A 57,671-nucleotide genomic window follows, 5' to 3' on the forward strand; every position below is an offset into this window, starting at 1 on the left:
CAGAATTTGAGCAAGCATTAAATGATACCGATGAAAATAAAAATGCTGATAATGCATAAATGTTGTTGTATGGATTGAAGAACCTACTCGATGTCATCCCTGCGTAGGCTGGAATCCAGAAAAATAGTGTTAATATTAATATAGACGCTATATAATTTTATAGAATAAAAGATAGAAATTTTTATCTGTTTTACTGGATTCCCGCTTTCGCGGGAATGACATAAAGAGCGATTTCCATAGTTCAGACGATTAGGTATATACAAACCACAAGCCAAATATAATAATTAAGGAGAAAGTAAGGTATGAGTGAAATAAATATAAGTGCTGCAGCGGTTAAAGAATTAAGAGAAAAAACAGGTGCAGGTATGATGGACTGCAAAAAAGCATTAATAGAAACCAGCGGTAATTTTGAAGAAGCTATAGATTTTTTGCGTAAGAAAGGCTTAGCTGTAGCAGCAAAAAAAGCCGGACGTATTGCTGCTGAAGGTTTAACGGCTGTAAAAGTTGATGGGCTTACCGGAGTGGTGGTTGAAGTCAATTCCGAAACGGATTTTGTTGCTAGAAATGCGCGATTTCAGGATTTAGCTAAGGATATTGCAAACCTTGCAGTAATTGCAAAAAATATAGACACGCTAAAAACATCTAAAATGCAAAGCGGTAAATCAGTTGAAGAAGAGATTATAGCAAATATCGCGACAATAGGTGAAAATTTAGCATTACGTCGTATGGATATATTAGAGATATCCGAAGGAGCAATCGGTTCGTACGTACATAATGAAGTTGTACCGAATCTAGGCAAAATTTCCGTATTAGTAGGTCTTGTGTCTAATGCAAAAGATAAAGCAAAGCTAGAAGCTTTAGCTAAACAAATTGCTGTTCATGTAGCAGGAAATAACCCACAAAGTATAGATGATTCAAGCTTGGATCAAGCACTCGTAGAGCGTGAGAGAAAAGTATTTTTTGAGAAATCTAAAGAAGAAGGAAAGCCTGATAATATTATAGAAAAAATGGTAGAGGGTAGAATACGTAAATTCTTCTCTGAAGTTGTATTGCTTCAGCAAAATTTTTTATTTGATCCTAAACTTACTGTTGCGGAAGTAATTAAAAATGCTGAACAAGAACTCGGTGCAGAAATTAAAATCGCCAAATTTATTAGATACGAACTTGGTGAAGGTATAGAACACGAAGAAAAAAACTTTGTCGATGAAGTAGCTGCTATTACGCGAAGTTAAGTGGTTTGTTTCATAGATTCAATGTCATTCCCACTTGGATACCAAGTCATCATTGCGAGCATGCGTTGTTGTGCAGACACAATTCCATCCTATCATCCCGCGAAGATAAAAGCTGGAATCCAGTAATTAGGAAGTACAAATATAACAAGTTTTAAAATTAAAAGCTTGCTTTACCTCGCTTTTGTCTAGATTCCGGCTTTCGCGGGAATGACATCGAGTAGGTTTGCAAGCCATGCAATAAAGCTTATAGTTGCCCATAATGATGATTTTTGGTTCATACAACAAATCTCTACTGTGGTGTGGATAACATCTAGTACTTTTTGAATTCACTCAGTGTCTCGTTAATCTCCTAAAAGTTCTATAGTAAATTCGCGTTCTAGGTGCTGTATGTTTACACCACCTGCATTTTGTTGTACTAGTTTATTTCAATACTTATAGTATCCGCTACTTACTGGTATGGAATATAATTTACCATTATAAACAGTTAATGCTGGATACCGTTGGTTCTCAAAAATTATAGGAGTATTGGGTAACGATGATAGCCATTTTAATTTTCCGTCTCTATCATAACTTATCTTTAAGATGAGCAGAATCAAAATTTTCCCCATCTGAATCTTTTAAAACTAGCGAAAGATCAAAAGTTTCTCCTGTGTCTTGTGTAGTGTCATGTAGCATAATTCTTCTGAATGCTGTATAAACTTAAATACAAGCTTATTATTGAAGACTGCTGCCAAATGCGATACCGTATTTATAACCCATCTTCATGTTTAAATTTCATTGTAATAATCTTACGCTCAGTAGGTTCAGAAAATATAAATTTTTCTTTGCCGTCTTTAGTGAACTCGCTGTCCTAGTACTGCTACTTTATCCGTAGTTAACTTATAATCAGTCAAAAGAATTTTAGCACCGGTTTTTTCATCTTCTAAAATTTGTTTTCTTCATTTTTAAACTTTTTATATTTTAGAACTATGAGAAACTTGCTCAGCAAAATCTAAAGATTCAGTGGTACTAGTAAGTACTGTGAGGAGTAGGATTCCTTGCTATATAGGTTGTTTTACTTTCAGGATTGGTACCTAAAACTTCTATTTTCCTGTATTTATCTTATAAGCATTTACCAAAATTTTACTGTCGGCAGTTGTAACTTTTAGCACCACTTCCACTGCTTTATAGAATACATAAGCGGTAATTATTATTACGGCTCCTAAAAATTCGCCCTCTCCACTATCAGATGAATTTTTGTATTTTTGTCTTCTTTCTCTTGCCTCGATTTGATCTGTTGCCTGTTTATTTACAATTTGACGTATAGTATCCGGATCTTGCATAATTATATCCTTCATGATTAAATAGCTATTTAATCATATAACAATCAAAAGTTAAATTTTATTTTTGAAAATTCTACTTTTATTAACTAACCTTAGCTATGGCAGAAACTTCGTAATGACCTTTAAATATTCATCTAGGACTTTTTGGTTATTCTCAACAAATTTAAAAGCTTTTTCACGATAAGCTTTAAGTTCTAGAGAATTATTAGGGTTAAGGAGATATGTTAGTTTGGTGAGTAAATCTTCACCATTTTTGATTTGGATAGCTGCTTCATTTTGCAGTACGCCTTTAGCGATATCGGTGTTTTTACTCATATCGGGACCGAATATAATACAATTAGAGAAATATGCCGCTTCTAAAATATTATGTCCGCCTTGTTTAAAAGAACCGCCGATAAAAGAAATTGTAGCTACGGAAAAAAATAATCCCATTTCGCCGAATCTATCAACTATATAAATATCATTGCTTAAAACAGGTAAATCATTTTGTGACTTAGCGGTGGCGGATAAATTATGTGATTTACAATTATCGATAATGGATTTAACTCGCTCGGGATGTCTTGGAATTAGGATAATATAGCAATCTAAACACTGCTCTTGTAGGTTTTTGATTATTGGTAAAATCACCTCTTCATCTTCATGGTGAGTGCTAGCAAATACCAACACTTGTCTATTGTCTAAATGTGAGATTAATTTTGATAACTCTTCTTGATTCACTGGAAGTTTTTCATTGGCAAATTTAATATTGCCTAAATTAATTGCATCTGATACGCCAAGTTCATTGAATTTTTGTAAGTCACGCTCGCTTTGCACAATAATTTTACTAAAATGTTTGATGATAAGCTGAAAGAAGCTTTTTCTTTTTAGCCAAGCTTTAAATGATTTATCGGAAATACGTGCATTAACTAACAGCAATTTAAACTGCCTTGCTCCTTCATTAATAGTACACGGCCATAATTCCGATTCTATAAAAATACCTAAATTAGGTTGCCAATTTTTTAAAAATTTTCGAGTAAAAATAATATTATCTATCGGTAAAAATTGGTGAACTGCTATTTTAGGTAATTTGGCAGTTAATATTTTAGCGGAGCTGTTAGTCCAAGAAGTTACTAAAAAACGAATTTTAGGATAGCGTTTACTTATATTATATATTAATGTTAAAGCTGCCATAGACTCACCGACGCTAGCTGCATGGATCCATATTAAGAAGGAGTTGTCTTGTCGATACTTACCTATAGCAAAACGTTCTTGGATGCGTCTTATATCTTCTTTACCTATTAATAAGCGTATAATAATTATGATAAAATAAACAGGCAATAATATAAAGCTTAAAGCATAATATAATAACATCATTTCTTTAAGCTCTCTGTTAAGCTTGTTAGTTGTTGTTCAAGGCTTATATGGTTTTGTATTTTATCATTTGTGAGTTCTAAAGGTGAGCCAACTATGATTTTAATGATACCAAACGGTAGGGGTATTATTAATTTATCCCAACTTTTTAACCTGAAACATCTAGAAGTGGAACTGACTATAGGCATAAGTTTTTTGTTATATCTATAAGCAATTTCGGTAATGCCGCTATTTACTTTATATATCGGTCCTTTAGGACCGTCCGGTGTGACTATTATATTTGCACCTTGAGATAACTTACTTATAATATTACGTAAAGCTCCAATTGGATTTCTATTAGTAGAACCTACTATCACTCTGCAACCGAATTTTTCTACTAAATTGTTTAAAATTGCACCGTCTAAATGCGGTGATATTAATGCATAGATATTTCTATGTCCTATAAACATAGCCGGACTTAAGGCAAGCATATTATGCCAAAATGCAAAGATTACCCCTTGTTCGTTGAGGAATTTTTCCTTATTGCCGTTATCGTAAAAAATAAATTTTTGTTTTGATGTAAAATAAACAAAAAGCAAATACCAATATAGTATAATAGTAATTATACTAAGTACGTATTTATTATTTTTTAAAAATTTTTTAAAAACTTTCCGCATGATGTGTTTTGCAGATGTCATACCGCGGCTTGAATGCGGTATCCATATAAAGATTTACATTGTTAATATTATTTTTTTTAGATACCGCGGTCAAGCTGCGGTATGACAAGCTTAGTACTATAAAGCATTACAAGCTCTCTCAATTCTCATACAAGCTTCTTCTATCTCTTCCATAGAAGTAGAATAAGAGATTCTAAAATAACCCTCTAATCCGAAAGCGATACCGGGTACCACTGCAACTTTTGCTTCTTCAAGTAAATATTCGGCAAAATCATTACTATTGCTAATTATTTTTCCTGACCTAGTTTTATGCCCCAATATTTTATCGCATTTAACAAATAAGTAAAACGCACCTTCCGGCTTATAGCACTCAAAATATTTTACTCTTTTCAAAATTGATAAAGCAAAATCACGCTTTTTTTGAAAATTTAAGGCATTAGGCTTTATATAATCTTGAGGACCGTTTAATGCTTCAATAGCAGCCATTTGACTTATTGAACAAGGGTTTGAAGTACTTTGAGACTGAATAATAGTCATTGCTTTAATTAAAGTTTTAGAGCCCACGCCGTAGCCTATACGCCAACCTGTCATAGAATAAGCTTTAGATACTCCGTTTACGGTAAATATTCTCTCTTTTAAATCAGGTGCTATTTGGGCTAATGTATAAAATTTAAAATCATCAAAAATAATATGTTCATAAATATCATCGGACATTACGTTCACATGAGGATATTTTCTTAAAACTTTAGCAATATTTTCTAGCTCTTCAAAGTTATAGCTTGCACCTGTTGGATTACTAGGTGAGTTAATAATAAGCCATTTAGTTTTATCCGTAATTGAACGTTCTAAAGCTTCTGCACTTAATTTAAAGTTATGTTCAATTCCGCAATTTACAAAAACAGGTGTACCTGTGCTAAGTGCAACTATATCAGGATATGAAACCCAATAGGGTGCTGGAATAATTACCTCATGCCCTTTATCTAAGGATGCCATAAATAAATTATATATAACTTGTTTACCGCCGGTACTTACTATTATTTCATCAAGTTCGTAATCTATACTATTTTCACGTTTGAATTTGTCTTTTATTGCTTGCTTTAAAAGAGGCATACCCTCAACGTTAGTATATTTAGTAAAGCCGTCTTGAATCGCTTTAATCGCCGCTTCCTTAATATTGTCAGGTGTATCAAAATCAGGCTCACCTGCACCAAGTGCAATAATATCAATTCCCGATTTTTTAAGTTCAAGGGTTTTCTTTACAACTGCAAGGGTTGGTGACGGCTTTATAGAATTTAGCCTTGTAGAAATAATTGACATAATTTTGAGTCCGTATTAATGAGGTAGTTTGATGTCATTCCTGCGACAGCAGGAATCCAGAGTAAAGCGAGTTAAAGTACTGGATGCCCGCTTCCTCGGGAATGACATTAATAACAAGCGATAATACAGCAATTTTAATCGCAATAAAATTATTTTATTTAAAAATTTATCAAGATATGCTTTATTATACTCAGTAATATTAATTTAGTAATTAAACTATGCTCGGTAAAATAAAAGAAAAAATCAAACCCTATTGCTTAACTATAATAAATATACCGAATTTTATTAAGAATAAAATTTTAGAATTTAGAAATTATATAAGTGATTGTAAATATAAATTTTCTCATTTAGCCGAAACTAATTATCAGCTTGGACTTGATCATTTATATAGAGGTAATTTAAATGATGCATTGCTTAGGTTTAAACTAGTCGATAAATTTTTTAATCCTAATGATTCTAAAGTATATTATCAACTCGGATTGGTTTATTTTTTAAAAAATAATTACAGACAAGCTATAGAATATTTAGAACAATCTAATGAACAATATAAAGCTATATTTATAAATTTTTTGAAAAATTATAACGATATTACTGAAATACCTCAAGAAATTTGGAAAAAATATCATGATTTAACTGCACAATATTATCCTACTATTTTTAATAACGATAAAAATATCCATCTCCCGTATAGGTTTGTTAATGATACACTCAAGCAGATATCTGATTTACCGGATAATTATTCTATTTTAGAACTTGGAAGTAATATAGGGCTGGTAGGTTATGAAATACAAAAACATTTTCCAGAAAGTTTTACTTTAACCGGTGTAGAAATTTCTACTTTAATGAATGATTTACAAGAAACATATTACCCGAACACTAAAATTTACGATCAAATATATAATATTGCTATCGATGAATTTTTAAAACAAAACTCTAATAAATTTGATATTATTTTTAGTTTTTGCGGATTATCGTTTACTAACAATTTAATAGAATATTTTAATTTAATATACTCATCTCTTAGTGAACAAGGGTATTTTGCCCTGTGTTTACCGAACGCAGTGAAGACGCAATTCTCAGTAAAACGCAAAGAATTTATTTTTAACTTGAATGAAATAAATAATTTTTTACAAAAAAATAATTTTACTATATTCACTTCGGAAGAAATAATACTAGCGGAAAACAATAAATATAGTATTATTGTTTGTAAGAAAATAACATAAATCAATGAGAATTTTAATTATACTATTTATTATACTATGCTCATTATTCGTAAGAGCTGATTTTGAATATGTTGATAATGAAATATATAACTATAATGGTGGAAGAAATGAAAACGGTTGCTTGGACGTTTATGATCCATACGAAAAATTTAACCGTAAAGTGTTTGCATTTAATTCTGTAGTAGATCATATAATATTGCGTCCTTTAGCTATAGGTTATAAGAATATAACGAATGATTACGTAAAAGCACGCGTTAATAGTTTCGTCAGTAATGTCGATACACCGCTTACGGCAGTAAATTACGGGCTTCAGTTAAATTACGATAAAACTATGAAAAGCGTTTGGCGGTTTCTCATTAATACGACGCTTGGCATAGGCGGTTTATTTGATGTTGCAGGTAAAGTAGGTTTGTCGTCTGAACGTCAAACTTTCGGTAGTACCCTTGCATATTATGGAGTTGCCCCAGGTCCTTATTTAGTATTGCCGATAATCGGTAGTACTAACGCAAGAGATATGACAGATTCGGTAGTTACTAATTATGCTCTTAACCCATTAATGTACTATACTCATCATGATTTTGACTTAGGCGTACTAGCAGTTAGTAAAATAAACGATCGATATGTGGTATTACCGTTTAGTGATTATGTGATGAAGAATTCTACCGATCCTTATGTGGCTATTAGATCAGCATTACATCGTGTTCGTGAAGCATCGGTTCAATATCCTGAAAATTTTAAATGTCCTAAACCCAAGAATTAATTAAATTAACGAGGATTATATGCAAAAAATTATTACAGGTTTATGTTTATTAGTTATGACATTTTCCGCTTATTCTAGCGAGAAAGTGCCTGCTGGTTTGAATGATTACGTGATTAATTTAGTAAATGAAGCTTCTAATATATTAAACGATAGTAAGCTATCTGAGCGAGTAAAAATTGCTAAAGCACGTGAGTTAATGTCTCAGAACCTAGATTTTGATTGGATGGCTAAATATACATTAGGTAGAAACGGGATAAAAACTTTATCAGGTGAGCAGGTTCAGGAATTCATCAAAGTTTACTCTAAATATGTTACTAAATCTTATACTGATTTAATAAAAGATTATAAAGGTGAACGGCCTAAAATAGTAGGAGTTCGTCCTTTAAGCTCGACCGATTTTATGGTTGCTATGAATATCATTAGTAATAAAGAGCAAGACCCTATTAAAGTAGAATATCTTGTACGTGAAATGAAAGGGAACGGAAAAGATGTTTTTAAAGTTTCTGATATAATTACGGAAGGTGTAAGTCTTATTGGGGCTCAACAAGACGAGTTTACTGATACTTTAAAAAATCAAGGATTTGAGTCACTAATACAAAAATTAGAAAGTCGTTCTTAAATGTATCATTTTGTATGATTCGATGTCATCAACGCGAAAGCGGGAATCCAGTCTTCTATTGTATCATACCGTGGATTGACGACGGTATCTAGGAAATAATAACAATACTAATAATATTATTATTTTTAACTTGATTCCCGCTTTTGCAGGAATGACATCGAGATCTATGGGTTAAGCCACGGGACTCAAGCACTTTAAAACATTATCTCCATGAAGATCTTAGCATGCAGTAGTAATAAGTTACTTGTATCTCGTTTAGCTATAGCATGAAATACTAAACAACTCTCGGCTATAAGCTGAGATGTTATAAATAGAAGTGTAATCGATTAGAAATAGGTCATCATTAATAGTTGCACCTTCTTGCTCATCAATATACTGCTGTATCATTTCATCAGTAATATTACCCAAATTAACTGCCATATAACCTCTAGCCCAAAAATGATTGCCCCAATACTGCTTTCTCAAATAAGCAAATTCTTGCAATAATATTCTTGAGCTACTGCATTTTCAATACTGCACAAGTTTGCTAGGTGTTATTTGCGGTCTATACTAGATAAACATATGAACATGATCACAAGCTACTTTGCCTGAAATTATCTGTACTTCATGTTCCATACAAATACTCCTAAATAAATCTCTAGATCTCTCTTCGCTACCTTTCACATTAATACACTCTTGCTATACTTTGGTACCCACATATTGTGTACTTTTAAATCATACTGGATATGGCTATTTTTTTCTATAACTTCTCATATCTCTTTATAAATTCGTCGCCAAGGCAACTTCATTATATCTTACATTCGACTAAAGGCGATTGATTGTTCATCCCAAATCGGCATATTAACAAAAGCAATAAAAGAAAGAAATACAATAGAAGCCAAAAAATTAATTGAAAAGATAAAAAAATACTGAGTTATTCAACAAGGCTAATGCTTCTCATAATACTCTTCTACATTTTGCTATTGAACAATGTTTAGAAGAAGTTAGTGAGATACTCATTTCAAAAATGTCTAATGACGCTATCAATATTATTGAAAAATATATTTTATCCGGTGAGCAAAAAGGCAAAACGTATTTAACATTACTTGCCTCTAAAGATTTTGGAAAAGCTTGCGAAATGCTTATTCCTAGAACGTCCGATGATAATATTTATGTTTATTGATAGGTATTCTGAAAATACATTAATTACAGCAGCTAAAAAAGGCATGAAAACAGTTTGTAAAATGCTTATTTCTAGAATGCCTCTTGAGCTTATTAATCACATTAACAATGACGGAGATACGGCTTCCAAGCATATCAAGCAAAGATACAGAAAATTCTAAAGAAATATTTGATTTATTGCAAAAAAACAAGAAGAGTTTTTAAAAATAATAACCATAAAAAAACAAAATATTGAAAACTCCCTAAAAGACGTAGAAAGTGCTTTCAATACTAATAAGAAGATATTGGATGTTTTATTTGAGAAGATACAAAAGCTAGGAGACGGATAAAGCTGCTTTACTAACAATCGATAAACAAATAGGAGATATTACAAATAATAATATCATTATTAAAAATTAATTGATTTAGATATAATAAAGTGCCAAGAATAATTGAACGAAGTAAGCCAAGAGATGCTTTTAAAAGTTATTTATCAATTATAAGTACAATTTTCGATATGGTAATGTGAATAAATTTCTGATTAATTTGTACTAAGAATATGATGTGTAAGGTTTTTTATCTAAAATAAGTTCTATTTTTAATTCCTTATTTATACCATTCGGATAAATTTCACGTAATAAATTTTTGTCTTTAATAATAAAATCTAGATACGGCTCAATGATAGCCATTTTTTATTTTGGTGTTTTAGTGTTCATAATCGCTTCGTTCTGCTGATTAAACTTAAATAATTCAAGTTTGATCAACAAGAAATTGGTGATCAGGGAGTTAGAAACATCGTCAACAAGAACAGCTGAGCAGTGTTTAGGCTTAAAGTTATACTCTAAGCCCTGAATATGACTACTACCTCCCAGACCGTAAAATATCGAGGAATAAACCAATTTAACAGTGGTTTTACCACCTGTTGATGGAGGTTTCTACACCCCAGAACAACCTTAGCTGTTCCAAGATGATTCTAAGCAAAACTTTAAACAAGTCAATATGATTAAAGCGAATAGTGGGTTATCAACTCGCATTGTTATAATACAAGGCTATCATTAGAATCGTTTACTGCTAGTCCTGCAAGCATTATATTCTCCATTCTCGTCACATAGTCACAAGTTGTAGAATAACATGAATTTATTAATGCTTCTTTTTGTTCAGCTGTGATATCAAAACTTAAAGCTGATATATTATGATCATCAATAAAAACTGTGCTATCATGACTCTGAAAACAACTTATCAAGTCAGAGCTTGTGAGAACTTCAGCTAATTCATATAGTTGATCCAAAGCAGTAGTAGTATCAAAAACGGTTTAGGTTCTGTGGCATTCTGATAAGCTTCTAATATTTCCTTATTGATTGGTTTAAACCCAAGAGTTTTATAATTTTTATTACCTGTTTGAGGAAGGCTTCGTACCGCAGCTTTATCATCAAACACCTAAACCTGGTAATTATTCGTAACTCCACCATCCACATATGTTGACACTACTCCTTGAACAGTTTTTTGTACGGGCTGAAAATCTATAGGAAAAGCACTATAAGCATGTACGATAACTTGATATAAACAAGAAATATTACTTACCGAATTATGGATAAATCTTTATCCATAATTCGTGTCAATTTAGAGTCAATAACATTCAATTTCAGTTAATGTTACACTTTCAGTACCTGATAATTTATAACAATCATCACTAGTAGAGTTAGGAATTTGTAAGTCAAATAATAGTGCTTTTTCTTCTTTATACGGATCCACTAAGTAAGAAGTTGTAATATCTGCCACTATTGGCGATACATAGGTTGTTGTTTCAATAAGCTTATTAATAGCATTTTGTCCGTCTTTTAATATTTCATCAACTAGTTTTTTATCTTTATAAAAAGTATTTACAGCACTTATTAAGGTTGTTGATATCTCATATATAATAACACCATTTTGAATTATACTGGTTATATTAGAGTCTAATTTTGCTGTTTTAGAAAAAATGTAAGAAATAAAAGTAGGATATTTATTAAATACATTAGGTAGTGCTAAAAAATGATTTATGGCTGAATAGGCAGAATTGGCTGCTTCTGAAATACAATGAAATGCTTTGTATATGTTTTCACGATTATTATTGCTCATAAACTTACCTCTTTTTTATGTAGATTATTACCATGAAACATGATAATAATCTATCATACTACTAAATTAAGAAGTGTCAATATTAAAATTTATTTACTAATATCCTCTAAACTCCATCTAGCTTTTGGACAGAAATTCAAAGGAGTAAATAACTTATTATTGTAACGCTCAAGCCCTGCATATGCAATCATTGCAGCATTATCGGTACATAAATGGATAGGTGGATAAATAAGCTGATAACCATATGTTTTAGCACAATTACTTAATATTTCTTGTAAATATTTATTAGCAGCAACACCGCCGGCAATAATTATATTCTTCTTATCAAAATTATTTGTTATTTGTTCATATGCTCTAATAGCATCCTGTACCTTACTACTTAGAATTTCTCCTATGGTGAACTGAAAACTTGCCGCTATATCATTAATTACAGAATCATTTAGAAAGCTTGATACAAGCGAATTTTGCAGTTTTCGCCTGTGCTCATGTACTTTTGTACGCTGTGCAAACTCTTCCTGAACTTCATCTTGTCTGACGCTTTCTAAATGATTACATTCGTTATAATTAATTTCTTGCAAATTCATTATTAAAGTACGCACGGCAGTTTTAAGCCCTGAAAAGGACATATTGCAATTACCGCTGTTAATTATAGGTTTTGGAAATTTATATTTATGAGGATCGCCAAGTTTTGCTTTTTGCTCAATTTCAGGTCCGCCAGGAAATGCTAAGTTTAGCATTTTTGCTACTTTGTCAAAGGTTTCACCTACGGCATCATCTATAGTAGATCCTAATATTTTATATTTTCCAAGCCCTAGGACCGCTACAAATTGGCAATGTCCACCCGAAGCTAACAAGAGTAGATAAGGATAAGGGATATTATCAGTTAGCCTTGCGGTTAAGGCATGACCTTCTAAATGATTAATTGCAATAAATGGTTTTTTTAAAGTACTGCTTAGCGATCTTGCAAACATTGAACCGACTATAACACCGCCGATTAAGCCAGGACCGGAAGTTGCAGCAATTGCACTAATTTCTATTAATTTAGTGTTGCTCTCTTTTAAAACATTTGTTAATGCTTTATCTAAATTCGATAAGTGAGAACGTGCAGCAATTTCAGGTACTACCCCTCCAAAAACTGCATGTTCTGTATTTTGCGAAATGATTATATTAGATAAGATTTCTCGATTTTCGGTGATTATAGAAACAGCTGTATCATCACAGCTTGATTCTATACCTAAAATTTTTATCATTCAAATTGAAACTAATTAGAGACGTTGTTAAGTAAAAAATGATAGTTTGTATCATTACAAAAATGTATTGTTGTGTGGAGCAGCTTATCCGTCATTGCTAGGAGACGTTGTTGTATGGACATCTATGTCACTCCTGTGAAAGCAGGAATCCAAAAATAATCTTAATTTGACAAAATAAACCTACAAAAACAAGTTTTTTTTGTAGGTTTTACTGCATTCCCGCCTACGCGGGGAACGACACACAGTGTTCTTGCCGATCCACGCAACAAGACTCGCTCGCAATAATGATATTTAATCCTTATTTAATAATACCTAACTAGATACCTTTAAGGTATTGAATTGATTATACAGCCTATAAATAGATTGTTCAGCATCAATAATTTTTTTATTAACTATTTTTAGTAATTTTTCCGAAGGTTTTTCTGTTATTTGCGTTGCAGAACTTATTTGCTCTGCTAAAATTTTAAGTGATTCTTGTATTTCCACAAAAGATTTTTTAAATTGTCCTTTAATAGTAATCGATGATTCTTCTAGCTCTTTAATTTTTAAGCATAGATTTTCTAATAAATGATCTATTTTAGCTTGCATTAAAGTCAATTTTTGCTTTTGTTTTTCACTAAGATAGCTTAAAGTTTCTTGCATTTTTGCCTGTATACGTACTTTTGTAGTACGTTCAAGTTCTGAAGCTAAACCTATTTTACTCATTAAAAATATTATCCATTTGTGAACGTCAAGATGATACCATTTTGCACCGTTACGATAATCTGAAGGGAAAGCATGATGGTAATTGTGCCAATTTTCACCTAGTAAGAATAATGCCATCCACCAAATATCTCCGGCAGTGCCTTTGTAATATTTTTTACTACCGGCAAAGTGACATAAAGAATTAACACAGAATGTTGCTTGCTGCTGCAGGAATCTACCAAGTCCCATAAATACAAATCCTGCATATGCCGATTGTATAGTACCATCGACTAAGTAACCGATAAATAAAGGCACGACGATATTCATAAAAGCTGCTATTTGCCAATAATATTTTAGCTGCCATTTTAATAAATTGTTTTTCCCGTGCTTAGCCCAAGTAATGCGATCAATAGACTTATAGCTACCGCTTCCGACCAGCATCCATCCTATATGAGACCAAAGAAAACCTAAAACCTTACTATCAAACTTTAAAGGGCTATGCGGGTCTTGATCTGTATCTGTTTTAGCATGATGTTTATAATGATTCGATGCCCAAGATAAAGCCGGTCCTTGTAATGTTCCTGCAGACAGCATAATTAAGACAAACTCGGCACATTTATTTATTTTATATGCATTATGAGACCATAACCTATGCAAACCAATCCCAACGGTAATATTATTAATATAATAACTAGCAATTATAAAAATAACTTCAGTTCGTCCTATCCCATAATTAAACGAATATTTCACTACAAGAGATATAATAAAAATAGGATAAAATATTAAAGCAAATAAAGCAGGCTTATTTAGTTTACTTAACATAAAATTTACAGTTTTTAGTTATAAAATAATTAGATTGGTAACGAATAAAATCCGATTATAATTATATTGATATTAACATACTGAATGTATAAATACAAAGAAAATTTTGACAACAAATCGTCGCCAAGGCAACTTCATTATATCTTACATTCGACTAAAGGCGATTGATTGTTCATCCCAAATCGGCATATTAAATAGATTGAGCCGAGAATTACCTATTTCAATGATTCCAAAATAAAAGTAGAAATTCAAGAATCGTTTCATAATGAAGATGTAATCATCATACAATCCACATCAAAGCCCGTTAATGATCGCTTAATTGAGCTGTTTTTGCTAGTAGATGCAGCAAACACAAGAGGCAGCAAGTCGAATAATTCTAGTAATGCCTTATTTCAGTTATGCAAGGCAAGATAGTATAAATTCTCAAAATATCATTCCTGCTAAGTTAATAGCAGATTTTTTAGAGAAGCTCGAAGTAAACCATGTAGTTACTATTAATTTACATTCCGAAAAATAGAGAAATTTTTTAATATTCCTGTTTCTAATCTTGAACCTATAAATTTATATATCCCATTTTTAAGAACTTATAGCAATTTCGTTATAGTTGTACCTGATAAAGGAAGTATCAATTGTGTTTAAAAAATTAGTAATTTATTAAATACAGATTCAGCTTATATCAACAAAAAAAGGGCTATAAATAATAATTGCGAGATGATATTAATAACAGGTAATGTAGAGGGTAAAAATTGCATATTACTTGATAATATTATAGATAGCGTTGAAACAATCATAAAAGCAGCAATATTTTCAAAGAACATGCGGCTTTTTCGGTTTGTGCTTTTATAACTCATGCTGTGCTTGCTGCCGGTTCTAAAGATCAAATTGAAAATTCGATAATAGATAATATTTTTGTTACCGATACTATAGAAGTAGGTGACTTACCTCCAAAATTTCGTATAATAGCGGTAATACCAATTATCGTAAAAGTAAAAGAGTTAAGAACTATACTATGAGCTTGTGTACTCTAGAGATAAATATATCTGCAATAAAAAATAATTATCTTTTATTACAAGGTATTTGTAAAACCTCATTAGTCGGTGCTGCAGTTAAAGCTAACGGTTACGGTCTTGGAGCAGTGCAAATTTCTAAAGCTTTAATAAAAGAAAATTGTAGGTATTTTTTTGTAGCCACAAGCGAGGAGGGAGTGAATTTACGCAAAGCTTTAGGGTTAGATGTTGATATTTTAGTTCTTAACGGCGTTTTTGAACATGATGCTTTAGAGCTTATAGAATATAATTTAACCCCTGTTCTAAATAACTTAAAACAAATAGAAATTTGGCAAAAATTTAGTAATTTGAAACATAGATTATTACCTTGTTATCTACATTTCAATACGGGTATTAATCGTCTTGGCTTAAGCTCTGATGAGATAGAGCAGCTAATTAATGATCGTGATTTATTAAAAGGGCTAGATTTACAATATATTATAAGCCATCTAGCTATCTCTGAAGAAATAGATAATCCTTATAATCTAGAGCAATTAAACATATTTAAAGCTTATTTACAATATTTCCCAAACGTCAAAGCAAGCCTTGCTAATTCCGGCGGCATATTTTTAGGGCAGGATTATCATTTTGATTTAGCAAGACCAGGTGCTGCTTTATATGGACTTAATCCTGTAATGAAAAATCCCGTAACCTTAAAAGCTCCGATAATTCATTTACAGAATTTGACACTAGATAGCCATATCGGTTATAATATGACTTTTACAACTAAGCGTGATAGTGTTATTGCAACGTTACCGCTTGGTTATGCTGATGGGTTTAGTCGTAATTTTAGCAATCAAGGTGAAGTATTTATTAATGGTCGCAGCGTTCCCATAGTAGGGCGAATATCGATGGATTTGATCAATATCGATGTTACCGATCTACCACCGCTTGATATTTTTCTAGGGCAGGAAGCAGAAATTATCGGAAATTATTGCACGCCCGATAAAATAGCGAGTATTATAGGTACTATAGGGTATGAGGTATTGACTAGTCTCGGTAGTAGGTATAAGAGAATTTATATTGAGTAGATGCCTATGTGTGATGCCATTCTAGTGTATGAACGTTCAGGGTGTCATTCCTGCTTTTGCAGGAATCTAATAAAATATCTTAAATATTTGGTATGAACAATGCGTGTTTAACAAAATAAGCGTATAAAACTTGTTTTTATATGCTTTAACTGGATTCCTGCTTTTGCAGGAATGACATAGAGTCCTTAAATTATAAAAAATACACCAAAATGTTATTAAATATAGCTAATTTGGTCGGTAAACGTACTATAAAGTGTGCACAAAGTGTAGGCAGCTTTTCTCTGTTTAGCTTTGCTGCCGTTAGCAGTACCATAAGACCGCCTTTATATTTGAGTTTAATCATCAGACAATTATTATTTATCGGGTTTCACTCGCTTCCGGTTGTTGCGATGACGACTTTCTTCTCAGGTGCAGTACTTGCATTACAGAGCTATACTGGTTTTTCCCGTTTCTCAGCTGAAAACTCTATTGCAACGGTAGTAGTATTGTCATTGACTAGAGAGCTTGGACCTGTCTTAGCTGGACTAATGGTATCGGGAAGAGTTGGGGCATCAATCGCCGCCGAAATAGCGACAATGAGAGTAACGGAACAGGTAGATGCTTTATATACTTTATCTACCGATCCTATTAAATATTTAGTTTTTCCAAGAGTAATAGCAACTATTGTTACGATGCCTTGTCTTGTTTTAATCGGTGATATAATCGGTGTTATGGGCGGTTATTTAGTAGGGGTATATAAACTTGATTTTAATAGTACGGCTTATTTAACTAGCACTTTGCACTATTTAGAACCGATTGACGTCATTTCCGGTCTTGTTAAAGCGGGAGTTTTTGGGTTTATTATTTCTATAATAAGTTGCTATAGCGGTTATTATTCAGGTAAAGGGGCTAAGGGAGTTGGAAGAGCAACTACATCGGCAGTAGTAAATTCTTCTATCATTATCTTAATAAGCAATTATTTAATAACCGAATTGTTTTTTAAAGTATAGACTCGTTTAATTTGAACAAGTGGCTTTGTTGCGTGGTTAGAAAAATTCGCTTGGTGTGTTATGCCGTGACGTGGCTACGGTATGCAAAAAAACAACTAAAAACACTAAATATTAGTGTTTTTAACTGGATCCTGCGATCAAGTCGCGGGATGTAGAGGTAAAAGTGAGTCGTATGCAGCATTGCTCTTTTCCAAATTAAACTTCGTCTACAGTTTTTTTATTTGGAGTATGCATGAGTGTAGAAGAATTTAAAATTAAAATTCGGTCATTATATAAATCATTTGCTAATCATAAGGTGTTAGACGGAATAGATTTGGATGTAAAAAAGGGCAGTTCATTAGTTATTTTAGGCGGTTCAGGTAGTGGCAAATCGGTTCTAATTAAAAATATAGTGGGACTGATTAAACCTGATAAAGGTAAAATTTTTATTGATAATGTCGAAATCCAAGATATCTCAAGTAAACAAAAATTTGAGATTATGGACGGTATAGGCTTTTTATTTCAAGGCGGAGCATTATTTGATTCCTTGAATATACGTGATAATGTTACTTTCGAGACTAAAAAATTATCTAAGAAAGAAAAAAACGACCTTGCCGGTGCAAAGCTTAATGCCGTCGGTTTGTCCCCTAGAATACTTGATCTTTACCCTTCCGAATTATCGGGAGGAATGCAAAAAAGAGTCGCACTTGCTAGGGCTATTTGTAGTACACCGTCGATTTTATTTCTTGATGAACCGACCACAGGGCTTGATCCTATAATGGCAAATGTTATCAACGAATTAATTATAAAAATCCAAGAAGAGTTAGGGGCAACTACGATTACTATAACTCATGATATGATTAGTGCCGAAAAAATAGCTAAAGAAGTAGCTATGATTTATCAAGGAAAAATTCAATGGTACGGTAGTAAAGATGAAATGCGTAATAGTGATAATCCTTATTTAAAACAATTTATAAATGGATTAACTACCGGTCCTATAGAGGTATAAAATGTTTAAGCACTTATTATGTATAATAATATTTCTAGGTATAAACCTAAATGTTTATGCTATAAACTCTAGCTCTTATAGGACAGATGATATAATCAAAATAGTGATTATTCTTGGAATAGTTATTGTAATTTTTAGTCCTGTAAAATTCCGTATAATCCTTATCGGTACTATGTTAGGCTTGGCTTGTGCCTGTTTCACATATAAATACATCGTGCCTATCTTTATTTCTTCACTAAACGGAACGTAATTAGCTCTTGACACTAGTGGAGTATTACTTTATACTTCCCACCTGTTGTATATTTATAAGTTTTAAGGTATTTAGCTTATGTCACGTAAGTGCGAACTCACAGGTGTAGGTGTTTTATACGGCAACAATGTATCACATTCTCAACGTAAAACTAGAAGACGTTTTGAGCCTAATTTAAGGTCAGTTAAGTTTACAAGTGATATAACAGCCGGAAAATATAGATTATCGGTTAATGCTAGATGTATTAGTTCAGTGGAAAAAGCCGGCGGTTTTGATGCGTATATTTTACAAGCCGATGATAATGTTTTATCAAGTAACGCTAGAGCTATTAAGAAAAAAATAATTCAGACTAAAACGGCCAAATCATTATGAAAAGCAATATACATCCAGAATATAAAAAGTTTTTGATTAAAGTAGGAAGCGATGTTTTTGAAACAATGTCTGCTCATCCTACGGGTGAAATTTTAATGGATGTGGATTTTAGAAAACATCCGGCATGGAATAAAGATTCCGGAAATGTGGTAAATCAATCCAACAAAAGTGTGAGTGATTTTAATAAAAGATTCTCAGGTCTTTCTTTCGGTGGTAAGAAAGAAGCTAGTTAGGCTTTCTTTGTGAATAACAAATTGTCATGCGAGGAAATTGCATAGCAGTTGTATGTCCGCAGTCTAGTAAAAAGGTCTGATTTATAGGATTTATTATTTTTTTAGATTACCGTGCAATCTGTGATTATTCGTTATCTATGCAAGAATTACACTAACAGTGTTTGCATAGTATTAGATTAAGTCACAATATAACACAGATAAGTTGTAAATGCTCAATTATCGCGGGGTGGAGCAGTTCGGTAGCTCGTCAGGCTCATAACCTGAAGGTCGTTGGTTCAAATCCAGCCCCCGCTACCATATTTTAAATGTCGTTCTAGCTCACTTATAGCGTTAGAAGCCTGTTGATGCCATTCCTAACTCAGTGTTGTTGCGTTGTTTGGTTTGCCCCTGTCTTTGCGAGAAGGTGTTGCTGCGTGGATAGTTTTTTCATCATTGCTTCGCCCTGATTATTATGTAATTTTTCTCGTAAGGAATTGTTGTGTTGAACAGTTATCACCCTGTGGCTTTGGACCAGAAGTAAAATTGATCCACGCAGCAATGCTTTCTTGCAATGACGAAAAAATCTGTCCATATAGTAACGTCTAATTTTTCTTACAATGATTATACAATACCTGCAAATTTATCAAATCTAAAAAACTATGATTAATAATGAAAAAGCGGTAAATAATAAAAGATCAACTGATGGCGGTAAGCTTTTTCGTAGTCAAGTTAAATTTGTAGCCGGTGCTATGAATATAAATCAAATCCCCAATTTTTCATTACCGGAAATTGCTTTTGTCGGTAAGTCAAATGTCGGAAAATCAAGCCTAATAAATACGATATGTAATAATAAAAATCTTGCTAAAGTTTCTAATACTCCGGGACGTACCAGGCAAATCAATTTTTTTAACCTTGCAGATAAACTTATTATAGTTGACCTTCCCGGTTATGGTTTTGCTCATGTTCCTATATCAGTCAAAGAACAGTGGGAAGTGTTAATTAGTTATTATTTACGAAATAGTCATAATTTAAGGTTAGTTAACTTATTGATTGACTCAAGAAGGGGTATAAAAGAAAACGATCAGAAAGTAGCTGAGTTATTACTTGCAAATAAAAGAGAATTTCAAATTATTTTCACAAAATCCGATAAAGTTATTGATTGTAAAAACCTTAACAATGAAGTACAGAATTTTCTTGCAACTTTAAACTACTCATGTAATGTTATGTACGTAAGTAGTAGGAGTAAAGAAGGTGCAAGAGCACTTAAAGCTAGTTTGGCAAAATGCATCAAAGCTTAATAGGTAAAGAGGTAGATAGTATTTCTTCATTAAATAACATTGCTATAATTGAGAATATAATAAAGTGTAGTAGTGAGTTGAAGCATCAAGTAATAGTTCTAAAATTACCTGCTGCTATTATTATTGACGATAAATTATTCACGGCTTTTATTGAATCTGTTAGATTGCTTGAGATGTGCGGTGCTAAAATATATATAGTACATGATCATATTGATTTACGAAGTTCGTCTTTAATAGCACAAATAGATGAAAATTTTAGTCAAAAAATTAGTAAAATACGCGACTATAGTTCTCTAAATAATCCTATTATTATGGAAATATTATCCAGTTACGTTAACAAGCTTATAGTAACAAAGCTCAGTAGTATAGGTTGTTATGCAGTTGGTATTTCAGGTAAGGATGCTAATTTACTGCAAGCAAAAAGTCAAAATTATCTCACCGAAAAATTGTAAAGCATGATGTTATAAATATTGTTTTTTAAGCGAGCCTATTATGATTAATCCGGCAATTTTATTAAATTTTGAAGATAATAATATTATACCAGTGATAGCACCATCTGCGACTGACAATCAGGAAAAAACGCATTTATTAAATGTTAACTTAACGGTAGCAACAATTGCTTCTGCATTAAGTGCGGAACATTTAATATTGCTATATTAGATATTACAGGTATCCTAGATATTTCCGTATAATATAAAATACAAGATATTAACTTGTTGAAATCAATGTTAGATGATAGTAATAATTTCATCGAAGAAGAATTAATTAAGATAGCGGTTGATGTGCTTGAAAATAATAACGGTTACGTACATTTTGTGAATAGTGAAGTACCGAATTCAGTATTGTCACATATGTTTGATATTAACATAAATTAATAGAGGTTTTTTATGTCAGGAGCATTAGCATCCGATCTTTTATTTGTAGGGTTAACTAGACCGCCGATGATATTTGGAGTAAGTATTAAGTTTGCTGCGTTAAATATGATAATGACGATGATAGTATTTATTTGGAACAACGGCATTATGATTTTATTCATTGCAGCTGCTTTGCATTTGGTAGCTTATATTATATGTTTTAAAGAACCAAGATTCATAGAGCTATATTTAAATAAAATGTCAAGAACTAGCCAATGTCCTAATAAATTTTACTACGGAGCAAATTCGTATAATATTTGAGTTTTATGTCATTTCATCGTGGATGCTAAAGCTACTCGATGTCATCCTCGCGTGGGCTAGGATCCAGAACAAAGGTCTAAATACAGCAAATTTTTGAAATTAAAAGCTCGATTTATCTTGCTTTATGCTGGATTTCCACTTTCACGGGAATGAATTAAAGAGCATTTACCGGCCTACGCAACAATGCTTTGTGAGCAGCCGTAGGCTGACAGTATAAAATTTCTGAGATTGCCGAGTCGAGGCTTAGCCTCTTTTTGCAATGACAAAGTGAATCAAAATCGTTAAATCAGGTGAGGTAATGAAGTTATTTAGAACCAGGGCAGCTAAAGAATTAAGGTCTAAACAAGAAAGACCAACTTCGCATTTTATTCCTTATAAATGTCATTGGGATAGTAATACTATTTTAACAAAAGATAATTCTTTATTACAAGTTATTAAAATAAACGGATTTTCTTTTGAAACTGCTGATGATGAAGATCTAGACATTAAAAAGAATATCAGAAATGCCTTACTTAAAAATATGGCTTCGGGAAATATCGTTATGTATTTCCATACTATTAGAAGACGTAAAGCGGTAATATTTGACGATACGGAATTTACTTATGATCCTACTGTAAAACTCCCTAATGATTTCATTACTTATTTAGGTGTAGAATGGCGTAAGAAACATGCGGGTGCTAGGTCATTTTTTAACGAATTATATGTTAGTATTTTATATAAGCCTGATACAGGTGGTGCTGCTATAGTTGAGTATTTTCTAAAGAAGCTTAGACAAAAATCTAATAAAACCGCTTGGGAAAATGACATGAAAGAGATGAAAGAAAATCTTCAAGAAATGTCAACTAGAGTGGTTAATACATTCAGAAGTTACGGAGCAAGATTACTTGGAGTTCGTCAAACGCAGTCAGGTAATTATTGTGAGATTTTAGAATTCCTTTCATCTTTAATCAATTGCGGTGATTCACCAGGTCCTGTAGCATTACCGCGTGGTACTATTGACGAATATTTACCTACGCATCGTTTATTTTTTGATTCTCGTACTATTGAAGCAAGAAGTCCGCTTGGCAAAAAATATGCCGGAATGATCAGTATACTTGAATACGGTCCTAATACTTCGGCAGGAATGTTTGATGGATTTCTGCAAATGCCTTTTGAATTTGTCATGACTCAAAGCTTTGTCTTTGCTAATAGAAGCATAGCGATCGGTAAAATGCAATTACAGCAAAATAGAATGATACAATCCGGTGATAAAGCTACTTCGCAAATTGCTGAAATTAATACGGCTCTTGATATGGCTACTAGCGGTGATATCGGTTTCGGTGAGCATCATTTATCGCTTTTATGTTCTGCGCATAATATTAAAGCTTTGGAAGATATATTATCAATGGCAGCAGTGGAGCTTTCTAATTCAGGAATTCAACCGGTTAGAGAAAAAGTTAACATGGAACCTAGCTATTGGGGACAGTTGCCGGGAAATATGGATTATATAGTACGTAAATCCACTATAAATACTCTTAATATGGCTAGCTTTGCCTCACTACATAATTATCCGCTCGGTAAAATTAGAGATAACCATTGGGGAGAATATGTCACAGTACTTGATACTACTTCAGGTACACCGTTTTATTTTAATTTCCATGTAAGGGATGTGGGACATACTCTAATTATCGGTCCAACTGGTGCCGGTAAAACAGTTCTTATGAATTTCTTATGTGCGGAAGCACAAAAATTCAAACCTCGTATGTTCTTTTTTGATAAAGATCGAGGAGCAGAAATATTTATACGTGCTTTAAACGGAGTTTATACGGTAATTGATCCGGGATTAAAATGTAATTTTAATCCCTTGCAGCTTGAGGATACTAGTGAGAATAGAACATTTATTTTAGAGTGGCTTCGTGTACTTGTAACTTCTAACGGTGAAAGTTTAACTGCACAAGATAATAAAATCTTATCTCAAGCAGTAAGTGGTAATTTTAGATTAGAGAAACAAGACAGAAGGCTTAGTAATGTTATAGCATTTCTTGGTATTGATACACCAAATAGTTTGGCAAGTAGGATTGCAATGTGGGTTGGTAAAGGTTCACATGCTAAGATATTTGACAATGAAGTAGATGATATTGATTTACAAAAAGCAAGGGTATTCGGTTTTGATATGACTGAATTACTTAAAGATCCTGTAAGCCTTGCACCGGTATTGTTATATATTTTCCATCGCATTAATATCTCTTTAGATGGACAGAAAACTATGATAGTACTTGATGAAGCATGGGCTTTAATCGATAATCCGGTATTTGCACCTAAGATCAAAGATTGGTTAAAAGTGTTGAGAAAATTAAATACTTTTGTTATATTTGCTACGCAGAGTGTTGAAGATGCCGCAAAAAGTAGAATTAGTGATACATTAATTCAACAAACAGCTACACAGATTTTTTTACCTAATTTGAAGGCTACGGATATTTATCGTAGTGCATTTATGTTAAGTCAGCGAGAATATATTTTAATTAAAACTACCGACCCTACTACACGTTATTTTTTAATAAAACAAGGAATAGATGCCGTAGTTGCTAAAGTTAACTTAGAAGGTATGAATAATATAATTAGTGTTTTATCAGGCAGAGTTGAGACTGTATTATTGCTCGATCAAATTAGAGAGAAATACGGCAATGATCCGGATAAGTGGTTACCTATATTTTATGAAGCAGTTAAAACATTATAGATTAAATGGATACCGAGTCGTCATTGCGAGCGGTTGTAGGCTGCGTGGCAATCAAGAAAAAGTAATAAAAAAATTCTGTAAATTAGAATTTTTTACTGGATTGCTTAGTCAAAATTTTCAATTTTTCCTCGTAATGACGTTAAACACTATCTCATACGAGGCAAGTAACTAGTCATGAAATTATTTTCTCGTAGTATACTTATAACATTAGTATTAAGCTTCGCACTAAATTTAGGGCTAGTTACTAAAAGCCATGCCGAGGATACTCTTGATAGCATTGTAGATATTTTGAGTGGCTTAACTTGCGAAACCCAAGGCGTAGGCGATTTGCTGCGTACTGAATTTTCTCATACATGTATTGTTGCTCCGTTCTTTACTTTCGCTGTCATGAATCTTGTCTCTCCTGTTTCATACATGAATACGTTTTTGAAGCTTAAAATAAACGACGGTGATTTATTTAACGATAGTAATTTTGGAAATTTCCCCGGAGGTCAATGTACTCGTGAAAACAGAATAGATCCTAAAAATCCAGAATTGCGTTTTGCTTTATGTAGTAATGCTAAATTAATTGTATCTCGGGCAAAATCTGTTACTGAATCAGCACTTGCTATTGCTAAAGCCGTCTTAACAGGGAGTGACCCTTGGGATGATATAAAGAAAGCGTGGGAAAATAAAAAAAAGGAATATCATGTTCCATATAGCGGTAAGCCCGGTGATGACGGTTTTGCATTTGATGTAGGCTTCCCTGTAATATATTGGAAAATTATTCAAGATAAAGATAGAATATGCGTATCGACAAAAGGATTTACAGGAGACGTCCCTGTCGGCTGTAAATATATGAAAGAGCCGTTTCCGAAATCCATGTATAATAGTTTTATGGATGTAGCAGATAAGGATTTTATTGCAGATCCTAAGGAAACGCCTACCGATCCTTTAGCTTTAGTTTCTTGTAGTGCAGCAGGCGGCGGATGTTATCAAAAAGCTTATAATGCTTCAAAAACTGCAGTAGTTATGACTTCTCCTCTTATAGAATGTATGAGGCAAATGATTGCTAGATTACTAATTAGTAAAGATGTTTGTAGTTTTGATAATGTAGATCAAGTGGTTAATTTGGCTTCAAGGCAAGATAGTGCATTATTTCAGTTCCAAGTAGGAATGTATAAAATAGTGACGGCTTTTCTGACTTTATATGTTATGTTTTTTGGCTTTAAACTATTACTTGCAGGTGAAGTGCCGCCAAAAAGTGATTATATAAATTTTATATTGAAAATGATATTCGTAACTTATTTTTCAATAGGAATTAATATAACCCCTGGTAATGGCTCTCCGTATGACAGGCTAGACGGTATGATTCAGTGGGCGTTTCCTTTCTTACTTAATGGTATAAACGGTTTAGCCAGTTGGGTTATGAATGCTGCTCCATCCGGTTTATGTAAATTTAACAACCTTTCTTATGACGGTACCGTTTCTTATATTGCATTATGGGATGCGTTAGATTGTAGGGTAGCTCATTATTTAGGACTTGATATATTATCTACGTTACTTGTCGAAAATGCTTATCGAAGCCATGATTTTTTAAATTTTGATTTCTTTAGTTTTAGTGCTCCACCATATATTTATTTGCTAATTCCGGCGATAATATCCGGTAATATGATGTTGGTATCACTCGCTCTTTCTTATCCGTTACTTGTGATTTCGGTTGCTGCCTTTATGGTTAATGCAACGATTATGTGTATGATATCGATAGTAATACTTGGTATTTTAGCTCCTCTTTTCGTGCCTATGTTTTTGTTCACATATACACGAAATTATTTTGACAACTGGGTTAAGCTAATGATTTCGTTCTTGCTACAGCCTATGGTGGTAGTTACTTTTATGATTACGATGTTTTCTGTATATGATTATGGTTTCTACGGTAAATGTCAATATAAGAGCAAGTTAATTCACAATAGTATAGAAGACAAAATTCAAGGTGGTATTGCTTCTAATAGGGATGTTTTAATATTTTATATTAATAATGATTGGGATGATACGTCACAATATCCTGATAAAGATGCAGTAGAAAGCTGTCAAAATAGTTTAGGTTATATGTTAAATAACCCTATTACCACGGCATTTAATTTTACAAAAGATAGTATAAGTGAAATCGTTAATAGTAAACCAGGAGATACCCCTACCGATAAATTTCTTGCTAAATTCCAGTTTTTATCGGGAGTAGTTTTGGGACCAGGAATGTTTTTCATGTCTCCAAAAGTGCTTTTTGAGAAAATTAAAAATATTTTGCTTGCGTTAGTTACGGCATGTTTTACATTGTATTTGATGTATAATTTTAGTAGTCAGCTAGCTGAATTTGCTGCAGATCTTACGGAAGGAGTAGCTCTTAATAATGTTGCTATAAAACCGCAAGCAATATTTAAGGTAGGTATGGCAGCACTTGCTGCTGCGGGTGGGGCAACTAAGGGGGGCGATCAGATAGCAAGTAGAGGAGGAGTTGGTGATTTACAAGCTGGTCAAGGTGGAGGAGTAAGTGATAATATTGCTACGAGCGGAGGCGGAATGTCAAATGATAATATTGCTGCAATTGGAGGTATGTCGGCACCTGCGGTAACAACACCGACAGTTTCGTCTTCTGTAGCAACTTCTAGCTCAAACACAGTAAGTAGTGAAGCAATATCAGATGTTGTTACTACTACTGCTCCTCCAGAAGCTGTTTCACTACCGCCTGCTAGTATTAGAACTTCTATTTCTACACCTGCACCACAAAGTAATATTGACATTGAAAGTGTTGGAAAAATCATAAGATATAATAATCACGAAAGTAAAAAAGAGATTGATAATACTCCGCCTCCAAAAGAGATTGATAATACTCCGCCTCGAAAGAAAAAAGTTGATAATGCAGCTCCACAAGAAAAAGTTGACAGTACAAGTAAAGGTACAGGAGTAATTGATTATAGTTTTAACTTAAAGGAACATGGAAATCCGGCAGGAGTAAAGCAAATACGAGAAAATGCAGAGATTCGAGATAAACGTGTAAAAGTAGAAACAGCATGGAATGAACTAGTAGCAAGCGGAGTAGGAAGAGAACAAGAAGGAGGAGAAAGATCAGAACGACGTGTAAATGCTGAAAAGGTATGGGATGAGTTAGTAAAAAGCGGCGTAGTAACAGAAAAAAAAGATAATAGTTCTAATGAAAACTCTTAAAACCTTAAAGATATTTATTATAGTTTATATAGTGTCTGTAAACTTAACAAGCTTTGCAGGCTTTGGAGAATCATGTTCTAGTTTACCAACTACTTCAGATGGGTATTTAGAAACGGACACGGCATATGGCTATATAATTCGTAGTATTGATATGAAAGATCCGAGAGGTAATTGTAATTCAGTTGCATCTAGTATAACGTTTTGTTTTAAAAATGTAGAAGGTAGTAGTAGTCCTTGCACCATATATAATTTAAATGAAGGTGACTCTAAGAAGATTAGTGAGTTAAGTACTGATAATAATCCTGATCTTGGAGCAAATCCTATATTAAAGAATATCGTTTTAACGGTTAAAAAATGGGATAATGATCTATGTTTAGTTATGCCTACGTCAAGAGGGCCGAGGCCGGTAGCATGTAAATCTTTAAGTGCTACTCCGCAGCCTGCTCCGCATAATGATGAAAATTGTAATATAGGAAAAAGTTGCTATACGGGAGCAAATTATAGTCAATCGTTAATTAATTTTTCCGGTCTTGCAGTTCAGTGTGTGAGTGAAACGCTTAATAAAATATTTTTTGCCGGAAATGGTTGTAGCTCTCAAGATCACAATTCTAGAATAACTCATCTTGCTGCTTTTTCTACATTTCAAGGTTATTTAAAGAGAATTATAGGTGCGGCATTAATTCTTTATACTATGTTTTTTGCCTTTAATATGGTTCTAAATAAAGCATATGCAAGTACTGAAAAAATAACTCTTTTTGTAATAAAGTTCTTATTTGTTACGTATTTTTCTGTTGGTCTTGGACCTTTAGATTTTAGCGGTGGTCAGCCGACAAAAGAAAACGGTATGTTAAAATATGGATTACCTCTTTTGACGGGAGCAGCACCGGACTTTGCACAGATGATCTTTAATGCAGTAGGTTCTAGAGGATTATGTCAATTTGATCATTCAAAGTATAAGGATGGTTATAAATTTTACGGTTTATGGGACGCGATTGATTGCCGTATAGGTTATTATCTTGGCTTGGATTTACTTTATAATATAGATAAGAATGGAGTTTTAGGGAATTCAGTCGGTAATGGTCCCGGCGGTAATAATACACCTATACCTAATTTTGATACTGACGGCAAAAAAGATAGACCGAAAGATTTAAGTAAAGCAGGAGCACTTAGATTTTTTACCGTTATGTTTGGATTCTTGATGGCCGGAAACGTTATTATACTTGCAGCAGGTTTAGTATTTTCTGTAATATTTTTATCTATACTTTTATATTTTATTACGCATTATTTAGTTTGCATGATTACTATTTATGTTATGACATATATTTCTCCTGTATTCATTGCTATGGCTCTATTTACTCGTACAAAATCTTATTTTGATGGGTGGTTCAAAGTATGTATTTCATGTGCATTGCAGCCGGCAGTAGTAGCAGGTTTTATAGCTTTATTAATAACTATGTATGATTCCGCAATATTTAAAAATTGTGAATTCCTTAGATATGATTATGAAAAAGGGGATATTAGATTTAGCACTTTTGAGTTAAGGCTCCCTAATAGCGAAGCAGATAAATGTCAGGAAAGTTTTGGATATAAAATGTTACAATATTATGCAGGTGAAGGTTGGGAAGAGCATTTATTGATACTTTTCCCAATAAAATCAATTGTTAGAGATGTTGTATCTATTTTAGCGGAACTTTTGTGCGTATTAGTATTTTCGGTTATTTTTTATTATTTCTCTAAATCTATAGGGCGATTTGCTGCTGATTTAACTAATGGTCCTAATATGGATGCAGTAACGGCAAGTCCCACTAAAATCGTTGATTTAGTAAAGAAAGGAGCAGCTTTCCTTAAGGATGCGGACATAGCTTCACAAGGTAAGCCGTCGGTAGGAGATAAGCCGGATGTTGGAGGTAAGCGTAAAGATGGAAAACAGCAAGGCTGGGATTCAGAAAGCGGTGCAGGTGGAGGATTAGCTGATTTAGCAAGTGGTGCGGGTGGAGGTAAATAATAGAATATGCAGAGTAACTTATTAAAAGTTTTCGGAGTACTTGCTATAGTCGCAACGTTAGTTTGCTTTATTTTTGCAGTACTTGGTATGATAGGAGCAGTAAAAGTCGGTGACGGTTGCTACATGAGATATGCTCCGGACGGTAAAGGAGGTTCAGATTCAATAACGGGTACTATAACTCTTAATGCTAATGCTAATTATGTAAATACTTCTAAGATATTGCCCGACGGTACGACTCAGCTTATTCCTGATCCCAATCATTATGGTGAATGGTTAAATACTCAGGTACTGGTAGAAAAAAGCCAACCGGTGAATTTACAAGTGGTCGGTCAGGTTAGTTTATGTTTAGCTTATGTACCAAAAGATAATTTACAATTTACTGAAAGTACAAGGCCTGGTAAGTCTAATTTAGACGATAAAGGTAACATGATTCCGATTCCTCGTATTACCGATGCAAATAATCCTCCTCTCTCTCTAATAATGGATGCAAAAAATAATGAATGGCGTAATATTGCCGAATTATACGCTAATGATAGAGTTTTAGTTTCCGTATCTCCTAATTTTGCCAATACGGATGCTACAGTTGAGGATGCTTTTAAAGATGATAAGGTTACGAAAGATTGTTCCCAAGGCAAAACTGCTTATGAGTCGATTTGTGGAAAATATTCTATTTATTCCGGTAAATATGTTAATGCTTGCGAACTGAAGCAAAATTATTGGCAAGGTAATAAGCATCGGGAAACATGTTATTGTTTTTTGGGATGTATTTATCCAGAAAATGTTCCACCGTTGGTATGTGAAGCTGCTAATGTCTCTTTTCATTGTTGCATTGGTTTTACATGTGACTCCTTACCTGCTTGGATAAATCATGAGGGCGACATGCCGGAGGCTTATAAAGATGACGGTAGTTTTACCTTTAGCTGGTCGAATAATTCCAGTAATTTATTTATTGATTATGCGGGACTTCAATGTTCTAATAACGCCAATATTCCTCCAAACGGTAAATGTCCTGATATTGTCGAGAATCGTAGTCCTAAGGATAAAGATTATATTGGAGGTGTAAATTGTACTTCCGGCATATGTCAGGATGGAGATTTTCAAAAGAATCGAAGATTTTGGTATACAGCGGACGGTAAAGGAGGCAAAGGACCAACTGGATTGATATATCAAATGAATGATTCAGGTTCTGTAAGTCAAGCTCTACCTTCTAAGCTAGAATTTGCTGAGTTTGTTGCGGAGACAGAGCAACCGCATGACTATAAAGATAAAGACGGTAAATATTTATATAAAGTTATATATAATAGACCCTTTAACAGTAATATTGAAAAAAGCTATTTACAATATAGGCTTTGGTCTCCCGCTTCACAAGATGCTAGTAAGAATACGGGAGGATACGTTTTAAATATTAAACAGACTAAATGCTATAGAGAGAATGGTAATAGTTTTAACGATACTTTTGATGATCGGGGACGAGTGCAATACATCATAGTCAAGCCTTCGGAAAACCCGAATACTAGCGGTAAAACATATTCACCTCAAGGTATTAGCGTTGATAGTGACGGTAAATATAACTTTAACGCAAATGAGGCTGGTTATATATGGATGAAAATTCTAAATGATCCTAGTAATAATTTAAGGGACTATAAAGATAGTGAAGGTAGCTATAAAGTACATTTCTCAACATCCTTAAAAGTAGGAAGTTTTACTATTAAAGTAATGAATCCGTTACTTCAGTTATTTAAAACTAAAGTGCAAGGAGCAGCTACTTCTATTTTTAAAAATATGGTATGTTATAAAGCCACTGATAATGCATCATGTACTAACTTTTTTACCTATATTAAAGCGATTTTAATTCTATATGTGATGACTTATGGAGCAATGTTCTTGCTTGGTTTCGCTAAGATAAACCAAAAAGAGCTAGTAATTAGAATAGCAAAAATTGGGGTAGTTAGCGGACTTATGAACGGTAATACCTTTGAATTTTTCAATAACTATCTTTTTGATGCAATTACTAATTTTTCAGACGCAATTATTGCTAATATGAGTGGATATAGTTTGTTTACTTCTACTAATACTATTTCTAATCCTTTCATGTTTTTAGATGCAGTAATGAGTAAAGTATTTTTTAGTCAAACCTTTATCGCTCAATTACTTTCACTTCTTTCTCTTGGGCTTAGCGGTATTATATATTTTATAATTACTTTTATTGCGGTTGGTATAGTAATTATTACGGCACTTAGAGCTGTTGCCGTTTATATTATGGCATTTATGGCAACTTGTATATTAATCGGTATAGCCCCTTTATTTATTAGTTTCTTATTATTTGATTTTACTAGGTATTTATTTGATAATTGGGTTAGGTTTACAATCCGCTATATGATAGAACCGGTAGTTATGATGGCAGGTATTATAGTGCTAACCCAGCTATTTACCATTTATCTAGATTTTGTTTTAGGTTATAGCGTTTGTTGGAAATGTGCTTTACCGATAAAAATTCCGTTTATCGGTACTATTTTACCTATTGCATTGCTGAATGTACCTATCTTCTGTATTAATTGGTTTGCCCCTTGGGGAATGGATTATATGTCGGGTATGATGGGAGTAAATATGCAAAATATCGTAGCTCTAGTTATTATTGCTTACGGTATGTATGGTTATGTCGAATTTTCAGGGCGTATGGTAGCAAAATTAACTAGTGCTGCCGGTCCTTCTGCTACTGACATTGGTGGTAGAATGTCTCATGATGCAGGACAAAAAGCATTAAGTCCAATAGGAATGGATGATAAAACAAGACAAGGTATTACCAGCAGAGCAGCAGCACGATTAAAACAACGCAATAAGACATTAGATCAAGCTGAAAAAAATAGGAAAAATACGCCAAAAGAAGGGGGTGAAAAGACAAATGAAGAACCACCTAAACCTGAAACACTAAAATAGATGGTGAATCGAAAATCGTCATTGCGAGTGGGTATTAGTGTTGTTGCATTGCTAGTGTTATGTCATTCACGCTTCCGCATTTTTCAAGCCATGCAACAACGCCTTTGGTTGCTCGCAATGACAAAAAATAAAAACCACGGTATGATTTGTTGGATAACAATTTAAAATTATGAAAATTCTTAAGAGTTTAGTTTTATTAGTTTTGTTTATGGCGATTCCAGCTAAAGCTGATGATGCTTTTTCATGGATGTCAACCAGTTTTGGTGGATTAAAAAGCTTATTCGGTTGTTTAGAAGTGCCTAAATTTACAAGTTTTAAAGATGGTAATATAGGAATTAGTTTATCTACAGCCGGAACTTGGCAATCAACAGGTAATACTGTTGAGAAAGGTAAATTGTTAAAAATAAACTGGTCTACTTCAGGTCTTACTCCTGAACCTAGAAAATATCTAGTATTATATAGAATTGATCCAAGGTTTAGTACGCCGCAAGTTTTCATTAAAACTTATAATTATTCTAAATTACAATTTGAAGCTTTAAGATTTCCGCGTTTTGTTATGGACAATAACAGTGCAACACCGGGGGCTATACCGCCTGATAAAGACCTTGATGCACTGTCATTTACTAAAATGTCTGATTCTGTTAAATATTTTGACTATTCTGACAGTAATTCGCGCATTAAAGTTAAGGCCGGTGATGTAGTAAATATTAGTTTAGTTGGTAAAGATAATTTTTTTAGCCCTAATACTCTAGATAATATTTTAACACAGGAACTGGATAGTTCAATATTTGCTGCTTCTGCACTTTATACTCAAAGTAACCTTGGAAATTTTGACAATAGAATAATTTATTCATCTGCAAAGGAAGTATGTGATCTTATAGACGCTTCAAGAAATCCTGATAAACCAAGCGGGTGTAGCGGTACTGGCTCAGCTACAAAATATAAAAGTATAAATAGTAACGAAGCATTAGTCGGCAAACCTATGATAACGGGAGCGGTACAAAATTTAATGGGCTTAATTAATTCTTGTCCTGCTAATGCCGGTATAAATACTAGCCCTGCTTGCTATTACGATCAAGGTAGAGGGATGATAATTAAAGTAGGCGGGCAGGTTATTAAGGAACGAGATCAGAGTTTTGTAAATTCTGGTAGTACTCAAAGTAGCTTTATATATTATCAAGCCACTAGCGGCGGTACTATGGATTTTACTAGCGATTGGCAAGTTAATAACATGTTTAGTAATTCAGTTTTAATGCGTGATTGGAGCCAAAATTTTTCAAATTATGCTAATTTTGTGGATTATATAAATAAGAATGATTGGTCAGCTAATTTTTTATATTTTGGTCGTTATTCGATGATTGTTGAAATAGGTAACGGGACAAATTCAATTAGTCCAGGTGATCAGCAAAATATAAGTTTAGAATATTTCATAACATCTGATGGTACGTTACCTGATCCATCTGTTCGTGGTACGCCGGTAGATTATAACTTTGCTGCTGATGCACCGCAAGATGGATATTTGTGGTTAAGGGTGGTAAATCCTAATAGTAATATACACGGGGTAGTTAGTGTAAATTATGCTAATTATACTGGTACAACTTGGTTTTCTGATATAATATATAATGGTGCTATTAAACCTATTACCGATCAGTTTAGAACTTTTAGTCAGCACTTTTATATTAAGTTAATTAATAATTCTGCAGTGCAGAATATAGCTAAAGCTGCATTGACTCTTTATGTTACTATATTTGGTCTAATGTTTGTTGCGGGAGCATTAAAATTAACTGCCATAGAAGTGATAACACGTATATGCAAAATAGCTATAGTAGCTTTTTTAATTAGAGAAGAAAGTTGGCGCTTTTTTAATACATACTTCTTTAGTGCATTTACTAACGGTATTGATTTCTTTGTAACTAACGTAGTAGGTGCTACAAGCTCTAGATCTAATATTTTTGGTTTTATTGATCCTATATTTGATAAATATACTAACGGTAGGATTTGGGGATTATTATTTATTGAATTATTACAAATACATAATGGTTTAGCATTTATTGCTATTATAACCATTTATTCACTTATTACTTATTTTAGAGCTATTTTAGAAGTGATAATAGGCTATGTTATGGCATTCATAGGGCTAACTGTTATGATTTCATTAGCACCGTTTTTCATAATATTAATGTTATTTGAAAAAACTAAAAGTTTATTTGATAATTGGATATCGACATTGCTTAGCTATGTAGTGCAGCCGACAATATTATTGATTTTCTTTTTATTGATAGATCAGGTTTTATCTGAGCAGCTTTTAAAAGTAGTAGTTAGAGCTTGTTGGGATACTCTGATACCAATCAAAATAGGGCTTGATTTAACACATCTTGGTATTCCGATTAATTTCTCTTTTACATTACCGTTCTTACCAGGAATACCTTTCTATGTACCGGATGTACCGGAAATTAGTCGCTCTAATCTTCTAACGAACAATGCTAATACTTTCTTAGTATTGTTTACTACGGCTTTATTATTTTATTCATATTGCTTGATGTCATATGGTTTAGTAAGCTTTGTAAATATAGTAGTCGGAATGCTTACAAATGTTACACCGGCACGAATATCAGGAAATTATCAAGAACGTTCTGATCCTGTGGGCGCTGTTATGAAGGATATAGGTTCGGTAACAAAACCGATTAAAAGGGTGGCTATGGCTCCGGGTAGAATTTTCAAAGATAAGATAATTGATCAAAATTATAAGGCTAGAAAACCGGAAGGAGGTGGTGAATTTACACATAAATTCCTTGCCGAACGTAATGATGTATCGAAGAAAGAGGCAGAGAGAAAGTAACAAAATTGTTTTAGTGTAATCCCGCGATTTAAAAAATCGTCATTGCAAGCAGATCGTCATTGCAAGCAGCAGTAGGATGGTACGTCAATCTCATGAAATAATCACAAATTCCTGAGATTGTTCTGTTAAAACTTACAGTTTTTCCTCGCAATGACGGTAAAATTGAGACATATAGAAATAACTTAAAATGAACAAAAATATTTTTATTACATTATTAGTATCGCTATTGCTGCTTTCCGGTTGTACCGGCGATACTTGTATTGACCCTGATGATTTCGGTTTTATCAAATTCAATGTCTCTTCTCGATATAATCCAGAAGAAATTACTTCAAGAGATGAAGGTGATCAGGTAGTACCATGGCGTGATAGTGCTTATAAAGTAAATGGTTATCCTTTAACCGTTATGGTAAGACCGTGGAGTTATATACTTGGCGATAAAAATACTTCAGGTCAGTTATCTGCATGGTGTCCATGGTACGGTCAGAAAAATAACACAACTACTTTGGCTGCGTTTTGCGTTAAGCTACAACCGTGCACTTTTTGGGATAATGCTAGACTTGATATGTGTACTCCTAATCCCGCAAATCAAAGTGACGCAATGATTAGTAATCCTCCATGTATAATGACAGACGGTGTAGGGCTTTATTTTCTTATTGCTGCTAAAAATACCGATCCCAATATTTCACCGGATTCACAGCGTAAACCACAAGGTATAACTCAGCATTTAGGAGAGCTGACTTCGAGTGTAGGCTATGAATTTTATAGTGTTAGTAGTACAGGACAATTCTTGAAAGCCGGCGGTATAAATTATCAATATAAAGGTCAGGAGAAGTCAAAATATGCTCAATCTCCTCTTTATTTTAAGATTATAGATAAATTTTATAATGATAATAGCGGGCAATATAGATTAGTAATCAAATCTGGAGTTACTGATACTAGACCCGATCCGCTACAATTTTTAACGGATTTAATAAAAAGAGTATTATTTGGTAAGGATGGGATTATAAAGAAAACTTATCAACAAATAATTGATACGCCGGGTTATAGGATGAGTGTCTCGGCTATTTTAACGCTATATATAATGTTTACGGGCTTTTCCTTTTTAATAGGTAATATAAACCTTACTCATGTCGAACTTATAGTTAGAATATTAAAAGTTAGTATAGTCTCAATATTATTAAGTACGGATAAAGCTTGGACCTTTTTTCATGATTATTTATTCGTATTTTTTATTGACGGGGTTCAGCAAATACTACAAATAATTAATGAAGCTGCGGCTACCGGTCCTGGTTCTCAAAGTTTGCTGGGGTTACTTATCGCTCCTCAAACTTTATCTAAATTATTTTCTTTACTATTTGTTGATTGGCTTGGTTTTATATATATCATTCTATATTTGATAGCCCTATATTTCCTTTTCTTTCTTATATTTAAAGCTACTATTATCTATCTAACCGCTCTTATAACTATTGGTATGATTATAATTATGGGACCGATATTTATTTGTTTCATGTTGTTTAATATCACTCGTTCGTTATTTGAGAATTGGTTAAGACAATTAATATCATATGCATTACAGCCTATAATTTTATTTGCCGGTATCGCTTTTATTTCAATGATCATCAGAACTGAAATATATTCAACGCTTGGTTTTGGGGTATGTAAACATGATTTTCCTAATTTAGGTCCGATAAATGAAATATTCGGTAGTTTTCTTGAGGATATAGATCCAAGCCTTGGTAATTCAATATTTTATTGGTGGTTTCCTGTACCAATGAAAGGAGGTATAAATAATTTCCACAAAGCAAAGATATTAGTTCCCGGAGATCATATAATAGTAGATGATACTTGTAAGAATGATCATGATAAATGTAAGCATTGTGCTGCGTATGAGTGTATAGATGAACGCTATATTGAATTACCGTTTTTAGATTTAGTTAAAGATGCAAAAAGGATTAGTAATTTTATAAACGGGAAATTTGTCCAACTTGATGGGATATTACTAATTTTTGTGTCTATTTATTTGCTAAGTAAATTTAACGATACTGCTATATCGACGGCACAATTTATTTCCGGTACTTCAGGTAATTTAACAGACATACAAAAAGTTAATCAGCAATCTTATGAATATGCAGCGAAGCAAATGAATAGACCGCTAAGTTATGTGGCTAAGATGGTAGGTGCACCCGTAACTAGCCGTGTAAATGCAATGCAAGAGCAAGCTAGCATGTTCTTTGCCGAGAAATTTGAAAATATGATGATGGGAAGGCTTGAAAAGCAAGCTCTCGGTTCTTCAGCAAACAAAGCCGTACAAAATGAGGTTAAAAGAAAATACGGTATAGATTTTAAAGATGTAAAAATGAATGCTATTACTGATTATGAAAACGGTATTTCAGGATTGTTAAAGAATTTACCTAAAGGGAATGAATTAAAAGCAAAAGAACTATCGAAAATGAAATTTACTCAGCTTCGAGATAAAATTGCTGCAAATAAATATGGAGTGAAAGATTATACCGCTTTAAGTAAAGAACAAAAAACAGAGCTTGATAAGTCCTTAAAAGATGCTAACTTACGTGAACTTGCTAGTGATGCGAACTTTACTAAAGATTATCAAGATGCTTATAAGTATGCTCACCAAGAAATGTCAGGGCGAGGTGTTGGTCTGTTCGGTAAGAATATAGGAGTGCTTAGAATCTGGCAAGAGATGGAGCATCGTGTTGATACAAAACGTAAATTAAAAGAAGAAAAGCGTGTAGGTATAGGCGAAAAAATATATGCAGGTTATACAGGAATAAAAAGAGGAGCTTTAACTGCAATAGTTGGTAAAGATTTACGTGATGCTTATGAGGGTAATCTAACCAGTGCTGAATGGCATGATTTTGAATATAACGATCCAAGGCTTAGAACTTATAGCGAAAAATTAAAAGATAATGACAAAGCACGGGAACGTGAAGAACTCAAAATGCATATTAATAAAGAAACGTTAGCTGCTCAGGCAGATATATTATCACCAGAATATCTAGCAAGACTAGAAAAAGCAGGTAGACAGAGTGATGTTGAGTATTATCAAGAATTAGCTTACAGAAAGCTTATGCATGATGTGCATGGTATGTTATTCGAGGAAGGTAAACCGGTAATGATGGGCGACAGATTTATGCGTGAGAAAGCTACTGATTCTCAGATGCGAGATATGATAGATAACGCTCACAGAAAACATGCAGAATTTATAGAGGGAGATCGATATATTCGTCGCCAAGAGCATTATGATATTATGCACGAGAAAGCTGAAGGAAATTTAGAACAAACGTATAAAGAGCTTAAAGATCATTTCAAAAGAGATCAGATCAACATTGAGGAAATACCGGAATTAATAGCCCAAAAGATCAAAGATACTGAGCAGGGACCTGAAGTAGACGCAAAGATTACGGAAGAGCTTAATAACTTTAATGCTGATGTTAAAAATTATGAATATAGCACTGAAGTATTAAATAAAATAGAGGACAGAAAGCAAGCTATTACCGATGAAGTCAATGCTCAGATCGATCAGATTAATAAATATAGGGAAAATGCCAAAATGGAAAAATATGTGAGGCCAATAGTAAATGAAGGCAGAAAACTAAGAAAATTAGAAGATCATTTAAGAAATATGAATTAGTAAAAGATATATATTTAGAATAGTTGTTTGCTTTAGTAATAAAGTTAATCAATACTTTTGAGGTATAGTTATGAATAAAGCAAAAATATTTATGAATGGTCACAGTCAAGCAGTAAGATGACTCAGGAATTTCGTTTCTCAGTTAAAGAAGTTAGTGTTATTCCTTTAGGAAAAGGAATAGTATTACAGCCTCTGCCTAACAGTTGGAAAGATGTTTTTCAGGAAATGGCTTAAATTTCTAGTGATGATGTTTTTGCTGATGGAAGAAAAGATTTACCACAACAAAAAAGGAAATATTTTGAATGATCTACATGCTTGACACTAATATTTGTGTTTATGCAATTAATAAACAGCCTGATTCTTATCATAATAATTTAGCATTACTGGCAAAAAATAATACTATTGCTATTTTATCAATAGTATTAGCAAAATTTCAATATGGTGTTTCTAAAAGTAAGAAAAAAGAGCAAAATCAAAACAAATTTGATGTTTTTTTAAGTAGATTAGAAATAATAGATTTTTCCATGTACTTTTTATTATGGAGAATTACGTACGGAACTTGAGCAAAATGTTCTAATAATAGGAAAGAATGATTTGCTATAATTGCAAGTCATGTTAAAATGCAACTTTAGTTACTAATAATATAAAAGCATTTAAGCGTATACCTAATTTAATTTTAGAAAATTTGGATAAATAACAAAATACACTGTGGTGGTAATGCTACTTACACATTTCCTATTAAGAATCTTTTTCAATTTTTCCTTTATTAATTAACTTATATATTATCTAATTAAGTTAGTGATTAATTTATTAAGAGGTTTATGAAGAAACAACATATAATAAACGAGACTTTTTTAGATGCAATTCTAGCTGAGAAATTAGGTACTACTTATACTCATCCGAGAGAAATCAACGATCCTGACTTTGATGAAGCAGCACAGCATTTCATCGATCTATTACTTAGAGCCAACGGCTTTAAGCCTGTTAAAACTGCAGTAGTACATCCAATCGATAAAGAATCATTACTCGGTGCAGTTAGAGCGGCACAATTTAATGTAATAAAACCGGTCTTGATTGGTCCGCAACATAAAATTGAATCAGTAGCAAAAGTTAATAATGTCGATCTTGAGGATTATCAAGTAATTAATGTTAAGCATAGCCACGAAGCAGCAAAAAAAGCCGTAGAGCTTGCAAAGAAAAGAGAAGTTGCGGCTATTATGAAAGGGTCGCTTCATACTGATGAGCTTATGTCTGAGGTAGTTCATAAGGAGAATGGACTACGTACCGAACGCCGTATAAGTCATGCTTTCTTAATGGCAGTTGCTACCTTTCCAAAACCGTTCATTATTACCGATGCTGCTATTAATATTCGTCCTACTCTAGAAGATAAGCGTGATATAGTGCAGAATGCTATTGATCTAATGCATATGATTAAAAAAGACAAGCAGGTTAGAGTTGCGGTATTGTCAGCAGTTGAGACGGTAACCTCCGCAATCCCTACAACCCTTGACGCAGCTGCTTTATCGAAAATGGCAGATCGAGGGCAAATTACGAATGCTATAGTTGATGGACCGCTTGCGTTTGATAATGCTATATCTTTATTTGCTGCAGAAGCAAAAGGCATTAGCTCTTCAGTTTCAGGAAATGCCGATATATTAGTAGTACCCGATCTTGAATCAGGCAATATGCTTGCAAAGCAGCTAAAATATTTGGGTCACGCAGTTATGGCTGGTATCGTTCTTGGGGCCCGTGTGCCTATTATTTTAACAAGTAGAGCAGATCCAATGGATATGCGTGTTATTGCCTGTGTGCTTGCTTCATTTATTTATAATCATACTAAGGCGAAGCTACATAGCCAATCAGGTAGATAATATGAAAGATGTTATTTTAATAGCTAATGCCGGCTCATCTAGTTTAAAAATTTCTATTTTTGAAATTCAGAATAAACAAGTTAAGGATAAAATTTATAATATTTTTTTAGAAAAGAACGACAATAAAATATTATGTTATATAAATAAAAAACAGGAATCTGCTACCGATATTAAAGATGATGCTATTGAAATGATGATTGATCTTTTTGAAGATTGGTGGAAAAAACAAGAGAATCTCAATTTAATTGCAACCGGTCACCGTATTGTCCATGGCGGGAAAAATTTTAATAAACCGGTTATTGTTAATGAAAAAGTGAGTGAAGATTTGAGAGTATTAATACCTCTAAACCCTTTGCATCAACCTTATAATTTGCAGGTACTGGATTTATTTCTTCAAAAATATAAAGAAATCGTGCATATAGCATGTTTTGATACGTCGTTTCATTTTACCAATCCGCCTATTACAAAAGCTTTCGGTTTACCGAAAAAATATTATGCTAAAGGGATAATTCGTTACGGTTTTCATGGATTATCATATAAATATGTTAGTAGCCATTTTAAAGAAATGACTAAGGAAGATTTACCTATAAAGACTATTATAGCTCACTTAGGAAGTGGTAGTAGTCTATGTGCTATTAAAAACGGTCTTAGTCTAACAAGTTCTATGGGCTTTAGCGTACTCGACGGTGTTATGATGGGTACAAGGACAGGTAACATCGATCCCGGAATAGTGTTGTATCTTATCGATCATGAGAAAATGACTACGAAAGAAATAACCGAGTTATTATATAAGAAGTCGGGGTTACTCGGTATATCCGGCGAAAGCTCCGATATTCGTACTTTGCTTGCCAGTAACTCACCTGATGCTAAATTTGCTATAGATTTATTCGTGTATCGCATTGTCCTTGAAATAGGTAAGTTAACTGCTGCACTTGAGGGGATTGATGGTCTAATTTTTACCGCCGGTGTCGGACAGAATTCTGCTGTAATACGTGAGATGATTAGCGCAAAACTTTCATGGCTAGGCATTAAAATAGATGATACAAAAAACCAAAAAAACGAGCATTTAATAAGTACTGAAAGCAGTAAGGTTAAAGTTTTTGCTGTGCCGACAAACGAAGAGCTAATCATCGCTGAGGAAGTGATAAAGTTTTTATAACACAAATTAGTTAATTTTTAATTATTTATATCTTTATATTTTCTTTATTAACTTTTTTTTGAAATACAATATATGCAAGTATAGATATATTTTGAACTTGCATTTGGGAGGAAGTTATGTCGGAAGATTTTGATAAAAAGAAAGCAGAAAAACAGATAAATTAAAAATAATAAGATAAATCATATAATGATGCAATGAAAAAAGATTCTAGAGTTGGTTTATTCAGAGGCAAGTTATAGCTAAAAACGCAGCAGCAGCTTATAAGAAAGCATTAAAAATAGAGCAGCAAGCAAAAGAAACAGGTATTAGTTTAGATCAAGATGCTATGAGACTCTTAGAGAAAATAAAAAGTCATTATATAGAAGCTGCTCAGAAAGCAGAATTTCAAAAATTCCAAAGCGATCAAGCTCATAAAACGAATCAACAAAAAGCTGAAGCATTTAGGAGTGGTGCAACAGCTGCTGCTAAAAAAACAAAGAAAAGAAAATGATAGGACAGGTTGGTGTGGTAAATAATTAAATTATAATTTTATTGTATTAATTGGTACTGGCTACTATTTTAAGCGTATGTCTATACTTCACGCTACAATCCTAACCGTTTTTCCTGAAATGTTTCCTGGGACTCTAGGGGATTCTTTAGCAGGGCAAGCACTGAAGAAAAATATTTGGTCGTATGACGTTATCAATATTCGGGATTTCGGTCTAACTAAGCATAAAAATGTTGATGATGAAGCTTATGGTGGCGGTGACGGGCTTATAATGCGTCCTGATGTACTTGGTAACGCTATAGAACACGCTTTATCTTTAAATCCTAATGCTAGCATTTACTATCCTTCACCTCGCGGTAGAGTCTTTACTCAAAGCTTTACTAAGGAGATGTTAAAAAATAAAAACCTTATATTCTTATGTGGACGTTACGAAGGGATTGACGAACGTGTAATTGAAGAGTATAATGTTGAAGAAATTAGTGTAGGAGACTACATTTTATCCGGCGGAGAAATACCTACTCTCGCCATTCTCGATTGCTTAATTAGACTACTGCCAGGTGTTTTAATGAACCAAAATACCTTATCTTCCGAGTCTTTTGAAGAAGACGGGGAATTTAAAGGCGGGCTTGAATGCAGTTTATATACAAGACCTAAAATTTGGCGTGGTCGAGCTGTACCGAGTGTTTTATTATCCGGTAACCACAAGCTAATTAATGAGTGGAAAAAAGAGCAATCACGTATGATTACTAAATTACGCCGTCCGGAGTTACTTAAAGATTTATAGAGTTAAGGAGTAAAAATGAATATTATTGACCACTTTGAACAGGAAAATATTGCAAAGCTTACTGCAAATAAACAAATTCCTGATTTTAAAGCCGGCGATACAGTTAAGGTCACTGTTAAAGTTCTTGATAGATCTATTGAGAAAGACGGTAAGGAAAAATTAACGGAACGGTTTCAAGCTTATGAAGGTTTAGTCATCGCAAAAAGAAATCGCGGTATTACTTCGTCTTTCTTAGTACGTAAAATTAGCCATGGTGAAGGTGTCGAAAGACGCTTTATGACTTACTCGCCGATAGTACACTCTATTAATGTAGTAAAATACGGAGTAGTGCGTCGTGCTAAACTTTATTATTTAAGAAATAGAAGCGGTAAGTCGGCTAGAATTAAAGAGCGACATATCCATATTGCTAAAACCAAAACAGTGAAAGCTTAAATATACTCGGTGAATTTCAAAAATTGGATATGTCGTTCTACAAGATTTGCGGTTATTCGCGTATTAAGTAGCTGCTGCCGCTCCGAGGACTTTGAACTCTTTGCTCTTTTTAAAATTGACATTCTTCTACCGATTCTTCATTTACTCAATACGTCATTGCGAGTGACTGAAGGCGTTGTTGCATGAATTGAACAACCTACTCGATGTCATTCCCGCGTAGGTGGGAATCTAGTGTAAAGCGAGATAATCAAGCTTTTAATTTCAAAAATTTGCTGTATTTATGTATTTTTTCTGAATTCCCGCCTTTGCTGGAATGACATAGGCGGCTGAGGATAATTCTACATTTCCATTCCAATGACGATATGCAAGCAAACCTACTAAATCCCTAAAGTATCTCTATAAAGTTCAAGCATAGCATCCTGCTCGGCAAGTTTATCTTTATCCAATTTCTTTAGTTTCAATATAGATTTCATAGCTTTAACATCAAAACCATGCGCAGAAGCATCTTGGAAAATATCTTTTACTTCTTGAGACAAATCAGCTTTTTCTTGTTCCAATCTTTCTATTTTGCTTATATATTGCTCTAATTGTTCTTTTACTACTACTTCTGACATAAAAAAATCGTTTAACCTTTTTGAATTTACTATATAATACAGATATGCTACTTATCTTTCAAGAATTGTTCTTGCATGTTATTAAGGATTCGCATCCTCACCTATTCAGTATAGGCTGTGGGTGCCTGACCTCTAAAATAAAATTCAATTCTTGAAATATCAGCAGTATATAACTGTTATTCAATGAAATATTAATAATGCAAATTTATCCTTTAAGACTTTTACCTAATAAAATCGATTTTGATTTTATGAACTTTAAAGCAGTTAGTTACAGTTTCTCAATTATTTTATCACTCATTAGCTTTATTTGGATCGGTATATATAAATTTAATTTCGGTATTGATTTTGCCGGCGGTATAGTTATTGAAGTAAGGCTTGATCAAGCTCCTGATTTACCAAAAATGCGAGGGGTTCTAGGTGAGCTTGGAATAGGTGAGGTGGTCTTACAGAATTTTGGTAGTGAGCGTGATTTATCGATTAGATTCGGTATTAGTAGCGAAGAAAATCTCATGAAAAATATTGAGTTAATTAAAGCATCTTTGCAAAGTAGTTTTCCGTATAAGTTTGAATATCGTAAGGTAGATTTTGTTGGTCCGCAAGTAGGTAGGCAGCTAATAGAAGCGGGTGCTATGGCTATGCTGTCCTCTTTCTTAGCTATTATGGTTTATATTTGGGTGCGTTTTGAGTGGTATTTCGGTCTTGGTATACTTATCGCCTTAGTGCATGATGTAATACTCGCTCTTGGGTTTATGAGTATAACAAAGCTTGATTTTAACTTAAGCACTATCGCAGCAGTGTTAACTATTATAGGTTATTCCGTTAATGATTCGGTAGTAATATATGATAGGATTAGAGAAAATTTGCGTAAATATCATAAAAAAAATATCACGGAAATTATAAATTTAAGTATCAATGAGACTTTATCAAGAACGATTTTAACAGTAATTACCACGCTACTTGCCAATTTAGCACTTATGCTTTTCGGCGGTGAGGCAATCCGTAGTTTTAGCGTCCTTGTATTTTTTGGGATAATAGCCGGTACTTATTCGTCAATTTTTATCTCTGCCCCGATACTTACAATGTTCGCTAATAGGAAGTTTAATAACAAAGTAATAGAAAGGTAAAAAATCGTCATTGCAAGCAGGCATCGCCTGTGTGGCTAGTTTTTTTGTCATTGCGAGGCAGTTTACAATAGGTAAATTGACGAAGTAATCCAGTAAAAAGTTCTGATTTAAAGAATTTGTTATTATTTTTTCTGGATTGCCACTAAGCCTATGGCTGCTCGCAATGATAATTTTCGAACCACGCTTGTCTTGCCTCACAATGACGTTTTTAAGCCATAACGAGAATAGTTTATGCTAAAAGAAGAAGACAAAATTTTTACTAACCTACATGGGGGGCAAATCCATGATTTGAAATCTAGCAAGAAGCGAGGCGATTGGGATAATACTAAAGCTTTACTTGATAAAGGTAGAGACTTTATCATTGAAGAGATCAAGAAATCAGGGCTTAGAGGGCGGGGCGGTGCCGGATTTTCTACCGGTATGAAATGGTCGTTTATGCCCAAAAATTCAGAGAAGCCTTGCTATTTAGTAGTAAATGCCGACGAGTCTGAGCCTGGTACTTGTAAGGATCGTGATATATTAAGGTTTGAGCCGCACAAATTAATAGAAGGTTGCTTGCTTGCAAGCTTTGCTATAGGAGCGAATAATTGCTATATCTATATTAGAGGTGAGTTTTATAATGAAGCTTCTAATATTCAGCGTGCCTTAGATGAGGCTTATAAAGACAGGTTAATAGGAAAGAATGCTTGCGGTTCAGGGTTTGATTGTAATATTTATTTACACCGTGGGGCAGGGGCTTATATTTGCGGTGAGGAAACGGCATTACTTGAAAGCTTAGAGGGTAAAAAAGGCATGCCTCGTTTAAAGCCGCCTTTTCCTGCCGGATTTGGTCTATATGGCTGCCCGACTACTATAAATAATGTTGAGTCTATCGCAGTAGTGCCGACCATTTTAAGACGAAGAGCTAGTTGGTTTGCTTCTATCGGTAAGCCTAACAATACCGGTACTAAGATTTTCTGCATATCTGGGCATGTTAATAAGCCTTGCAATGTTGAAGAGGCAATGGGAATTTCGTTAAAAGAATTGATTGAGAAATATGCAGGTGGTGTTCGAGGCGGTTGGGATAATCTTAAAGCCATAATTCCAGGCGGTTCTTCCGTGCCTTTACTTCCTAAGTCATTATGTGAAGTGGATATGGATTTTGATAGTTTAAGAACCGTAGGTTCCGGCCTTGGTACAGGTGGTATTATAGTTATGGATAAATCTACCGACATTATTTATGCAATAGCACGCCTTAGTAAATTTTACATGCATGAATCATGCGGGCAATGTACTCCTTGCCGTGAAGGTACGGGCTGGATGTGGCGAGTTATGATACGTCTAGTTAAAGGTAATGCCAAAAAATCCGAGATCGACGAACTTCTTAATGTTACGAAAGAAATAGAGGGGCATACTATTTGTGCCTTAGGTGATGCGGCAGCTTGGCCAATCCAAGGGCTGATACGCCATTTTAGAAGCGAGATTGAGGATAGGATAAAGAGTTATAGCGTGGCAATCTCATGAAGTAATAAACTCCTGAGATTGCTTCGTCAATTACTTTGTAATGTCCTCGCAATGACGGAAGCCATACAACAAGGCTTACAGTCGTTCACAATGACGATTGCAATTTAAAAATAATTAAGAGATTATGCAAACAGATAATACAAAATCCAACACTAATAAAACAGCTAAGCAAGAGTGGTGGTCTTGTGCTTTTGTAATATGTATCGCTTTACTTATTAGAATACTTATTATGGAGCCATTTACCGTTCCGACCGGTTCTATGAAAGCAACCATACTTGAGAATGACTATATCTTTTCTACGAAATATAGTTATGGTTATAGTAATTATTCTTTATCTTTTTTTGATTTTATTCCTCTTTTTAAAGGGCGAATATTTGCTCGCGAACCGGAGCGTGGCGATATTGTAGTTTTTCGTCCGCCTAACGATATGAATGTTAGATATATAAAGCGTTTAATAGGGCTACCAGGCGATAAAATTCAATTGATTGATGATGTAATATATATTAACGATAAAAAAATAGAACGCACTGAAGTTGGAACTTATACAAGCGAAGATGGAATAAAATATTTGAAGTTTAAAGAAACCTTGCCAAACGGTAGAACATATTTTTCTTATAAGCTTGCTCCTATTTTTAGCGTTATATATAACGATAGATACGGTAACACGGATGTTTTTTATGTACCTGAAGGGAAATATTTCTTTTTAGGGGATAATAGAGATCAGTCAAATGATAGTAGAGTAAATCTTGGATTTGTACCATTTGAAAATTTTATTGCTAAAGCACAATTTATTTGGTTCTCAACAAAAATAAATTGGTGGGATAATGATATAGGAGTTATGAATCTAGTACTAAGGTTAAAACCATGGATTGAATCTGTTAGGTTAAATCGAATTTTCAGAAATCTTTATAACACGGATGAGTAATGCAATCATTTGAGACGTTAGAAAAGCTGCTTGGCTATAGTTTCAAAAATCAAGAGCTTTTAATAGAGGCGTTGAGTCACCCGTCTTTAAGACAACATCATGAGTATAAGTATGATAAAGATTATGAACGATTAGAGTTCCTAGGTGATGCTGTATTAAATTTAGTAGTCACCGAAATTTTATTTAGAAATTTTGCAAGTTATAATGAGGGGAATTTAGCTAAAATTAGATCATATTTAGTTTGCAAAGAAACAATATGTGTGGTTGGGACCAAACTCACTTTAAAAGATTATATAATTATGACTTATGGTGAAGAAGTAGCAGGAGGGCGTGATAATCCTAATAATATAGAAAATGCTATGGAAGCTTTGATTGCAGCTATATATCTTGATAGCAATATTGAAACAACCCGTAATATTATTGGGAAATTATGGGAAGAATTTATAAAAATTCAGAATTTAACGGATTATGACCCCAAAACTGCTTTACAAGAATGGGCTCAAGCGAGTAGCCATCACCTACCTATATACCGTCTGATAAAAAGAGAAGGAGCTGCCCATTCATCGACTTTTACGGTTCTTGTAAAAGTAAAAGATTATGAACAAACAGGTACAGGACACTCTATAAAAGAAGCCGAAAAAAACGCAGCACGAGACTTATTGCACAGGCTTCAAGATGTATAATCAGAGAACAATTTCAGTTTGTATCATTGGACGACCAAATAGCGGGAAGTCGACTTTGCTAAATAGAATAATCGGTGAGAAACTTTCAATTGTTACGCCAAAAGTTCAAACGACTAGGTCAATTATTACCGGTATTATTACCTTAAAAGATACGCAGGTAATTTTATACGATACGCCAGGTATATTTGAGCCGAAAGGGAGCTTAGAGAAAGCAATGGTAAGATGTGCATGGTCTAGTTTGCATAGTGCGGATTTAGTAATGTTAATTATCGATAGTTTAAAACCGTTTGATGATGTAACACACGATATTTTAGATAAGCTTCGCTCACTTAATATTGTTCCGATATTTTTATTGAATAAAATAGATATCGAATCAAAATATCTAGATGACATTAAAGCTTTTTTAATAGGAAATCATCCTGATAGTTTGTTTTTTCCTATATCTGCTTTATCGGGCAAAAATATTAATGGATTACTTGAATATATAACAGGTAAGGCACAAATTGCTCCTTGGCTTTATGCAGAAGATGACATCACGGATTTACCGATGCGTTTTATTGCGGCAGAAATCACAAGAGAGCAATTATTTTTTAATTTGCAGCAAGAGCTACCTTATAAATTAACCGTACAAACCGAAAAGTGGGAAGATCTTAAAGACAAATCCGTAAAGATTAATCAAGTTATAATAGTATCAAGAGCGAGTTATAAAACTATAATACTCGGTAAAAACGGATCGAAAATTAGAGAGATAGGGTCAAAATCTCGAATGCAAATGGAGCGGTTTTTTGGCTTTCCTGTTCATTTATTTTTATTTGTTAAGGTGCATGAACTGTGGGAAAATCACCCAGATTTTTATCAGTATATGAAGATATGAAGCTGTCACCCCGTGGCTTGACTACGGGGTCCAGTATTTTTATAATTATTTTATGGACCCCGTAGTCAAGCCACGGGGTGACACGGGATATATAATCATGATAGTACTTGGGATTGATCCAGCACTTGGGAGTCTTGGATGGGCAGTAGTTGCAAGGCAGTTGACAAAACTGAAATATTTAGCTAGCGGTATTATTAAAACAAATAGTAAAGATGAAATTCATAATAGACTTGCCTGTATTAACAGTACATTAGAAAAAGTAATATTAGAATATCAACCAAATATGGCAGCGATTGAAGAAACATTTGTTAATACTAATAGCGTGACTTCGTTAAAGCTCGGCTATGCTAGAGGTGCGATAATGTCGCTGTGCGGTAGGTATAATTTGGACATTCGGGAATTTAAACCAAATACGGTCAAAAAAACCGTGACCGGTTATGGGCATGCAGAGAAAGATCAAATTTTGCATATGATAAAGCTTTTGCTGCCCGGCACTTCCTTAATTACTAATTCCGATGAAGCTGATGCTATAGCAATCGCTTATACTTGTCATGTTATGAGAGTTAAATGAATCCGGTTATAATATTAGTTGTCCCGCAAATGGGTGAGAATATCGGTGCTACTGCAAGAGCCATGAAGAATTTTGGCTTAAGTGAGCTGAGAATCGTAGCTCCAAGAGATGGCTGGCCAAATGAGCAAGCACGTAGTAATGCAGTCGGAGCGGTTAATATTATAGATAATGCAAAAATTTATGATAACCTAGAGGAGAGCGTTCAAGACCTTGAATATTTATACGCTACTACTTGTATTAAAAGGGCGATGAATAAAGATTACGTATTTTCACAAAATTTGCCTTTAGATTATCCAAATTCTGAAAAAGTTGGGATAATGTTTGGGCGTGAAAATAATGGTCTTAGCAATAAAGAAGTCGCACTCGCTAATAAGATTATCACTATTAACACAACTGAATTTAGCTCGTTAAATATCGCTCAAGCGGTTATTATTATCTGCTATGAATTGTTCCGTAATTTTAAGCCTAGAGAGGATATACATAATATTCAAAAATTAGCTACTAAAGAAGAAATAGAACATTTTTTAACAAATTTATTCGGCAAACTTGATAAAGCCAGATTCTTCAAAGCTCCTGACAAAAAGCCTGCCATGCAGCAAAATATCACTAATATATTTACACGTATCAATAGCCTCTCCTCACCTGAAGTGCAAACACTGCAAGGTATCATAAAGTCTTTGTATACTCGATGAACTTCAAAAATTAGCGTGTCGTAGTTCTACAAAAGCTATGGTACTCACGTATTAAGTATACGCTGCGTTCCTCGCCTAGTGAACTCCTCGCTCTTTTTGAAGTTGATTTTCGTCTACCAACTCATTATTTACTTGAGGCATATAAATCCATAAATCTTCATCGTTTATAATTCCAGCTTAGTAAGCTTCTTTAATAACTTCTTTAGGATAGTGAAGAATTATACATTTTTAAGAAAAACATTCTTTTAAACACTTCCAAACAAGTTCAAAAGTAAATTCAAAATCTTTGAATTGTTGCGCCAATATAAGCTCTATCTTCTGTTACATGTTTTAAATTGACATCTTCAAGCGTCATAAAAGTTTTACAATCAAGTTTAAGGTTTATTTTTGAAATATATAATTTTTTTCTCTTTTAATATATTTTCATAAAGTTCACGACTTATTTTAGTACTTTCAAACCTTACACAATCTATTTTTAAAAGCGTGTCTGCATTCTCTATAATATCCATAACTTTTAGCCATTTTTGATCTGTAATATCAGAGAAGATAATTGCAATATCAATATCGGCACGCTCCTCGTTATCTCATCTAGCACGAGAGCCGAAAAGCCATATTTCGTCGACACACGGAAAAGATTGTAGCTTCTTAATGAATATATATTGTTGTATATCTTTATTAATATAATTACCAGCTTTTGATTAAAGATTTAATAATTTCAGCTACTCTTTCTGCTTCATTTAAAGGTTTATAGTCATATGCTTCTAGAGAAATCACTGACTCATCAAAAATTCTTGCTATTTTTTGTTCTACTAATTGTTTTACAAAAATCTTATGTTTTGAGGAATTAAAGTTTTGTGGGCAGAATATATAAAGAGGTTTGCCGCTTGATGCTGCTTCACTGCACATTGAAATCGAGTCGGCCGTAGAGATTATATATTGTGCATTAGCAAGCATAGCTATATAAGGATTATAACCCACTTCTTCATTCGGGTCATAAATAATTGCGGAAGCCGGCATATTATTTTTAATAATTGATTTTACGGCTTGTGGTGTACGTCTGCTGAAACTAATGAACAATGGTATTTGTTGATTAGTATATATTTTATTTAATAATGAAGAAAATAAATTTGCTTCATCTTCGTTGAAATTGAAATTTTTATTATTTCCACCGATTATCACGGCAATAAATTGTTTAAGATTGGGATAATGTTTTTGGAGTTCCAAGTTTGCCGCAGCGCACTTTTTGGTTACGTTATTGATAGCTCCGTTGATTGGGATTGTTATTCCACGAATTGAGCGCGGAATCCAGTCTTCTTTAATTTTTTTTTGGATCCCATTGTCAAGCCATGGGATGACATTTTTGCTATTACTTGAATCATGATAAGGCAGAATAACGGCATCAAATGTATTATAGAGAAGATTAGGCTGCATTATTTGTATTAGCTTGATATCTTTAAATAGGCCTCTTGCACCACTTGCTTCTAATGGTAATTTATGCGTCGATCCGGTACTCGCATCCTCACGTACTAAAGTGTACGCTGCGGTGCTGCGTTCCGTGTATCTTATAAATTCCTCCTTATTAGCTACGTTATGCAAGAGGTCTAATTTCTGTTTTAAATAAAACGCTAAAACTGCTGTTCTTCTTCCGGCAGCAATTATTATGTCAGGCGGGGACTTAGCCAAAATATCCTGTAATAATTCACTTTTTATATGAATAGGATAATATTTTAGTAAAAAATTCGGTAGTTTAGCTAAGCAATTATATTCAAGCCTAATTGTTGTATATTCTTCTGTTAATTTTTCTGCAAGTGCAATAGCCTGATTTGTGTTGCCTGTTCTATCATCTGCAATAACCCATATTTTCATAATAAATATTCTTTTAAAGGTAATGTTAATAAATCTGTTAGAGGTAGTGATTTATCGCAAGCATCGGCTATTTGCGGCATAATCGGGATTTGAGCGATTAGGGGAATATTATATTTTTGCGATAAATGCCAGCCACTATTATTTTCAAACATATAACTCATATTCTCAATTATTCCCAAAATAGGTAAGTTAAGTTTTTGATATAAATCTATAGAACGTATTACATCTATCTCTGATATTTTTTGCGGTGTTGTTACGATTATTACGCCGTCTAAATGATAATTCTCTAAAAGGCTTAAATGAATATCGCCTGTTCCCGGCGGCATATCGATAATGAGATAATCTAAATTATCCCATTTTGTGACTGATGATAATAATTGATTAATGGTCTTACTAGCCATAGGACCACGCCAAATAATTGCTGAATTGTCTTTCACAAAAAAGCCTATAGAAACAACTTGGATGCTTTTTACCGTTATCGGTATTATTCGTCCATCTGTTGTTTTCGGTACTTTGTTAATGCCGACTATATGTGGAATTGACGGACCGTAAATATCGGCATCCACTATGCCTACTCGGTATTTTTCTAGACTCAATTGCTGAGCAATAAGAGCCGATATTGTAGATTTTCCGACTCCGCCTTTACCTGATGCTACTAAGATAATTTTTTTTACGTTTTCTACAATATGCTTTGGTTTTTGAATTTTTTGCTCTATCGGTTTACTTGCCGTAAAAACAATTGATATTTTATTTACTTCCGAAATCTCGCTAAGTTTATTAATTGCCTTAAGTCTGATTTCTTCGGCTTCTAACTTGTTTTTACCTGATATATCTATGGAAAAACCTATATTATTATCCTTAATTATAATATCTGATATAAAGTTATTTAAAAAAGTGCCGTCTTTAAAGGTAATATGCTGAAGTTTATCAATAATTTGCTTTTGGTGTAAATCCGCCATAATTAAATTTCCTTTTTAAGGCTGTTTAAGTTCATAACTTGACGTTATATGCTATAATATATATAATCACTTAATCGTTAAAATAATATAAAAAAGCAAATGCTTAGTAAAAAATATAGCTCGATTTTAAAAAAATCCCCATGGAAAGATTGTGATTCTAATCAAGACGATAACATATTCACAAGACCGCGTAAAAATCAATTTAATTTTGATAAATTTCAATTCCAGTTTAATTTCAATGTTAAAACAATAATTTTAGCTGTTGTCGCAGTGATTGCTTTATGGCTTGCGTCCGGTATTTATGAAATAAAAGAAGGTGATGAAGCAGCGGTAATAAGATTTGGGCGTTTTGTACGTAAGGGCTACCCCGGGCTTAATTATCATTTACCTGTCCCTTTTGAAAAGATAATAGTTGAGAAAGTTAAACAATCACGGCGAATTGAGATTGGTTATCGTACAAATAACTCGGTACGTAGCGGTGGCGATAATACTAAAAATATTGCCGGTGAAAGTATAATGCTTACCGGTGATGAAAATATTGTTGCTTTAAATTGTGACGTAATGTGGCATATTAATAACCTTGAGGATTTTATTTTTAACGTACAAAGACCTGCAGAAACAGTAAAAGCAACAGTAGAAAGTGCTGTTAGAGAAGTAATAGGCAATACTCCTATTTCTTGTGTATTATCTGATCAAAAGCAAGAAATTACTTACAAAATAGAAAAATTAGCACAAAAGATACTGGATAGTTATAATGCCGGTGTGATGATTGAGAAAGTACAATTACTAAAAGCCGAGCCGCCTGCCGAAGTAATAGATTCTTATAGAGACGTGCAAACTTCAAAAGCAGATAAAGAAAAAGAAATAAATCAAGCTCAAGCCTATAATAATAAGATTTTGCCGGAAGCTAGAGGAGCAGCCGCAAAGATTATACAAGAAGCAGAAGGTTATAGAGAAGAAGTTATATCAAAAGCAGAAGGTGATAGCCAAAGATTTAATGCTATTTATAAACAATATACTGTAGGTAGGCAAGTAACTAGAGATAGGTTATATTTAGAAGTAGTCGAAGAGATATTAGGTGGTTCAAATAAAACTATTATTAATAATGCACTACTACCACACATGGTTATAAAATAAAGGCGGTTATCCCGTCATTGCGAGCAGCCGTAGGCTTGCGCGGGCAATCTCATGAAATAATAAAATTCCTGAGATTGCCGCGTCGAGGCTTTACCCCTCCTCGCGGTGACGGAGCTAATAAAAACACAACAAGGAATATTAAATGCAACAAAAGATTTATTATATAATTTTTACAATTGTTTTTGGGATGATACTGATTTTTAGCTCCTTATTTTCAGTTGATCAACGCCAGTCTGCTGTGGTATTCCAGTTTGGTGAGGCAGTGAGAACTATAGAAAATCCAGGACTAAATATTAAAATCCCATTTATTCAAAATGTTGAATTTTTTGATAAGCGTCTTTTAGATGTTGAGGTTGAGGCAAAAGAATTAACGGCTGCTGACGGTAAACGAGTTATTGTTGATGCTTATGCCAAATTCCAAATTAATAATCCTGTAATGTTTTATAAAACGGTACATGATTATCAAGGTGTGAAAATCAGGTTAACTCGTAATCTTGAATCGTCGATGCGTAAAGTGATAGGTAAAATTTCGTTAAGTAGTCTTTTAAGTCGGGAACGTAGTAATGTAATGCTAAATATCTTAAATCAAGTAGACGGAGAAGCTAAAAGCTTTGGAATTGATGTTGTAGATGTTAGAATTTTAAGAGCAGACTTACCGAAAGAAAACAGTGCAGCTATTTATCGTCGTATGCAAACGGCACGTGAAAAAGAAGCGACCCAAATTAGAGCAGAAGGACAAGAAGAGAGCGTACGTATTCGTTCAAAAGCAGATAAAGAAAGTAAAATAATACTTGCCAAAGCTTATAGAGATGCACAAATTATTAAAGGTGACGGCGATGAAAAAGCAGCAAAAATATATAATTCCGCTTATTCCGTCGATCCAGAATTTTACAAATTTTATAGATCACTGTTAGTATATAAAAATTCTTTAAAGAAAGAAGATACTAATTTTGTGATTTCACCGGATGCTGAAGTTTTAAAATACCTTAATTTAACTAAGTAGTGTGATGAATCTGAAAATAGTTCTTGTTATAATAATTTTAATATCAAGTAACGTTATTCTAGCAAAAGAAAATAATAAGTCTTTAAAATTAGCGGATCAAGCAGAGAATGAATTTACGGCAATAAATTCTGCACCTTTAAAAGTAAGTGAAGCTGCTCGTTATAGTTTTGCTGATATAGTTGAGCCGTTAATTCCCGCAGTTGTTAATATTTCAACAATAGAATATGTTAATAGTAAGTCGGAAAATGCTGAGAAAGATCCGCTGCAAGAAACAAATCCTTTAGACTTTATTAATTATTTTTTAGAAAAGTTAAATATTCCATTGAATTTGGAAGAAATCGATCAAACTCCAAAAATTGTTCCGCTTGGTTCAGGATTTATTATTGAGCCTAACGGTTTAATAGTCACTAACTATCATGTCATTGCAAATGTTAATAAAATTAATATAAAGCTTGCAGATAATACTGAATTACCTGCTAAGCTAATAGGTAGCGATACTAAAACCGATTTAGCTCTCTTAAAAATAGATAGTGATGAGCCTTTACCTTTTGTTGAGTTTGGAGATTCAAATGATGCAAGAGTAGGAGATTGGGTTATTGCAATCGGTAATCCGTTCGGTAATCTAGGTGGTACGGTGACAAGCGGTATTATATCCTCTAAAGGGCGGGATATTGATATAGATACAGACAATATAGTCGATAATTTTATTCAAACGGATGCTGCAATTAATAACGGTAATTCCGGCGGTCCTATGTTTAATTTGGATCAGAAAGTAATCGGAGTAAATACGGCGATTTTTTCACCACTCGGTACTAATATAGGTATAGGTTTTGCTATTCCATCAAATACTGCAAAGCCTATAATCGAACGTCTTAAGAAAGATGGAAAAGTAAGTAGAGGACGCCTTGGAGTAACAATACAAGATTTAACCGAGGAAATTTCTGAAGGGCTAGGACTTAAAGACACTAACGGTGTGTTAGTAGCTAAAGTACAAGAAGACGGTCCAGGTGATCAAGCGGGTATTAAAACGGGTGATATAATAATAGAGTTTGGAGATATACCGGTTAAAAACACTAAAAAATTACGTGTAATTATTGCAGATACTCCTATTAATCAAGAAGTAAAATTAAAAATACTACGTGATAAAAAAGTGCTTGAATTGCCTATTAAGATTACTTCAGATAATGAAGAAGTTACCAATGATTCTACAGAAGAGACGAATAAAGAAGAAATAACAAACAAAGAAGAAAATAGTTTATCTATTACTAAAAATAATATTACTTTTAGTAATATTACTGAAGCACTAAGAAAAAAATATACTATTCCTCAAGATAAAACGGGAATAGTTATAACAAATATTGATGCAGAAGAAAGTAGTTTCAAAATTGGTGATCTGATAACCAATATTAATCAGGAAAGCGTAGACGATATAAGTAAGCTAGAAGAATTATATGAAAATGCTAAAAAATCAAATAAGCAAAATATTTTGCTCTTGATTGAAAGGTGTGATACAAGTGTGTTCATGCCGTTATCGGTGGTGTAGAGTCCTGTCGTCATTGCTAGGAGCCGTAGGCGGACGCGGGGGGCAATGGCGTTAACAATAATAATACATAAATAATTTATGAGTGAAAAAATAGCAATTTTAAGTGCGTATAGTTTTGTTAATATAGAAGAACCGGCGAATTTGATACCAAAGCTTTTGCTTATCGGTAAAAGAAAATATGTTAGAGGTACTATTTTATTAGCTAATGAAGGCTTTAACGGTTCTTTTTCAGGTTCATAC

Annotated in this window: 53 protein-coding genes, 1 tRNA gene and 4 pseudogenes (2 of these 58 cut by a window edge); 43 read left to right on the forward strand and 15 right to left on the reverse strand. The window is 33.5% G+C overall.

The window, feature by feature from the left end; all coding sequences use genetic code 11:
- Window positions 1–59 carry the end of a 30S ribosomal protein S2 gene (gene rpsB, locus A1C_RS00570; protein ID WP_012013327.1) on the forward strand. Its footprint begins 829 nt before the window's first position, so only the last 59 of its 888 coding nucleotides appear in the window; the start codon falls outside the window, past its left edge; the stop codon is at window positions 57–59.
- A gap of 243 nt (window positions 60–302) precedes the next feature.
- A complete protein-coding gene (gene tsf / locus A1C_RS00575; protein ID WP_012013328.1) occupies window positions 303–1,232 on the forward strand; it encodes a translation elongation factor Ts in 930 nt (309 codons plus the stop codon).
- Window positions 1,233–2,314: 1,082 nt separating this feature from the next.
- Here tsf and A1C_RS08325 read toward each other — a convergent pair.
- The 4 genes from A1C_RS08325 to A1C_RS00600 form a co-directional block, all read right to left on the reverse strand.
- Window positions 2,315–2,554 carry a hypothetical protein gene (locus tag A1C_RS08325; RefSeq protein ID WP_012013330.1) on the reverse strand — a complete coding sequence of 80 codons (240 nt, stop codon included), beginning with the start codon at window positions 2,552–2,554 and terminating at the stop codon, window positions 2,315–2,317.
- 96 nt (window positions 2,555–2,650) lie between these two features.
- Window positions 2,651–3,907, reverse strand: coding sequence for a lipid IV(A) 3-deoxy-D-manno-octulosonic acid transferase (gene waaA, locus A1C_RS00590; RefSeq protein WP_012013331.1), 1,257 nt, complete (start codon window positions 3,905–3,907; stop codon window positions 2,651–2,653).
- A complete protein-coding gene (locus A1C_RS00595) occupies window positions 3,904–4,560 on the reverse strand; it encodes a lysophospholipid acyltransferase family protein (protein ID WP_012013332.1) in 657 nt (218 codons plus the stop codon). Before A1C_RS00595 ends, waaA begins: the two co-directional genes overlap by 4 nt.
- 117 nt (window positions 4,561–4,677) lie before the next feature.
- Entirely contained in the window at window positions 4,678–5,877 is a 1,200-nt protein-coding gene (locus tag A1C_RS00600) for a pyridoxal phosphate-dependent aminotransferase (protein ID WP_012013333.1), read from the reverse strand.
- 218 nt (window positions 5,878–6,095) lie between these two features.
- Here A1C_RS00600 and A1C_RS00605 point away from each other — a divergent pair, with 218 nt between their 5' ends.
- From A1C_RS00605 to A1C_RS00615, 3 genes are read left to right on the forward strand one after another with little or no spacing between them, the layout of a single operon-like run.
- The gene (locus A1C_RS00605) at window positions 6,096–7,100 is read left to right on the forward strand and encodes a methyltransferase domain-containing protein (protein WP_012013334.1); all 1,005 of its coding nucleotides are present in this window, start codon (window positions 6,096–6,098) and stop codon (window positions 7,098–7,100) included.
- Window positions 7,101–7,104: 4 nt separating this feature from the next.
- Window positions 7,105–7,860: an MlaA family lipoprotein gene (locus A1C_RS00610; RefSeq protein ID WP_012013335.1), complete on the forward strand. Its 756-nt coding sequence runs from the start codon at window positions 7,105–7,107 to the stop codon at window positions 7,858–7,860.
- Between the two features lie 19 nt (window positions 7,861–7,879).
- Window positions 7,880–8,479 (forward strand): MlaC/ttg2D family ABC transporter substrate-binding protein, encoded by a 600-nt coding sequence (locus tag A1C_RS00615; protein ID WP_012013336.1) that lies wholly within the window; start codon window positions 7,880–7,882, stop codon window positions 8,477–8,479.
- A 255-nt stretch (window positions 8,480–8,734) separates the two neighbouring features.
- On the opposite strand, the pseudogene tnpA reads toward A1C_RS00615, so the two are convergent.
- Window positions 8,735–9,232, reverse strand: a pseudogene (tnpA, locus tag A1C_RS06415) (IS200/IS605 family transposase).
- 253 nt (window positions 9,233–9,485) lie between these two features.
- Here tnpA and A1C_RS07565 point away from each other — a divergent pair.
- Complete coding sequence (locus tag A1C_RS07565; RefSeq protein ID WP_012013338.1) at window positions 9,486–9,641, forward strand: hypothetical protein; 156 nt, start codon at window positions 9,486–9,488, stop codon at window positions 9,639–9,641.
- Window positions 9,642–10,170: 529 nt separating this feature from the next.
- Here A1C_RS07565 and A1C_RS07970 read toward each other — a convergent pair.
- The 6 genes from A1C_RS07970 to A1C_RS00650 form a co-directional block, all read right to left on the reverse strand.
- Window positions 10,171–10,308, reverse strand: coding sequence for a hypothetical protein (locus A1C_RS07970; RefSeq protein WP_012013340.1), 138 nt, complete (start codon window positions 10,306–10,308; stop codon window positions 10,171–10,173).
- Window positions 10,309–10,655: 347 nt separating this feature from the next.
- Window positions 10,656–10,907 (reverse strand): hypothetical protein, encoded by a 252-nt coding sequence (locus tag A1C_RS00630; protein WP_012013341.1) that lies wholly within the window; start codon window positions 10,905–10,907, stop codon window positions 10,656–10,658.
- Window positions 10,886–11,056 (reverse strand): hypothetical protein, encoded by a 171-nt coding sequence (locus A1C_RS07975; RefSeq protein ID WP_012013342.1) that lies wholly within the window; start codon window positions 11,054–11,056, stop codon window positions 10,886–10,888. Before A1C_RS07975 ends, A1C_RS00630 begins: the two co-directional genes overlap by 22 nt.
- 189 nt (window positions 11,057–11,245) lie before the next feature.
- Entirely contained in the window at window positions 11,246–11,737 is a 492-nt protein-coding gene (locus tag A1C_RS00640) for a DUF5424 family protein (RefSeq protein ID WP_012013343.1), read from the reverse strand.
- An 89-nt stretch (window positions 11,738–11,826) separates the two neighbouring features.
- Window positions 11,827–12,987, reverse strand: a complete 1,161-nt coding sequence (gene tsaD, locus A1C_RS00645; RefSeq protein WP_012013344.1) for a tRNA (adenosine(37)-N6)-threonylcarbamoyltransferase complex transferase subunit TsaD — start codon at window positions 12,985–12,987, stop codon at window positions 11,827–11,829.
- A 312-nt stretch (window positions 12,988–13,299) separates the two neighbouring features.
- Entirely contained in the window at window positions 13,300–14,493 is a 1,194-nt protein-coding gene (locus tag A1C_RS00650; protein WP_012013345.1) for an acyl-CoA desaturase, read from the reverse strand.
- Window positions 14,494–14,739: 246 nt separating this feature from the next.
- Here A1C_RS00650 and A1C_RS09055 point away from each other — a divergent pair, with 246 nt between their 5' ends.
- From A1C_RS09055 to rplS, 26 genes and pseudogenes are all read left to right on the forward strand, one after another.
- The gene (locus A1C_RS09055; protein WP_269479060.1) at window positions 14,740–14,907 is read left to right on the forward strand and encodes a ribose-phosphate pyrophosphokinase-like domain-containing protein; all 168 of its coding nucleotides are present in this window, start codon (window positions 14,740–14,742) and stop codon (window positions 14,905–14,907) included.
- Complete coding sequence (locus tag A1C_RS07985) at window positions 14,834–15,010, forward strand: ribose-phosphate pyrophosphokinase-like domain-containing protein (RefSeq protein WP_012013346.1); 177 nt, start codon at window positions 14,834–14,836, stop codon at window positions 15,008–15,010. The genes A1C_RS09055 and A1C_RS07985 overlap by 74 nt, the downstream gene beginning before the upstream one ends.
- A gap of 337 nt (window positions 15,011–15,347) precedes the next feature.
- Window positions 15,348–15,506 carry a hypothetical protein gene (locus A1C_RS08330; RefSeq protein WP_012013348.1) on the forward strand — a complete coding sequence of 53 codons (159 nt, stop codon included), beginning with the start codon at window positions 15,348–15,350 and terminating at the stop codon, window positions 15,504–15,506.
- Window positions 15,503–16,570 (forward strand): alanine racemase, encoded by a 1,068-nt coding sequence (locus A1C_RS00665; RefSeq protein ID WP_012013349.1) that lies wholly within the window; start codon window positions 15,503–15,505, stop codon window positions 16,568–16,570. The genes A1C_RS08330 and A1C_RS00665 overlap by 4 nt, the downstream gene beginning before the upstream one ends.
- 209 nt (window positions 16,571–16,779) lie before the next feature.
- Window positions 16,780–17,559, forward strand: coding sequence for an MlaE family ABC transporter permease (locus tag A1C_RS00670; RefSeq protein WP_012013350.1), 780 nt, complete (start codon window positions 16,780–16,782; stop codon window positions 17,557–17,559).
- Window positions 17,560–17,791: 232 nt separating this feature from the next.
- A complete protein-coding gene (locus A1C_RS00675; RefSeq protein WP_012013351.1) occupies window positions 17,792–18,547 on the forward strand; it encodes an ABC transporter ATP-binding protein in 756 nt (251 codons plus the stop codon).
- Between the two features lies 1 nt (window position 18,548).
- Complete coding sequence (locus A1C_RS06430) at window positions 18,549–18,797, forward strand: DUF5510 family protein (protein WP_012013352.1); 249 nt, start codon at window positions 18,549–18,551, stop codon at window positions 18,795–18,797.
- A 78-nt stretch (window positions 18,798–18,875) separates the two neighbouring features.
- Window positions 18,876–19,169: a 50S ribosomal protein L28 gene (rpmB, locus tag A1C_RS00680; RefSeq protein ID WP_012013353.1), complete on the forward strand. Its 294-nt coding sequence runs from the start codon at window positions 18,876–18,878 to the stop codon at window positions 19,167–19,169.
- Complete coding sequence (locus A1C_RS00685) at window positions 19,166–19,402, forward strand: 50S ribosomal protein L31 (RefSeq protein WP_012013354.1); 237 nt, start codon at window positions 19,166–19,168, stop codon at window positions 19,400–19,402. Before rpmB ends, A1C_RS00685 begins: the two co-directional genes overlap by 4 nt.
- Window positions 19,403–19,622: 220 nt before the next feature.
- Window positions 19,623–19,699: transfer RNA gene (locus tag A1C_RS00690), tRNA-Met, on the forward strand.
- A 341-nt stretch (window positions 19,700–20,040) separates the two neighbouring features.
- Window positions 20,041–20,679: a ribosome biogenesis GTP-binding protein YihA/YsxC gene (yihA, locus tag A1C_RS00695; RefSeq protein WP_012013355.1), complete on the forward strand. Its 639-nt coding sequence runs from the start codon at window positions 20,041–20,043 to the stop codon at window positions 20,677–20,679.
- A pseudogene (locus tag A1C_RS00700) lies at window positions 20,633–21,554 on the forward strand (amino acid kinase family protein). Before yihA ends, A1C_RS00700 begins: the two are co-directional and overlap by 47 nt.
- Before the next feature lie 12 nt (window positions 21,555–21,566).
- Window positions 21,567–21,854: a type IV secretion system protein VirB3 gene (locus tag A1C_RS00705; protein WP_012013356.1), complete on the forward strand. Its 288-nt coding sequence runs from the start codon at window positions 21,567–21,569 to the stop codon at window positions 21,852–21,854.
- Window positions 21,855–22,152: 298 nt separating this feature from the next.
- On the forward strand, window positions 22,153–24,570 hold the full coding sequence (locus A1C_RS00710; RefSeq protein WP_012013357.1) for a VirB4 family type IV secretion/conjugal transfer ATPase: 2,418 nt from the start codon (window positions 22,153–22,155) through the stop codon (window positions 24,568–24,570).
- A gap of 174 nt (window positions 24,571–24,744) precedes the next feature.
- The gene (locus tag A1C_RS00720; protein ID WP_012013358.1) at window positions 24,745–27,771 is read left to right on the forward strand and encodes a TrbL/VirB6 family protein; all 3,027 of its coding nucleotides are present in this window, start codon (window positions 24,745–24,747) and stop codon (window positions 27,769–27,771) included.
- The gene (locus A1C_RS00725) at window positions 27,758–29,776 is read left to right on the forward strand and encodes a TrbL/VirB6 family protein (protein WP_012013359.1); all 2,019 of its coding nucleotides are present in this window, start codon (window positions 27,758–27,760) and stop codon (window positions 29,774–29,776) included. Before A1C_RS00720 ends, A1C_RS00725 begins: the two co-directional genes overlap by 14 nt.
- Before the next feature lie 6 nt (window positions 29,777–29,782).
- Window positions 29,783–32,713: a TrbL/VirB6 family protein gene (locus A1C_RS00730; RefSeq protein ID WP_012013360.1), complete on the forward strand. Its 2,931-nt coding sequence runs from the start codon at window positions 29,783–29,785 to the stop codon at window positions 32,711–32,713.
- Between the two features lie 169 nt (window positions 32,714–32,882).
- Entirely contained in the window at window positions 32,883–35,552 is a 2,670-nt protein-coding gene (locus A1C_RS00735; protein WP_041816737.1) for a TrbL/VirB6 family protein, read from the forward strand.
- 187 nt (window positions 35,553–35,739) lie between these two features.
- Entirely contained in the window at window positions 35,740–39,204 is a 3,465-nt protein-coding gene (locus tag A1C_RS00740) for a TrbL/VirB6 family protein (RefSeq protein WP_012013362.1), read from the forward strand.
- Between the two features lie 70 nt (window positions 39,205–39,274).
- A pseudogene (locus A1C_RS09360) lies at window positions 39,275–39,510 on the forward strand (antitoxin).
- A pseudogene (locus A1C_RS09365) lies at window positions 39,507–39,901 on the forward strand (PIN domain-containing protein). The pseudogenes A1C_RS09360 and A1C_RS09365 overlap by 4 nt, the downstream one beginning before the upstream one ends.
- Window positions 39,902–40,025: 124 nt before the next feature.
- A complete protein-coding gene (locus A1C_RS00750; RefSeq protein WP_012013365.1) occupies window positions 40,026–41,075 on the forward strand; it encodes a phosphate acetyltransferase in 1,050 nt (349 codons plus the stop codon).
- Window position 41,076: 1 nt separating this feature from the next.
- Entirely contained in the window at window positions 41,077–42,234 is a 1,158-nt protein-coding gene (locus tag A1C_RS00755) for an acetate/propionate family kinase (protein ID WP_012013366.1), read from the forward strand.
- A gap of 358 nt (window positions 42,235–42,592) precedes the next feature.
- The gene (locus tag A1C_RS08335; RefSeq protein ID WP_408635243.1) at window positions 42,593–42,724 is read left to right on the forward strand and encodes a tRNA (guanine-N1)-methyltransferase; all 132 of its coding nucleotides are present in this window, start codon (window positions 42,593–42,595) and stop codon (window positions 42,722–42,724) included.
- 76 nt (window positions 42,725–42,800) lie between these two features.
- The gene (trmD, locus tag A1C_RS00765; protein ID WP_012013368.1) at window positions 42,801–43,505 is read left to right on the forward strand and encodes a tRNA (guanosine(37)-N1)-methyltransferase TrmD; all 705 of its coding nucleotides are present in this window, start codon (window positions 42,801–42,803) and stop codon (window positions 43,503–43,505) included.
- 15 nt (window positions 43,506–43,520) lie between these two features.
- The gene (gene rplS, locus A1C_RS00770; RefSeq protein WP_012013369.1) at window positions 43,521–43,937 is read left to right on the forward strand and encodes a 50S ribosomal protein L19; all 417 of its coding nucleotides are present in this window, start codon (window positions 43,521–43,523) and stop codon (window positions 43,935–43,937) included.
- A 377-nt stretch (window positions 43,938–44,314) separates the two neighbouring features.
- Here the strand turns inward: rplS and A1C_RS00775 are convergent, their stop codons facing one another.
- Window positions 44,315–44,551, reverse strand: a complete 237-nt coding sequence (locus tag A1C_RS00775) for a DUF2312 domain-containing protein (RefSeq protein WP_012013370.1) — start codon at window positions 44,549–44,551, stop codon at window positions 44,315–44,317.
- A gap of 197 nt (window positions 44,552–44,748) precedes the next feature.
- Between A1C_RS00775 and secF the strand changes: the two genes are divergently transcribed.
- From secF to A1C_RS00810, 7 genes are all read left to right on the forward strand, one after another.
- Window positions 44,749–45,675 carry a protein translocase subunit SecF gene (secF, locus tag A1C_RS00780; protein WP_012013371.1) on the forward strand — a complete coding sequence of 309 codons (927 nt, stop codon included), beginning with the start codon at window positions 44,749–44,751 and terminating at the stop codon, window positions 45,673–45,675.
- Between the two features lie 231 nt (window positions 45,676–45,906).
- Entirely contained in the window at window positions 45,907–47,178 is a 1,272-nt protein-coding gene (gene nuoF, locus A1C_RS00785; RefSeq protein ID WP_012013372.1) for an NADH-quinone oxidoreductase subunit NuoF, read from the forward strand.
- Window positions 47,179–47,302: 124 nt separating this feature from the next.
- The gene (lepB, locus tag A1C_RS00790; protein WP_012013373.1) at window positions 47,303–48,103 is read left to right on the forward strand and encodes a signal peptidase I; all 801 of its coding nucleotides are present in this window, start codon (window positions 47,303–47,305) and stop codon (window positions 48,101–48,103) included.
- The gene (rnc, locus tag A1C_RS00795) at window positions 48,103–48,786 is read left to right on the forward strand and encodes a ribonuclease III (RefSeq protein WP_012013374.1); all 684 of its coding nucleotides are present in this window, start codon (window positions 48,103–48,105) and stop codon (window positions 48,784–48,786) included. The genes lepB and rnc overlap by 1 nt, the downstream gene beginning before the upstream one ends.
- Window positions 48,779–49,660 (forward strand): GTPase Era, encoded by an 882-nt coding sequence (gene era / locus A1C_RS00800; RefSeq protein ID WP_012013375.1) that lies wholly within the window; start codon window positions 48,779–48,781, stop codon window positions 49,658–49,660. The genes rnc and era overlap by 8 nt, the downstream gene beginning before the upstream one ends.
- Before the next feature lie 97 nt (window positions 49,661–49,757).
- Window positions 49,758–50,231 (forward strand): crossover junction endodeoxyribonuclease RuvC, encoded by a 474-nt coding sequence (gene ruvC, locus A1C_RS00805; RefSeq protein WP_012013376.1) that lies wholly within the window; start codon window positions 49,758–49,760, stop codon window positions 50,229–50,231.
- Window positions 50,228–50,923, forward strand: coding sequence for an RNA methyltransferase (locus A1C_RS00810; RefSeq protein ID WP_012013377.1), 696 nt, complete (start codon window positions 50,228–50,230; stop codon window positions 50,921–50,923). The genes ruvC and A1C_RS00810 overlap by 4 nt, the downstream gene beginning before the upstream one ends.
- Window positions 50,924–51,297: 374 nt before the next feature.
- Here the strand turns inward: A1C_RS00810 and A1C_RS00815 are convergent, their stop codons facing one another.
- The 3 genes from A1C_RS00815 to A1C_RS00825 all read right to left on the reverse strand — a co-directional run bounded on the left by A1C_RS00815 (window position 51,298) and on the right by A1C_RS00825 (window position 53,748).
- Complete coding sequence (locus tag A1C_RS00815) at window positions 51,298–51,486, reverse strand: nucleotidyltransferase (protein WP_198282967.1); 189 nt, start codon at window positions 51,484–51,486, stop codon at window positions 51,298–51,300.
- 121 nt (window positions 51,487–51,607) lie between these two features.
- Window positions 51,608–52,789 (reverse strand): ELM1/GtrOC1 family putative glycosyltransferase, encoded by a 1,182-nt coding sequence (locus tag A1C_RS00820; RefSeq protein WP_012013379.1) that lies wholly within the window; start codon window positions 52,787–52,789, stop codon window positions 51,608–51,610.
- The gene (locus tag A1C_RS00825; RefSeq protein ID WP_012013380.1) at window positions 52,786–53,748 is read right to left on the reverse strand and encodes an Mrp/NBP35 family ATP-binding protein; all 963 of its coding nucleotides are present in this window, start codon (window positions 53,746–53,748) and stop codon (window positions 52,786–52,788) included. Before A1C_RS00825 ends, A1C_RS00820 begins: the two co-directional genes overlap by 4 nt.
- Window positions 53,749–53,847: 99 nt before the next feature.
- Here A1C_RS00825 and hflK point away from each other — a divergent pair, with 99 nt between their 5' ends.
- The 4 genes from hflK to trhO all read left to right on the forward strand — a co-directional run.
- Window positions 53,848–54,885 carry an FtsH protease activity modulator HflK gene (gene hflK, locus A1C_RS00830; RefSeq protein WP_012013381.1) on the forward strand — a complete coding sequence of 346 codons (1,038 nt, stop codon included), beginning with the start codon at window positions 53,848–53,850 and terminating at the stop codon, window positions 54,883–54,885.
- Window positions 54,886–55,027: 142 nt separating this feature from the next.
- On the forward strand, window positions 55,028–55,888 hold the full coding sequence (hflC, locus tag A1C_RS00835) for a protease modulator HflC (protein WP_012013383.1): 861 nt from the start codon (window positions 55,028–55,030) through the stop codon (window positions 55,886–55,888).
- A 1-nt stretch (window position 55,889) separates the two neighbouring features.
- Window positions 55,890–57,431, forward strand: a complete 1,542-nt coding sequence (locus A1C_RS00840) for a Do family serine endopeptidase (RefSeq protein ID WP_088123966.1) — start codon at window positions 55,890–55,892, stop codon at window positions 57,429–57,431.
- A gap of 78 nt (window positions 57,432–57,509) precedes the next feature.
- A protein-coding gene (gene trhO, locus A1C_RS00845; protein WP_012013385.1) for an oxygen-dependent tRNA uridine(34) hydroxylase TrhO crosses the window boundary here: on the forward strand, window positions 57,510–57,671 show its beginning. The gene runs 582 nt beyond the window's last position; the window shows 162 of its 744 coding nt (coding positions 1–162); the start codon lies at window positions 57,510–57,512; its stop codon lies beyond the right edge, outside the window.

Source organism: Rickettsia akari str. Hartford (genome assembly GCF_000018205.1).
Classification (GTDB): domain Bacteria; phylum Pseudomonadota; class Alphaproteobacteria; order Rickettsiales; family Rickettsiaceae; genus Rickettsia; species Rickettsia akari.

What these genes read in the sequence shown, in the direction of transcription:
- tsf (WP_012013328.1), top strand. Translation starts at nt 303, where the DNA reads ATGAGTGAAATAAATATAAGTGCTGCAGCGGTTAAAGAATTAAGAGAA.
- A1C_RS08325 (WP_012013330.1), bottom strand. Translation starts at nt 2,554, where the DNA reads ATGCAAGATCCGGATACTATACGTCAAATTGTAAATAAACAGGCAACA.
- waaA (WP_012013331.1), bottom strand. Translation starts at nt 3,907, where the DNA reads ATGATGTTATTATATTATGCTTTAAGCTTTATATTATTGCCTGTTTAT.
- A1C_RS00595 (WP_012013332.1), bottom strand. Translation starts at nt 4,560, where the DNA reads ATGCGGAAAGTTTTTAAAAAATTTTTAAAAAATAATAAATACGTACTT.
- A1C_RS00600 (WP_012013333.1), bottom strand. Translation starts at nt 5,877, where the DNA reads ATGTCAATTATTTCTACAAGGCTAAATTCTATAAAGCCGTCACCAACC.
- A1C_RS00605 (WP_012013334.1), top strand. Translation starts at nt 6,096, where the DNA reads ATGCTCGGTAAAATAAAAGAAAAAATCAAACCCTATTGCTTAACTATA.
- A1C_RS00610 (WP_012013335.1), top strand. Translation starts at nt 7,105, where the DNA reads ATGAGAATTTTAATTATACTATTTATTATACTATGCTCATTATTCGTA.
- A1C_RS00615 (WP_012013336.1), top strand. Translation starts at nt 7,880, where the DNA reads ATGCAAAAAATTATTACAGGTTTATGTTTATTAGTTATGACATTTTCC.
- A1C_RS07565 (WP_012013338.1), top strand. Translation starts at nt 9,486, where the DNA reads ATGTCTAATGACGCTATCAATATTATTGAAAAATATATTTTATCCGGT.
- A1C_RS07970 (WP_012013340.1), bottom strand. Translation starts at nt 10,308, where the DNA reads ATGGCTATCATTGAGCCGTATCTAGATTTTATTATTAAAGACAAAAAT.
- A1C_RS00640 (WP_012013343.1), bottom strand. Translation starts at nt 11,737, where the DNA reads ATGAGCAATAATAATCGTGAAAACATATACAAAGCATTTCATTGTATT.
- tsaD (WP_012013344.1), bottom strand. Translation starts at nt 12,987, where the DNA reads ATGATAAAAATTTTAGGTATAGAATCAAGCTGTGATGATACAGCTGTT.
- A1C_RS00650 (WP_012013345.1), bottom strand. Translation starts at nt 14,493, where the DNA reads ATGTTAAGTAAACTAAATAAGCCTGCTTTATTTGCTTTAATATTTTAT.
- A1C_RS07985 (WP_012013346.1), top strand. Translation starts at nt 14,834, where the DNA reads ATGCAGCAAACACAAGAGGCAGCAAGTCGAATAATTCTAGTAATGCCT.
- A1C_RS00665 (WP_012013349.1), top strand. Translation starts at nt 15,503, where the DNA reads ATGAGCTTGTGTACTCTAGAGATAAATATATCTGCAATAAAAAATAAT.
- A1C_RS00670 (WP_012013350.1), top strand. Translation starts at nt 16,780, where the DNA reads ATGTTATTAAATATAGCTAATTTGGTCGGTAAACGTACTATAAAGTGT.
- A1C_RS00675 (WP_012013351.1), top strand. Translation starts at nt 17,792, where the DNA reads ATGAGTGTAGAAGAATTTAAAATTAAAATTCGGTCATTATATAAATCA.
- A1C_RS06430 (WP_012013352.1), top strand. Translation starts at nt 18,549, where the DNA reads ATGTTTAAGCACTTATTATGTATAATAATATTTCTAGGTATAAACCTA.
- rpmB (WP_012013353.1), top strand. Translation starts at nt 18,876, where the DNA reads ATGTCACGTAAGTGCGAACTCACAGGTGTAGGTGTTTTATACGGCAAC.
- A1C_RS00685 (WP_012013354.1), top strand. Translation starts at nt 19,166, where the DNA reads ATGAAAAGCAATATACATCCAGAATATAAAAAGTTTTTGATTAAAGTA.
- yihA (WP_012013355.1), top strand. Translation starts at nt 20,041, where the DNA reads ATGATTAATAATGAAAAAGCGGTAAATAATAAAAGATCAACTGATGGC.
- A1C_RS00705 (WP_012013356.1), top strand. Translation starts at nt 21,567, where the DNA reads ATGTCAGGAGCATTAGCATCCGATCTTTTATTTGTAGGGTTAACTAGA.
- A1C_RS00710 (WP_012013357.1), top strand. Translation starts at nt 22,153, where the DNA reads ATGAAGTTATTTAGAACCAGGGCAGCTAAAGAATTAAGGTCTAAACAA.
- A1C_RS00720 (WP_012013358.1), top strand. Translation starts at nt 24,745, where the DNA reads ATGAAATTATTTTCTCGTAGTATACTTATAACATTAGTATTAAGCTTC.
- A1C_RS00725 (WP_012013359.1), top strand. Translation starts at nt 27,758, where the DNA reads ATGAAAACTCTTAAAACCTTAAAGATATTTATTATAGTTTATATAGTG.
- A1C_RS00730 (WP_012013360.1), top strand. Translation starts at nt 29,783, where the DNA reads ATGCAGAGTAACTTATTAAAAGTTTTCGGAGTACTTGCTATAGTCGCA.
- A1C_RS00735 (WP_041816737.1), top strand. Translation starts at nt 32,883, where the DNA reads ATGAAAATTCTTAAGAGTTTAGTTTTATTAGTTTTGTTTATGGCGATT.
- A1C_RS00740 (WP_012013362.1), top strand. Translation starts at nt 35,740, where the DNA reads ATGAACAAAAATATTTTTATTACATTATTAGTATCGCTATTGCTGCTT.
- A1C_RS00750 (WP_012013365.1), top strand. Translation starts at nt 40,026, where the DNA reads ATGAAGAAACAACATATAATAAACGAGACTTTTTTAGATGCAATTCTA.
- A1C_RS00755 (WP_012013366.1), top strand. Translation starts at nt 41,077, where the DNA reads ATGAAAGATGTTATTTTAATAGCTAATGCCGGCTCATCTAGTTTAAAA.
- trmD (WP_012013368.1), top strand. Translation starts at nt 42,801, where the DNA reads ATGTCTATACTTCACGCTACAATCCTAACCGTTTTTCCTGAAATGTTT.
- rplS (WP_012013369.1), top strand. Translation starts at nt 43,521, where the DNA reads ATGAATATTATTGACCACTTTGAACAGGAAAATATTGCAAAGCTTACT.
- A1C_RS00775 (WP_012013370.1), bottom strand. Translation starts at nt 44,551, where the DNA reads ATGTCAGAAGTAGTAGTAAAAGAACAATTAGAGCAATATATAAGCAAA.
- secF (WP_012013371.1), top strand. Translation starts at nt 44,749, where the DNA reads ATGCAAATTTATCCTTTAAGACTTTTACCTAATAAAATCGATTTTGAT.
- nuoF (WP_012013372.1), top strand. Translation starts at nt 45,907, where the DNA reads ATGCTAAAAGAAGAAGACAAAATTTTTACTAACCTACATGGGGGGCAA.
- lepB (WP_012013373.1), top strand. Translation starts at nt 47,303, where the DNA reads ATGCAAACAGATAATACAAAATCCAACACTAATAAAACAGCTAAGCAA.
- rnc (WP_012013374.1), top strand. Translation starts at nt 48,103, where the DNA reads ATGCAATCATTTGAGACGTTAGAAAAGCTGCTTGGCTATAGTTTCAAA.
- era (WP_012013375.1), top strand. Translation starts at nt 48,779, where the DNA reads ATGTATAATCAGAGAACAATTTCAGTTTGTATCATTGGACGACCAAAT.
- ruvC (WP_012013376.1), top strand. Translation starts at nt 49,758, where the DNA reads ATGATAGTACTTGGGATTGATCCAGCACTTGGGAGTCTTGGATGGGCA.
- A1C_RS00810 (WP_012013377.1), top strand. Translation starts at nt 50,228, where the DNA reads ATGAATCCGGTTATAATATTAGTTGTCCCGCAAATGGGTGAGAATATC.
- A1C_RS00820 (WP_012013379.1), bottom strand. Translation starts at nt 52,789, where the DNA reads ATGAAAATATGGGTTATTGCAGATGATAGAACAGGCAACACAAATCAG.
- A1C_RS00825 (WP_012013380.1), bottom strand. Translation starts at nt 53,748, where the DNA reads ATGGCGGATTTACACCAAAAGCAAATTATTGATAAACTTCAGCATATT.
- hflK (WP_012013381.1), top strand. Translation starts at nt 53,848, where the DNA reads ATGCTTAGTAAAAAATATAGCTCGATTTTAAAAAAATCCCCATGGAAA.
- hflC (WP_012013383.1), top strand. Translation starts at nt 55,028, where the DNA reads ATGCAACAAAAGATTTATTATATAATTTTTACAATTGTTTTTGGGATG.